The sequence below is a fragment of the Buttiauxella massiliensis genome (assembly GCF_902500225.1).
GTDB lineage: Bacteria > Pseudomonadota > Gammaproteobacteria > Enterobacterales > Enterobacteriaceae > Buttiauxella > Buttiauxella massiliensis.
Genome location: NZ_LR722650.1, coordinates 115,090 through 172,760, shown reverse-complemented (window position 1 = coordinate 172,760; position 57,671 = coordinate 115,090). Strand labels below are relative to the sequence as shown.

55 protein-coding genes and 1 pseudogene (2 of these 56 only partly in view) are annotated in these 57,671 nt (G+C 48.5%); 18 read left to right on the top strand and 38 right to left on the bottom strand.

Annotation, left to right across the window (positions count from 1 at the left end; all coding sequences use genetic code 11):
• From GC128_RS05345 to GC128_RS05310, 8 genes are all read left to right on the top strand, one after another.
• Positions 1 to 911, top strand: the 3' portion of a protein-coding gene (locus GC128_RS05345; protein ID WP_151993428.1) for a D-ribose ABC transporter substrate-binding protein. Its footprint begins 31 nt before the window's first position; only the last 911 of its 942 coding nucleotides appear in the window; its start codon lies off the left edge, out of view; the stop codon is at positions 909 to 911.
• Between the two features lie 13 nt (positions 912 to 924).
• Positions 925 to 1,527, top strand: a complete 603-nt coding sequence (locus tag GC128_RS05340; protein WP_151993427.1) for a DUF2291 family protein — start codon at positions 925 to 927, stop codon at positions 1,525 to 1,527.
• Positions 1,527 to 3,044 carry a sugar ABC transporter ATP-binding protein gene (locus GC128_RS05335; protein ID WP_151993426.1) on the top strand — a complete coding sequence of 506 codons (1,518 nt, stop codon included), beginning with the start codon at positions 1,527 to 1,529 and terminating at the stop codon, positions 3,042 to 3,044. The genes GC128_RS05340 and GC128_RS05335 overlap by 1 nt, the downstream gene beginning before the upstream one ends.
• 1 nt (position 3,045) lies before the next feature.
• Positions 3,046 to 4,146 carry an ABC transporter permease gene (locus GC128_RS05330; protein ID WP_151993425.1) on the top strand — a complete coding sequence of 367 codons (1,101 nt, stop codon included), beginning with the start codon at positions 3,046 to 3,048 and terminating at the stop codon, positions 4,144 to 4,146.
• 86 nt (positions 4,147 to 4,232) lie between these two features.
• Positions 4,233 to 5,063 (top strand): transketolase, encoded by an 831-nt coding sequence (locus GC128_RS05325; RefSeq protein WP_151993424.1) that lies wholly within the window; start codon positions 4,233 to 4,235, stop codon positions 5,061 to 5,063.
• Positions 5,056 to 6,000, top strand: coding sequence for a transketolase family protein (locus GC128_RS05320; protein WP_151993423.1), 945 nt, complete (start codon positions 5,056 to 5,058; stop codon positions 5,998 to 6,000). Before GC128_RS05325 ends, GC128_RS05320 begins: the two co-directional genes overlap by 8 nt.
• Positions 6,001 to 6,002: 2 nt before the next feature.
• On the top strand, positions 6,003 to 7,493 hold the full coding sequence (locus tag GC128_RS05315) for an FGGY family carbohydrate kinase (RefSeq protein WP_151993422.1): 1,491 nt from the start codon (positions 6,003 to 6,005) through the stop codon (positions 7,491 to 7,493).
• Between the two features lie 24 nt (positions 7,494 to 7,517).
• Positions 7,518 to 8,936 carry an L-fucose/L-arabinose isomerase family protein gene (locus GC128_RS05310; protein WP_151993421.1) on the top strand — a complete coding sequence of 473 codons (1,419 nt, stop codon included), beginning with the start codon at positions 7,518 to 7,520 and terminating at the stop codon, positions 8,934 to 8,936.
• 4 nt (positions 8,937 to 8,940) lie between these two features.
• On the opposite strand, the gene GC128_RS05305 is transcribed toward GC128_RS05310, so the two are convergent.
• From GC128_RS05305 to GC128_RS05255, 11 genes are all read right to left on the bottom strand, one after another.
• Positions 8,941 to 9,741, bottom strand: coding sequence for a YdcF family protein (locus GC128_RS05305; protein ID WP_151993420.1), 801 nt, complete (start codon positions 9,739 to 9,741; stop codon positions 8,941 to 8,943).
• An 80-nt stretch (positions 9,742 to 9,821) separates the two neighbouring features.
• Complete coding sequence (locus GC128_RS05300) at positions 9,822 to 11,471, bottom strand: glycoside hydrolase family 13 protein (protein ID WP_151993419.1); 1,650 nt, start codon at positions 11,469 to 11,471, stop codon at positions 9,822 to 9,824.
• Between the two features lie 3 nt (positions 11,472 to 11,474).
• Positions 11,475 to 13,115: a glycoside hydrolase family 13 protein gene (locus tag GC128_RS05295; RefSeq protein WP_151993418.1), complete on the bottom strand. Its 1,641-nt coding sequence runs from the start codon at positions 13,113 to 13,115 to the stop codon at positions 11,475 to 11,477.
• 32 nt (positions 13,116 to 13,147) lie between these two features.
• Positions 13,148 to 14,242, bottom strand: a complete 1,095-nt coding sequence (locus tag GC128_RS05290; RefSeq protein ID WP_151993417.1) for an ABC transporter ATP-binding protein — start codon at positions 14,240 to 14,242, stop codon at positions 13,148 to 13,150.
• A gap of 2 nt (positions 14,243 to 14,244) precedes the next feature.
• Entirely contained in the window at positions 14,245 to 15,090 is an 846-nt protein-coding gene (locus tag GC128_RS05285; protein ID WP_151993416.1) for a carbohydrate ABC transporter permease, read from the bottom strand.
• Positions 15,090 to 16,007, bottom strand: coding sequence for a carbohydrate ABC transporter permease (locus GC128_RS05280; RefSeq protein WP_154150325.1), 918 nt, complete (start codon positions 16,005 to 16,007; stop codon positions 15,090 to 15,092). Before GC128_RS05280 ends, GC128_RS05285 begins: the two co-directional genes overlap by 1 nt.
• Positions 16,008 to 17,273: an ABC transporter substrate-binding protein gene (locus tag GC128_RS05275; protein WP_151993415.1), complete on the bottom strand. Its 1,266-nt coding sequence runs from the start codon at positions 17,271 to 17,273 to the stop codon at positions 16,008 to 16,010.
• A gap of 169 nt (positions 17,274 to 17,442) precedes the next feature.
• Positions 17,443 to 18,558: a Gfo/Idh/MocA family protein gene (locus GC128_RS05270; RefSeq protein WP_151993414.1), complete on the bottom strand. Its 1,116-nt coding sequence runs from the start codon at positions 18,556 to 18,558 to the stop codon at positions 17,443 to 17,445.
• A 2-nt stretch (positions 18,559 to 18,560) separates the two neighbouring features.
• A complete protein-coding gene (locus tag GC128_RS05265; RefSeq protein ID WP_151993413.1) occupies positions 18,561 to 19,619 on the bottom strand; it encodes a sugar phosphate isomerase/epimerase family protein in 1,059 nt (352 codons plus the stop codon).
• The gene (locus GC128_RS05260) at positions 19,619 to 20,707 is read right to left on the bottom strand and encodes a Gfo/Idh/MocA family oxidoreductase (protein ID WP_151993412.1); all 1,089 of its coding nucleotides are present in this window, start codon (positions 20,705 to 20,707) and stop codon (positions 19,619 to 19,621) included. Before GC128_RS05260 ends, GC128_RS05265 begins: the two co-directional genes overlap by 1 nt.
• Positions 20,697 to 21,944, bottom strand: coding sequence for an MFS transporter (locus tag GC128_RS05255; protein ID WP_134182783.1), 1,248 nt, complete (start codon positions 21,942 to 21,944; stop codon positions 20,697 to 20,699). The genes GC128_RS05260 and GC128_RS05255 overlap by 11 nt, the downstream gene beginning before the upstream one ends.
• A gap of 306 nt (positions 21,945 to 22,250) precedes the next feature.
• On the opposite strand from GC128_RS05255, the gene GC128_RS05250 reads away from it, so the two are divergent.
• A complete protein-coding gene (locus GC128_RS05250) occupies positions 22,251 to 23,222 on the top strand; it encodes a LacI family DNA-binding transcriptional regulator (RefSeq protein ID WP_151993411.1) in 972 nt (323 codons plus the stop codon).
• Between the two features lie 56 nt (positions 23,223 to 23,278).
• Here GC128_RS05250 and GC128_RS05245 read toward each other — a convergent pair whose 3' ends face one another.
• Positions 23,279 to 23,704, bottom strand: a complete 426-nt coding sequence (locus GC128_RS05245; RefSeq protein WP_151993410.1) for an ester cyclase — start codon at positions 23,702 to 23,704, stop codon at positions 23,279 to 23,281.
• Between the two features lie 103 nt (positions 23,705 to 23,807).
• Here GC128_RS05245 and GC128_RS05240 point away from each other — a divergent pair, with 103 nt between their 5' ends.
• Positions 23,808 to 24,743: a LysR substrate-binding domain-containing protein gene (locus GC128_RS05240; protein WP_193216221.1), complete on the top strand. Its 936-nt coding sequence runs from the start codon at positions 23,808 to 23,810 to the stop codon at positions 24,741 to 24,743.
• A gap of 34 nt (positions 24,744 to 24,777) precedes the next feature.
• On the opposite strand, the pseudogene GC128_RS05235 reads toward GC128_RS05240, so the two are convergent.
• The 14 genes and pseudogenes from GC128_RS05235 to GC128_RS05170 form a co-directional block, all read right to left on the bottom strand.
• Positions 24,778 to 25,242 (bottom strand): annotated as a pseudogene (locus GC128_RS05235) (esterase-like activity of phytase family protein); the annotation flags it as partial.
• Between the two features lie 345 nt (positions 25,243 to 25,587).
• Positions 25,588 to 26,622 (bottom strand): IS110 family RNA-guided transposase, encoded by a 1,035-nt coding sequence (locus GC128_RS05230; RefSeq protein WP_151993408.1) that lies wholly within the window; start codon positions 26,620 to 26,622, stop codon positions 25,588 to 25,590.
• 102 nt (positions 26,623 to 26,724) lie between these two features.
• Positions 26,725 to 27,048: a hypothetical protein gene (locus GC128_RS05225; protein ID WP_151993407.1), complete on the bottom strand. Its 324-nt coding sequence runs from the start codon at positions 27,046 to 27,048 to the stop codon at positions 26,725 to 26,727.
• Between the two features lie 67 nt (positions 27,049 to 27,115).
• Positions 27,116 to 27,985, bottom strand: coding sequence for an L-ribulose-5-phosphate 3-epimerase (locus GC128_RS05220; protein WP_226812002.1), 870 nt, complete (start codon positions 27,983 to 27,985; stop codon positions 27,116 to 27,118).
• Positions 27,978 to 28,754, bottom strand: a complete 777-nt coding sequence (locus GC128_RS05215; protein WP_151993405.1) for an IclR family transcriptional regulator — start codon at positions 28,752 to 28,754, stop codon at positions 27,978 to 27,980. Before GC128_RS05215 ends, GC128_RS05220 begins: the two co-directional genes overlap by 8 nt.
• Before the next feature lie 6 nt (positions 28,755 to 28,760).
• The gene (locus GC128_RS05210) at positions 28,761 to 29,405 is read right to left on the bottom strand and encodes a 3-keto-L-gulonate-6-phosphate decarboxylase UlaD (RefSeq protein ID WP_151993404.1); all 645 of its coding nucleotides are present in this window, start codon (positions 29,403 to 29,405) and stop codon (positions 28,761 to 28,763) included.
• Positions 29,406 to 29,407: 2 nt separating this feature from the next.
• Positions 29,408 to 30,892 (bottom strand): FGGY-family carbohydrate kinase, encoded by a 1,485-nt coding sequence (locus GC128_RS05205; RefSeq protein WP_151993403.1) that lies wholly within the window; start codon positions 30,890 to 30,892, stop codon positions 29,408 to 29,410.
• Positions 30,889 to 31,380, bottom strand: a complete 492-nt coding sequence (locus tag GC128_RS05200; RefSeq protein WP_151993402.1) for a YhcH/YjgK/YiaL family protein — start codon at positions 31,378 to 31,380, stop codon at positions 30,889 to 30,891. Before GC128_RS05200 ends, GC128_RS05205 begins: the two co-directional genes overlap by 4 nt.
• Positions 31,381 to 31,420: 40 nt before the next feature.
• The gene (locus GC128_RS05195; protein WP_151993401.1) at positions 31,421 to 32,113 is read right to left on the bottom strand and encodes an L-ribulose-5-phosphate 4-epimerase; all 693 of its coding nucleotides are present in this window, start codon (positions 32,111 to 32,113) and stop codon (positions 31,421 to 31,423) included.
• 88 nt (positions 32,114 to 32,201) lie between these two features.
• Positions 32,202 to 33,176 (bottom strand): TRAP transporter substrate-binding protein, encoded by a 975-nt coding sequence (locus tag GC128_RS05190; RefSeq protein ID WP_151993400.1) that lies wholly within the window; start codon positions 33,174 to 33,176, stop codon positions 32,202 to 32,204.
• An 18-nt stretch (positions 33,177 to 33,194) separates the two neighbouring features.
• Positions 33,195 to 34,475 carry a TRAP transporter large permease subunit gene (locus tag GC128_RS05185; RefSeq protein WP_151993399.1) on the bottom strand — a complete coding sequence of 427 codons (1,281 nt, stop codon included), beginning with the start codon at positions 34,473 to 34,475 and terminating at the stop codon, positions 33,195 to 33,197.
• Complete coding sequence (locus GC128_RS05180) at positions 34,472 to 34,963, bottom strand: TRAP transporter small permease (protein WP_151993398.1); 492 nt, start codon at positions 34,961 to 34,963, stop codon at positions 34,472 to 34,474. The genes GC128_RS05185 and GC128_RS05180 overlap by 4 nt, the downstream gene beginning before the upstream one ends.
• A gap of 24 nt (positions 34,964 to 34,987) precedes the next feature.
• Positions 34,988 to 35,989, bottom strand: a complete 1,002-nt coding sequence (gene yiaK / locus GC128_RS05175; protein ID WP_151993397.1) for a 3-dehydro-L-gulonate 2-dehydrogenase — start codon at positions 35,987 to 35,989, stop codon at positions 34,988 to 34,990.
• A 611-nt stretch (positions 35,990 to 36,600) separates the two neighbouring features.
• Positions 36,601 to 37,887: an esterase-like activity of phytase family protein gene (locus tag GC128_RS05170; protein WP_151993396.1), complete on the bottom strand. Its 1,287-nt coding sequence runs from the start codon at positions 37,885 to 37,887 to the stop codon at positions 36,601 to 36,603.
• Between the two features lie 158 nt (positions 37,888 to 38,045).
• On the opposite strand from GC128_RS05170, the gene GC128_RS05165 reads away from it, so the two are divergent.
• Complete coding sequence (locus tag GC128_RS05165) at positions 38,046 to 39,584, top strand: methyl-accepting chemotaxis protein (protein ID WP_151993395.1); 1,539 nt, start codon at positions 38,046 to 38,048, stop codon at positions 39,582 to 39,584.
• Positions 39,585 to 39,705: 121 nt separating this feature from the next.
• On the opposite strand, the gene GC128_RS05160 is transcribed toward GC128_RS05165, so the two are convergent.
• On the bottom strand, positions 39,706 to 40,125 hold the full coding sequence (locus GC128_RS05160) for a GNAT family N-acetyltransferase (protein WP_151993394.1): 420 nt from the start codon (positions 40,123 to 40,125) through the stop codon (positions 39,706 to 39,708).
• A 229-nt stretch (positions 40,126 to 40,354) separates the two neighbouring features.
• Here GC128_RS05160 and GC128_RS05155 point away from each other — a divergent pair, with 229 nt between their 5' ends.
• Positions 40,355 to 40,903 carry a GNAT family N-acetyltransferase gene (locus tag GC128_RS05155; protein ID WP_151993393.1) on the top strand — a complete coding sequence of 183 codons (549 nt, stop codon included), beginning with the start codon at positions 40,355 to 40,357 and terminating at the stop codon, positions 40,901 to 40,903.
• Between the two features lie 91 nt (positions 40,904 to 40,994).
• Here the strand turns inward: GC128_RS05155 and GC128_RS05150 are convergent, their stop codons facing one another.
• The gene (locus GC128_RS05150; protein ID WP_151993392.1) at positions 40,995 to 42,107 is read right to left on the bottom strand and encodes a cobalamin-independent methionine synthase II family protein; all 1,113 of its coding nucleotides are present in this window, start codon (positions 42,105 to 42,107) and stop codon (positions 40,995 to 40,997) included.
• A 240-nt stretch (positions 42,108 to 42,347) separates the two neighbouring features.
• Here GC128_RS05150 and GC128_RS05145 point away from each other — a divergent pair, with 240 nt between their 5' ends.
• Positions 42,348 to 43,265, top strand: coding sequence for a bestrophin family protein (locus GC128_RS05145; protein ID WP_151993628.1), 918 nt, complete (start codon positions 42,348 to 42,350; stop codon positions 43,263 to 43,265).
• 127 nt (positions 43,266 to 43,392) lie between these two features.
• Here the strand turns inward: GC128_RS05145 and GC128_RS05140 are convergent, their stop codons facing one another.
• Positions 43,393 to 43,896 carry a DUF1993 domain-containing protein gene (locus GC128_RS05140; RefSeq protein WP_134182823.1) on the bottom strand — a complete coding sequence of 168 codons (504 nt, stop codon included), beginning with the start codon at positions 43,894 to 43,896 and terminating at the stop codon, positions 43,393 to 43,395.
• A gap of 78 nt (positions 43,897 to 43,974) precedes the next feature.
• Positions 43,975 to 44,364: a rhodanese-like domain-containing protein gene (locus GC128_RS05135; RefSeq protein ID WP_151993391.1), complete on the bottom strand. Its 390-nt coding sequence runs from the start codon at positions 44,362 to 44,364 to the stop codon at positions 43,975 to 43,977.
• Between the two features lie 111 nt (positions 44,365 to 44,475).
• Between GC128_RS05135 and ftrA the strand changes: the two genes are divergently transcribed.
• Complete coding sequence (gene ftrA / locus GC128_RS05130) at positions 44,476 to 45,465, top strand: transcriptional regulator FtrA (protein ID WP_151993390.1); 990 nt, start codon at positions 44,476 to 44,478, stop codon at positions 45,463 to 45,465.
• A 53-nt stretch (positions 45,466 to 45,518) separates the two neighbouring features.
• Complete coding sequence (locus tag GC128_RS05125; RefSeq protein ID WP_151993389.1) at positions 45,519 to 45,881, top strand: RcnB family protein; 363 nt, start codon at positions 45,519 to 45,521, stop codon at positions 45,879 to 45,881.
• Between the two features lie 52 nt (positions 45,882 to 45,933).
• Here the strand turns inward: GC128_RS05125 and GC128_RS05120 are convergent, their stop codons facing one another.
• Entirely contained in the window at positions 45,934 to 46,227 is a 294-nt protein-coding gene (locus GC128_RS05120; protein ID WP_151993388.1) for a hypothetical protein, read from the bottom strand.
• A gap of 137 nt (positions 46,228 to 46,364) precedes the next feature.
• Between GC128_RS05120 and GC128_RS05115 the strand changes: the two genes are divergently transcribed.
• Positions 46,365 to 46,772: a GFA family protein gene (locus GC128_RS05115; RefSeq protein ID WP_151993387.1), complete on the top strand. Its 408-nt coding sequence runs from the start codon at positions 46,365 to 46,367 to the stop codon at positions 46,770 to 46,772.
• A 50-nt stretch (positions 46,773 to 46,822) separates the two neighbouring features.
• On the opposite strand, the gene GC128_RS05110 is transcribed toward GC128_RS05115, so the two are convergent.
• On the bottom strand, positions 46,823 to 47,842 hold the full coding sequence (locus GC128_RS05110) for a DUF2157 domain-containing protein (protein WP_151993386.1): 1,020 nt from the start codon (positions 47,840 to 47,842) through the stop codon (positions 46,823 to 46,825).
• A gap of 118 nt (positions 47,843 to 47,960) precedes the next feature.
• On the opposite strand from GC128_RS05110, the gene tam reads away from it, so the two are divergent.
• Positions 47,961 to 48,716 (top strand): trans-aconitate 2-methyltransferase, encoded by a 756-nt coding sequence (tam, locus tag GC128_RS05105; RefSeq protein WP_151993385.1) that lies wholly within the window; start codon positions 47,961 to 47,963, stop codon positions 48,714 to 48,716.
• A 166-nt stretch (positions 48,717 to 48,882) separates the two neighbouring features.
• Here tam and GC128_RS05100 read toward each other — a convergent pair whose 3' ends face one another.
• From GC128_RS05100 to GC128_RS05080, 5 genes are all read right to left on the bottom strand, one after another.
• Positions 48,883 to 49,884, bottom strand: a complete 1,002-nt coding sequence (locus tag GC128_RS05100; RefSeq protein ID WP_151993384.1) for a fimbrial protein — start codon at positions 49,882 to 49,884, stop codon at positions 48,883 to 48,885.
• 606 nt (positions 49,885 to 50,490) lie between these two features.
• Complete coding sequence (locus GC128_RS05095; RefSeq protein WP_151993383.1) at positions 50,491 to 51,492, bottom strand: fimbrial protein; 1,002 nt, start codon at positions 51,490 to 51,492, stop codon at positions 50,491 to 50,493.
• A 598-nt stretch (positions 51,493 to 52,090) separates the two neighbouring features.
• Positions 52,091 to 53,077, bottom strand: a complete 987-nt coding sequence (locus GC128_RS05090; RefSeq protein ID WP_151993382.1) for a fimbrial protein — start codon at positions 53,075 to 53,077, stop codon at positions 52,091 to 52,093.
• Between the two features lie 620 nt (positions 53,078 to 53,697).
• Complete coding sequence (locus GC128_RS05085; protein WP_151993381.1) at positions 53,698 to 54,675, bottom strand: fimbrial protein; 978 nt, start codon at positions 54,673 to 54,675, stop codon at positions 53,698 to 53,700.
• A 653-nt stretch (positions 54,676 to 55,328) separates the two neighbouring features.
• A complete protein-coding gene (locus GC128_RS05080; protein WP_151993380.1) occupies positions 55,329 to 55,769 on the bottom strand; it encodes a multidrug/biocide efflux PACE transporter in 441 nt (146 codons plus the stop codon).
• A gap of 99 nt (positions 55,770 to 55,868) precedes the next feature.
• Here GC128_RS05080 and GC128_RS05075 point away from each other — a divergent pair, with 99 nt between their 5' ends.
• Entirely contained in the window at positions 55,869 to 56,732 is an 864-nt protein-coding gene (locus GC128_RS05075; RefSeq protein ID WP_151993379.1) for a LysR family transcriptional regulator, read from the top strand.
• A 34-nt stretch (positions 56,733 to 56,766) separates the two neighbouring features.
• Here GC128_RS05075 and GC128_RS05070 read toward each other — a convergent pair whose 3' ends face one another.
• On the bottom strand, positions 56,767 to 57,671 hold the 3' portion of the coding sequence (locus tag GC128_RS05070) for a peptidase U32 family protein (protein WP_151993378.1). The gene runs 1,060 nt beyond the window's last position; the window shows 905 of its 1,965 coding nt (coding positions 1,061-1,965); the start codon falls outside the window, past its right edge; the stop codon is at positions 56,767 to 56,769.

The window sequence follows — 57,671 nt, the reverse complement described above, 5'->3', positions numbered from 1 at the left end:
TTGCCGCTCTGCTTGCTTCATCTGCCAATCTCTATGCTGCCGATAATGGGCTGATTGCCATTATTACCCCATCGCATGACAACCCATTCTTTAAAGCTGAAGCCGATGGCGCGATGGCGAAGGCAAAAGAGCTGGGCTACACCACGCTGGTTGCCTCTCATGATGATGATGTAAACAAACAAAACCAGCTGATTGAAACCGCCATCGCCCGTAAAGCGAAAGCCATCATCCTTGATAACGCGGGTGCCGATGCCACCGTCGGGCCACTGGAAAAGGCGAAAGCCGCCGGGGTGCCGACCTTCCTTATCGATCGTGAAATCAACAAAACCGGCGTCGCCGTGGCGCAGATTGTTTCCAATAACTACCAGGGTGCACAACTGGGAGCAGAGAAGTTTGCCAAGTTGCTCAACGGCAAAGGTAAATACGTTGAGTTGCTGGGCCGCCAGTCAGACACCAATGCCCACGTACGTTCGCAGGGCTATCACGACATTCTCGACGACTACCCGGATATGAAAATGGTGGCGCAGCAAACCGCTAACTGGAGTCAGACCGAAGCCTTCACCCGCATGGAGTCCATTTTGCAGACTCAGCCCGACATCGTAGGCGTGATCTCCGGTAACGACACCATGGCGCTGGGTGCCGAAGCCGCCTTAAAAGCCGCCGGGAAAACCAATGTCATCGTGGTGGGTTTTGACGGTAGCGACTACGTGCGCGACTCGATTATTGCCAAGAGCAATATCAAAGCCACCGTGCTGCAACCCGGTTGGGAACAAGCACAAATGGCCGTGGTGCAAGCCGATTTCTACCTGAAAAACGGCAAACCGCAATTGCAGGAAAAACAGCTGATGGACTGCGTGTTAATTGACGACAGCAATGCCAATCAGCTCAAAACCTTCAAGCTGGCTAAGTAATCCGGGAGGCTGTATGTCGCTCAAACAATGGGGTATTGGCTTGTTATGTTGCAGTACCCTGTTGCTCACTGCCTGCCGGGTGGTGGATCTGGATGAAAACGGGCAACCGATTATTCCTGCAGATCCCAATGCGAAAGCGAGTTTCGCCAACCAGACACCCGCGCAGATAGCGCAACAAACCTGGAACAACAAAGTGATGACGCCTGCGCAGACCCATGCGCTGGATAGCAGCGCGCTGAAAACTCGTGCCGCCAGCGCCAATAACGAAAGCGTATTCGTGAAGGTTCAGGGCAAAGTCGACAGCGTTTCTCTGGATAACGAACGTGAACGCACATTGACCGTCACTGTTAATGATCAGCCACTGCAAGTGCAGGTCGGGCCGATGATTCGCGGTAACGCCATTCGCGACGCCACCGGCTACAAGTTCGAAGATTTCACCAACCAGGTGCAGTTTGCGCAGCTTTCGAAAGCCTATAACCGTGAAGCCGCAAAACACCTGCCGAAAGTTGATGAAAGCTGGCAGCAACAGCCCGTCACCGTGGTGATGGCCGTCACCATGCGCAACGGCACACTGAGTGACGCAGCAGCCATTTCACTGGAACGGGGGCAACCATAATGTCGCAAGATCCTATCATTCTGCGCACCCGTGGTATTTCGATGCTGTTCCCCGGCACCGTGGCGCTGGACAACATTGATTACAACGTCTGGCGCGGCAAAGTGAACGTCATCATCGGTGAGAATGGCGCGGGTAAATCAACGCTGATGAAGATTCTGGCGGGCGTTCAACAGCCGAGCCTCGGTGAAATGCGCCTGAACGGTGAAGTTGTGCAGTTTAACAGCACCCGCCAGGCCGCCGCGCATGGCATCGGCATGGTTCACCAGGAGTTAAACCTGTTCGAAAACCTGACGGTTGCCGAGAACATCTTCCTCGGGCGTGAACTTCAGCACGGTTTGTCGCCAATTGATGAAACTACGCAGCAGGCACGCAGCGCGGAATTGCTTAAACGCCTGGATCAGCCGATTTCCCCGAAAGAGATAGTCGCAAACCTGAAAGTGGGCCAACAACAACTGGTCGAAATCGCCAAAGCGCTGGCCGAAGACGCCGACATCTTAATTCTTGATGAACCGACCTCGGCGTTAAGCAAAACCGAAGTGGATATTCTTTTCCGGGTGATTCGCGAACTCACCCGCCAGGGCGTCACCATTATTTATATCTCCCACCGCCTCGAAGAGTTAATGGCGATTGGCGATGTGATTACCATTCTGCGCGACGGTAAATTCCAGGCCGAAGCACAGGTGTGTGATATCGACGTGCCGTGGATTGTGCGCGAAATGTTAGGCAGCGAGCCGGTGTCCAGTTTCCTGAAACCCGGGCGTGATTTTGGTGCCGCGATTCTGGAAGCCGAACACATCACCTGCGTCAATTCCGCAGGAAACACTGTGGTGAACGACGTCAGTTTTCAGGTACGCGCGGGCGAAATCGTCGGCATCTATGGGTTGATGGGCGCCGGGCGCACGGAGTTGTTTGAATGCCTGTTGGGCACGCAGCGTAACTATCTGGGCAAATTATGGCTCGACAGCAAACCGGTGCCGCCGCGCCTTGCCACCGCCGAGCGCATTCGCATGGGCATGAGCCTGGTGCCGGAAGACCGTAAACGTACCGGGATTTTCCCGATATCCTCGGTCGCCAGCAACCTGACGATTGCCAGTTTATGGCGGCGCTTACAGCGTGGTTTTGCGATTTCGCAGGCCGATGAAACGGCGGTGGTTGCCAGCACCATTGGCAACCTCTCGATTAAAGTTTCATCACCGGAAGTGGAAATTCAGGCGCTGAGCGGTGGGAACCAGCAAAAAGTGGTGATTGGCCGCTCGCTGCTGACCAACCCGAAACTGCTGCTGCTCGATGAACCGACACGGGGAATTGACGTGGGTGCGAAAGCCGACGTGTTCCGCATGATGGTTCAGCTTTCCGAACAAGGGATAGCCGTGGTGTTTTCCACCTCCGATCTCAAAGAGATTATGGCGGTTTCCGACCGCATTTTGGTGATGTCAGGCGGGAAAATTACCGCGGATATTCCCCGCGAACACGCCGAAGAGTCGGCATTGGTTTCCGCTAGTGCACAAGGGTTCTGATATGAAAACGAATGATACTGTCGCGCTCAACGCCAGACCAGGCTCGCCGTTTAGCTCGCGGGAAAATCTGCTGCTGTTACTGCTTAAACTGCGCACCTTTATCGCGCTGTTTTTGATTGTCGGCTTCTTCGCCATCATGGTGCCGGATTTCCTCGCCATGGGCAGCCTGGTGATCATGATTAAACACATTGCCATCAACGCCTTTCTGGCACTCGGCATCACCTTTGTCATCATCACAGCGGGCATTGATTTGTCGATTGGCGCCACGCTTGGGCTATGCGGCATGATTGCCGGTTGGCTGATAACCAAAGGTATTGTGCTGCCGATGTTCGGCATCGCTATCTTCCCTAGCGTGTGGGTGATTGTGCCGCTGGTGTTGCTGGTTGGCGGGCTGATTGGCGCGGGTAATGGTTGGATTATCACCCGCTACAACGTCGCGCCGTTTATCTGCACCCTCGGCACCATGTACATCTTGCGCGGGGCCGCGATGTTGACCTCGGGCGGTGAAACCTTCCCCGGACTTTCCGGCAACCCGCAACTTGGCAATACCGGTTTTGACCTGATTGGCTCCGGCAATTTGTTCGGTATTCCGTGGGCTATCTGGATGATGATTGTGCTGGCCATCGCCATTGCCTATGTCGCCCGCCGCCTGCCGTTTGGCCGCCATGTTTACGCCATTGGCGATAACGAACGCGCCGCTGAACTTTCAGGCGTCAAAGTCCGCCAGGTGAAAATTTGGGTCTACACGCTGTCCGGTTTTTGCGCCGCCATTGCCGGGATCGTGGTTTCCGCTCAACTGGTTGCCAGCCATCCGGCAAACGGCACGGCATTTGAAATGAACGCCATCGCCGCTGTGGTGCTCGGCGGAACATCGCTGGCAGGCGGGCGCGGCACCATTCTTGGCACACTCGTAGGCGCATTCGTGATTGGCTTCCTGGCTGACGGCCTGGTGATGATGGGCGTGAGTGAATTCTGGCAAATGGTCATCAAAGGCATCGTGATTATTGTGGCGGTCATCATCGACCAGATGCAAAACCGCATGCAGCAAAAAGCGGCTGTCGTGGCCCAGAAAGCGATCATGGAAAGTAGCGGGAAGGTGTAGCGCGTCACAGATCCTGAATGGCGGGTATTTTTTTACCCGCACGGAATAATTATTCATCTATGATTTTTAATGCAAGAGGTAACACTATGAATCCGTTCGCACTGTCAGTTACGGATCTTGAAAAGAGAGCACGCGCCGTCCGTCGCCGCATCGTCCTGCTCAATGCCAACAGCCCGGCTGGCGGCCATACCGGGGCTGATTTATCGCAGGTGGAAATCTTAACCGCCCTGTACTTCCGGATACTGAATTGTTCGCCACAGCTTATCAACAGCGACGAACGTGACATCTACATTCAGTCCAAAGGCCATGCGGTTGGCGGTTATTACTGCGTGCTGGCCGAAGCCGGATTTATTCCCGTGGAGTGGCTGCCGACTTATCAGCATGCCGACTCTCACCTGCCCGGCCACCCGGTGAAACACAAAACGCCGGGTGTGGAACTTAACACCGGCGCGCTCGGGCACGGTCTGCCGGTCGCCGTTGGCATTGCGCTGGCCGCCAAACGCAACAACAGCAAACGTCGCGTCTTTGTGGTGACCGGCGATGGCGAGCTGGCAGAAGGCAGCAACTGGGAAGCGGCGTTAGTCGCGGCGCATTACCAGCTCGATAACCTGATCATTATTAACGACAAAAACAATCTGCAACTCGCAGGCTCGACCAAAGACATTCTCAATACCGACCCGCTGGATGAGAAATGGCGTGCGTTCGGCATGGAAGTCACCGAGTGCCGTGGCAACGATATGGCTGATGTGGTCGCCACACTTGAAGGGTTACACCCGCACGGCAAACCACACGTCGTGATTGCCAACACCACCAAAGGTGCGGGCATCTCCTTTATTCAGGGGCGCGCGGAATGGCACCACCGGATACCGAAAGGTGACGAAATCGAACTGGCGCTGGAGGAACTGAAAGATGAGTAATAGCGAACACCTGGCAACCGTAATGGTGAATGCCTTTATTGACGCCGTGGAGCGCGGCGTAGACCTGGTACCGGTGGTTGCAGACTCAACTTCCACGGCAAAAATATCCCCGTTTATGAAACAGTTTCCCGACCGACTGGTGAACGTCGGGATTGCCGAGCAGACTCTGGTGGGCACGGCGGTCGGCTTGTCGATGGGCGGCAAAATCGCCGTGACCTGCAACGCGGCGCCGTTTTTAATCTCGCGTGCCAATGAACAGATCAAAGTCGACGTCTGCTACAACAACAGCAACGTAAAACTGTTTGGCCTCAATGCCGGGGCCAGTTATGGACCGCTCGCCAGCACCCACCACAGCATTGACGACATCGCCGTGCTGCGTGGTTTTGGCAATATCGAAATCTATGCGCCATCGTGCCCGATTGAATGCCGCCAGATTATTGACTACGCGCTGGAACACGTCGGCCCGGTTTATATCCGCCTCGACGGTAAAGCCCTGCCGGAACTGCACGATGCCGATTATCAGTTTAAACCCGGTGCCATCGATCAACTGCGCGAAGGCGACGATGTGGCGTTAGTGGCGATGGGCTCAACGGTGCATGAAATCGTAACGGCTGCGGCACAACTTGCAGATTTGGGTATTAATGCGGCGGTGATCAACGTTCCGTCTATCCGCCCTTGCGATACCACGCAACTTCTCACCATGCTTAAAAATTCACGCCACGTGATAACCGTTGAAGAGCACAACGTGAATGGCGGTGTCGGCAGTCTGGTCGCTGAAGTGTTAGCGGAAGCCGGATGTGGCATCCCTTTGTTGCGGCTCGGAATTGCAGACGGTAGCTATGCTATTGCGGCGGATCGCAAGGAGATGCGTGCACATCATGGAATTGATGCCGCAGGAGTAACACGTTCCGCCACGGCGCTTTGCAAAGGAGCATAGCCATGTCCAGCCCGGTAATTCTGGCTATTGATGAGGGCACCACTAACGCCAAAGTGGTGGCGGTGAATAGTAACGGGGAAATCTGCGCCCGTTACAGTGTCGGCGTGGCAATGACGCACCCGGCACCAGGGCTTGCAGAACAAGACCCCATTGCGCTGTGGCATGCCGTGTGTGAAGCATTGAGCGGCTGCCTGCAACAACTCGGCTCGGTCACCGTCGCAGGCGTTGCGATAAGCAACCAGCGTGAGTCGGTGTTGGTGTGGCAGCGCCATGATGGTAAACCGCTAACACCAGTTGTGAGCTGGCAAGATCGCCGTTCAGAACAAACTTGCGAGCAACTGTTAACGCAGGGCCATGGCGAGCTGATCACTCGTCTGACTGGCCTGCCAGTCGACCCACTATTCCCGGCGGCGAAAATTCGCGCCCTGCTCGATGCCATTCCCGAAGGCATGAAACGTGCCGAAGCGGGCGAGCTGTGTATCGGGACCATCGATTCCTGGTTGAACTGGCAACTGACCGCCGGGCATTCGTTCACTACCGACTACTCCAATGCCGCCCGCACGCAGCTGTTTAATATTTACCGGGGCGAATGGGACGACGAATTACTCAAATTATTCGGCATTCCGCGTGCAGTACTTGCTGAAGTGCGACCTTCTGCCGGGCATCACGGCGAAGTGCAAATTGACACAATTGCAGGTTTGCCCATTGGCACACCGGTGCTGGCGCTTATCGGAGATTCACACGCAGCACTCTACGCGCAGCGCAGCGTCTGTGGTCACGTGGTGAAAGCCACTTATGGCACCGGATCTTCTTTGATGCTTTCGCTCCCGGAACCGGTTAACCGTAGCAATCGTCTGAGCACTACGCTGGCCTGGCACGACGGCGAGCTGAACTACGCGCTGGAAGGCAATATTACTCACACTGGCTCAGGCGCTGCCTGGCTGGGGAAAATGTTAGGTATCAACGACCCCGCAAAACTCACCGAGCTTGCGCAATCTACAGACAGCAATCAGGGCGTCTATTACGTACCGGCACTTTCCGGGCTTGGTGCACCGTGGTGGGATCTCCACGCCCGCGGCATGATTTGCGGCCTGACGGATGCCGCCACCCCTGCGGTACTGGCGCGAGCCGCGCTGGAGTCGCTGGTCTATCAAATTGCCGATGTCTTTTTCGCTATGGAACAGGCGACCGGTGAGCGTCTTGAATCATTGTGTGTGGATGGCACCGCGACACAAAACCGCTGGCTGATGCAGTTACAGGCAGATGTGCTGCAACGCCCGTTAATTATTCAGCCCGCGGCTGAAATCTCCGCACTTGGCGCAACACTGTTAGCCGGAAAAACCCTCGGCTGGTGGCAAGACGGCACACCGTTTGCGGCACTGGCCAACTGTGGCGAGCGTTTGCAACCACAGGCAGAACAACAAAAAACAATGCAACAAAACTATAAGCAATGGCTTGAAGCAGTGGCGCGCTGCCGCTTTATGCCGAATTAAATCTATTTTGAGCGGAGTGAAGCTATGTCCAGAATCCCTAAACAACTGACCTTCGGTGTGATCATCGGTAACCGCGGGTTCTTCCCAAGCTATTTAGTAGCGCAGGCGCATGAACAGGCCGAAGCCCTGTTTGGCAAACTGGGTATCAAAACCGTGATGTTAAAAGATGGGCAAACACATCTCGGCGGTGTGGAAACCCGTCAGGATGCCAAAGTCTGTGCCGAACTCTTTCGCCAGCATCGTGACGACATTCACGGTGTGGTGGTGTTATTGCCAAATTTTGGCGATGAAAAAGCGGTGGCAGAAGCGATTCGCCTTTCCGGTTTGAAAGTCCCGGTGTTAATCCAGGCAGAAGAAGACAACCTCGACAAAATGGGCCTCGCGACACGCCGCGATAGCTTCTGCGGGAAAATTTCCCTGTGTAATAACCTGCGTCAGTACAACATCCCCTTCACGCTCACCACGCAGCATGTCTGCGCGTTAAGTAGTGAAGTGTTCGAACAAGATTTACAGCGTTTCGCGCAAATCTGCCGGGTCGTGAAATCAATGCAGGGCGTGCGTATCGGGGCGATTGGTGCGCGTCCGGCCAGCTTTAATACCGTGCGTTACAGCGAAAAATTGCTCGAAAAAATGGGCGTGGCGGTTGAAACCCTCGACCTGTCTGAAATTTTCACCCGCATCAAACATATCAGCGATGACGATCTGCGTGTCCATGAGAAGCGCGGCATATTAATTGAAAACGCCGATGCCAGCGGCATTCCCGCCGAGAAGTTAACCCAAATGGCAAAACTGTTTGTGGTGATCAGCGAATGGGTAGTGGCAAACGACATCGACACCACGGCGATCCAATGTTGGACGTCGCTTCAGGAAAACCTCGGCATTAACGTCTGCTCCATTATGAGCGTTATGTCCGGGCAACTGATGCCAAGCGCCTGCGAAGTCGACGTGATGGGCGCATTGTCGATGTATGCCCTCGCAAGTGCGTCGCTTAACCCAGCCTCGATTGCCGACTGGAATAACAACTTCGGTGACGATCGCAACAAATGCGTGTTGTTCCACTGCGGGAACTTCGCCAGCAGCAGCCTGGAATCCCCGTCGATGGGCACCGCCGATATCATCGGCACGACGGTCGGCAAAGAAAACACCTGCGGCGCGGTGCATGGTCGCCTGAAAAGCGGTCCGCTGACTTACTTCCGTCTGTCGTCTGATGATTTTACCGGCGAAGTTAAAGCCTATGTTGGCGAAGGGCAATCTGTTGATGATGCGTTAGATACCGTTGGCTGCCGCGCGGTAATTGAAGTGCCACATCTGGAGAATTTACTGGCGTGGATTTGTAATAACGGCTTTGAACACCACGTCGCCATGAACCACTCGGCGACGGGTGTGGTATTGCAGGAAGCATTCAGCAAGTATTTAGGGGTTAACTGTTACCTGCATCGTTAATGACTTATAAGCCGCGCTCGTGCATTAATTGCGCCAGCGCGGCGTCATTGGCGAGAATTTCCCAGGCATTCATTACCGTAAGCGGAATATCAACATGGCTAATAAAGTCACGCCCATTCGGCCCGTAGCCCTGCGCATCATCTCTGATACGCGGGATTTCCCCCAGCGCCAGAGAAATAAATCGCTCAACCGGCCATAAGCCCTTTTCATGCAGGCTAAATGCGGTATGGGTTTCGTCACTGACTAAGTGCGGCACAAAACCCGGCCAACTTTTCCACTGCGGCTGATGCGCATCACTTTGCCAGACGCGTTCAAAGGTCGCGACGGTACGTCGCTGCATGGTCGGGTCCTGAATAATAATCGCGCGAGCGGGCGTTATTTCCCGCGTTTGCATCAAATCATAAGTAAAGCGTGCGTTCTCGCCACAGTTGGTGGACTTCTCTTCGGTCAGCACTTTTTCTGCCGGGACTTTCCAGAACTCGGTCGCGATGTCTTTGAGAATGGCGGCTTCTGCTCGGCCAGTGGTGGGGATGGTGTTGTAGCGCGGGTGCTTCGCAATCGCCGCGTACAAAAAAGTGGTCGAATGGCCAATCCCGCCGGTAATCAGCAGCGGCAATTCACTATTGGCAGCAAGCTCACAGGCTGCATTAATGGTAGGGATAACGGCATTACCCGCGAGGATAATCAATTCACCATCGCAAACCGCAGGTGGCGCGGCAAACTCATTGTGAGAAAGCCACTCGCCAAGCGTATTAATGGCATTGATGGTCGTCGGCTGCAAAGCTGGAAATGTTGTCATCAACATAACCCCTCCTTGTTAAAAACCAGCGCACATCATACCGCAGGCAATGCCGTTACTACATCAGGTTGCTCTGAGACTTGTGTTTACGCTAGCTTGTAAATTCGCGCCTCCCACGGGTGCAGCCGATAAAGCTCATCCACCTGCGGGTAATTCCCCAACACACATTCGGCCCATTCGAGCGGCAACTCATCGCTCGTCCAGCGGGCCGATTTCGAGGACATATTGCATAGCACCACGAACTCCGCGCCGTCGAGCACGCGTCGGTAAGCGTAAATTTGCGGGTTGTCTACCAATTCCAGTTCATAACGCCCGTAAATCAGCGCGCGCTCCTTTTTGCGTAGCTGAATTAACGCGCGGTAGAAATTCAGCACGGAATCCGGGTCTTGCTGCTGGCTGGCAACGTTAATCATTTCAAAGTTGGCATTCACTTTAAACCACGACTCGCCATCGCTAAAACCGGCGTTCGGCCAGGCGTTCCATTGCATTGGCGTACGGGAATTGTCGCGCCCGGTGTTGGTGAGAAACGCGATAATCTCCTCTTCGCTTTTGCCCTGCGCTTCCATTTCACGCCACATATTTTTCGCTGACACGTCATCAAAATCGTCGTAGCTGTTGAATCGGGTATTCGTCATACCGATTTCCTGGCCCTGGTAGATAAACGGCGTGCCCTGCATCAGAAAATAGAGCGCGGCGATGCAGGTCGCACTTTCACGCCAGTGGTGTTCGGTGTCGCCCCAACGCGAGGTAATACGCGTCAGGTCGTGGTTTTCCACATACAGCGCGTTCCAGCCTTTTCCTTCCAGCGCCTCCTGCCAGGCGGTGAAAATTTTCTTTAATACCGCAGGTTCCGGGCGCAAACCGGCTTCTGGTTCCCACAGCCGCACATGTTCAAACTGGAATACCATGCTCAGGCGGTTGCGGTGCTCACCCACCCACTCTTCGGCGTGATCGGCAAACAGGCCGTTCATTTCGCCCACGGTGACAATATCGTAGTGCTGCAAAACGTTACAGCTCATGTCATCGACATAATCCAGCAGCCCGTCGTAGTTCAGATGGCTTTTCATCGACGGCGCATAGCGCAGTTTATCGGGGTTAGGTACATCAGCCAGCAGCGGCTCTTTTTTCAGATGCGCGATGGCGTCTATACGGAACCCATCGATACCTTTATCCAGCCACCAGCGCATCATGTCGTACACGGCGCGGCGCACATCGTGGTTTTCCCAGTTCAGATCCGGCTGGCGGCGGGTAAACAGATGCAGAAAATATTGCTCCGTTACCGGGTCAAATTCCCAGGTTGAGCCTTTAAAAATCCCTTCCCAATTGTTGGGTTCTGCGCCATTTTTACCGTCGCGCCAGGTGTACCAGTCGCGTTTCGGGTTATCGCGTGAGGAGCGGGATTCAAGGAACCACGGGTGTTCATCGGACGTATGGTTGACTACCAAGTCGATAATCAACCGCATTCCGCGAGCGTGAACTTCACTCAGCAGGCGGTCAAAATCAGCCATCGTGCCAAATTCCGCCATGATCTCCTGATAATCGCTGATGTCATAGCCGTTATCATCATTTGGCGATTTGTACATCGGGCAGATCCAAATCAGATCAATTCCGAGGTCTTTGAGATAATCGAGTTTTTCGGTGATTCCGTTCAGATCGCCAATGCCGTCGCCGTTGCTGTCCTTAAAACTGCGCGGATAAATCTGGTAGGCCACCGCCTCTTTCCACCAGCTCGCCATCGTTTACCTCCCGATTAATAAAGCAAAAGATTCATAAGGTTGTAGCTCGAGACTCACCGCCAACTGGTCGCGCGGTGCATAGTTGCTGATCAAACATTCCCCGTGCCAGTTCTGCATTTCAGGCGGAATATCGAGCGTCAGGGGCTCGGCGGTAAAGTTGTTGATCACCAGCAAACGATCGTCACCCAACGTTCTGAGCCAGGCGAAAACCTGCGGATGGTCGCGCAAAACAGGCTGGAAATCGCCGTAAACTAAAACCGGGTATTGTTTACGCAGCGCCACCATTTTCTGGTAATGCCATAAGATTGAATCCGGTTCGGCGAGAGCCGCGGCCACATTTATCTGGCGATAATTCGGGTTCAGCGCAATCCATGGACTGCCGGTGGTAAAGCCTGCATTCGGACCGCTGTCCCACTGCATTGGCGTGCGGGCGTTATCGCGGCCATTAGCATGGATGCCGAGCATCATTTCTTCATGGCTCACACCTGCGGCCAGTCGCTCCTGGTACAGATTCAAACTCTCGATATCGCGGTAGTCGTCAATGGTCTCAAAGCGCACGTTGGTCATGCCGATCTCTTCGCCCTGATAGATATACGGCGTGCCTTTCAGGCAGTGCAGCGCGGTGGCGAGCATTTTGGCGGACGGTTCGCGGAACTCGCCTTCATCGCCAAATTTCGATACCGCGCGCGGTAAATCGTGATTACTCCAGAACAGCGAATTCCAGCCCTGATGCGCCAGCGCGGTTTGCCATTTCTCAATCACCGCTTTGAAACTCGCCAGCTCAAACGGTTTGCTGCGCCATTTCCCGGCGTGCTCATCCCAGAACTGTTTGATGTGGTCGAACTGGAAAACCATGGAGAGTTCTTCGCGTTCTTCCCCGCTGTACAGCAACGCATCTTCGGTTGAGGCACTCCACGCTTCGCCCACCGTTACGTAATCCCCTTTGCCAAACGTGGCGCGGTTCATCTGGCGGATCAACATGTGCAGATTTTTACCGTTCGCCATAATCTGCGCATCGACTTCTTTACCGATCAGGTCGATAACGTCCATGCGGAAACCGCCGATGCCTTTAGCCAGCCAGCGGTTCATCATGGCGTGGACTTCATCATGAACGCGCGGGTTATCCCAGTTGAGATCCGGCTGGCGTTTTGAGAACTGGTGCAAATAATATTCGCCGCTGGCCTCGTCTAACGCCCAGCCGCTACCGCCAAAGTACGAGCGGAAATCGTTCGGCGGGCCGCCATCTGCCGCAGGTTTGCGCCAGATATAAAAATCACGGAACGGGTTATCTTTCGATTTCAGCGCTTCGATAAACCAGGGGTGTTCATCAGAGGTGTGGTTGACGACGAGATCCATCAGGATATGAATATCGCGCTGTTTCGCCTGCGCAATCAGGGTTTCCATTTCCGCCATGGTGCCAAATTCGGCGGCGATGTCTTCGTAGTCGGAAATGTCGTAGCCGTTGTCGTCCATCGGCGAGCGGTAAACGGGCGAGAGCCAAATCAGGTTGATGCCAAGCTGTTGCAGGTAGTCGAGTTTGCTGATGATGCCGTTGATGTCGCCGATACCATCACCGTTGCTGTCCATAAAACTGCGCGGATAGATTTGGTACACCACCGCATTGTGCCACCATTTTTTTTCCACTTATTGCTCCTTTTTCTGTCGTTCCATTCACCTTAAATTCGCACAAACGCCCGCCCGTCGCTGTTAAACAAGTAGCAATTCTCAGGCGGCAGCCGAAGGCCGATGCGTCTGTCTGCTTTAACCTCAAGTCTGAAAGTATGGCGCATCACCAGCGGTTCGCTACCGTAACCACTATTTACGTAGAGCAACGTCTCGTTGCCCATCTGCTCAACGAATAAAACTTCCCCTTCGATATCTGCCTGTGCCAGTTCCGTTATCTGGATATGTTCCGGGCGGATCCCCAACTGCACTTTCTGCCCCTCAGGCACACCCGCGCCGTTGACCGGCAGCGAAATAAGCTGGCGGTTTTCCAGCATTACATCGGTGCGCTGGGCGTTGCCAGAAACCAAAACGCCGGGGATCAGGTTCATTTTTGGTGAACCGATAAACTGCGCGACAAACACATTTGCCGGGCGGTCGTACAATTCAAGCGGCGTGCCCACCTGCTCGATTTGTCCCTGGTTAAGCACCACGATGCGGTCGGCAAGCGTCATCGCTTCGACCTGGTCGTGAGTGACGTACAAAATAGTGGCGTTGATGCGTTTATGCAGTGCGGCAATTTCCATGCGCATCTGCACGCGCAATGAAGCATCAAGGTTTGAGAGCGGTTCATCGAACAAAAATAGGCTCGGTTCGCGCACAATCGCTCGCCCGATCGCCACTCGCTGGCGCTGGCCGCCGGAGAGATCTTTGGGGCGACGGTCGAGCAAATGCTCGAGTTGCAAAATACGCGCGCTTTCTCGCACTTTTTCATCAATCACTTTCACCGGCAGCTTCGCCATTTCCAGCGCAAATGCCATATTCTGGTACACCGTCATATGCGGATAGAGCGCGTAAGACTGGAACACCATGCCGATACCGCGCTCTGACGGGGAATCGTCGTTTACACATACCCCGTCGATGCGCATCTCACCGCCGCTTATCTCCTCAAGGCCCGCAACCATGCGTAGCAGCGTAGATTTCCCGCAGCCGGACGGCCCAACCACCACCACAAATTCCCCGCTGTTGATTTCCAGATCGAGCGGTTTAATCACCTCAGATGCCGCGCCGTAGCGTTTTTGAATTTTATCGAGTACGAGTTGCGCCATGGTTATCCCTTAATCGCTCCACTGGTAAGCCCGCTGACGATGCGTTTCTGGAAGATAAGTACCAACACAATAATCGGCAGCGTCACCACCACCGACGCCGCCATAATGCTGCCCCACGGCAGCTCAAAGGTAGACGCGCCGCTGAACATACTGATGGCGACCGGCACCGTGCGTTTGTCGCCAGAAATAATAAACGTCAGCGCAAACATGAACTCATTCCACGCGCCGATAAACGCCAACAGCCCGGTGGTAACCAGCGCGGGGGCGAGAATTGGCGCAAACACCCGGCGAATAATGGTCCAGGTTTTGGCACCATCAACAATCGCCGCCTCTTCCAGCTCAACGGGAATCGACTTCATAAAGGTAGTTAAAACCCAAACGGTGAACGGCAGCGAAAAGGTGGTGTAAGAGAGCACCAGCGCGCCGAGCGAGTCATAAAGTCCGAGAAAACGCACCAGCTCAAACATGCCCGTCAACACTGCCACTTGCGGGAACATCGAGACACACAGAATGGTGAACAGCAGGAATTTACGCCCACGGAACGGCACACGTGCCAGCGCAAAAGAGGCGGTAATCGACACCAGCAGGCAGATGCCGACGGTAATCGTCGCCACCAGCACCGAGTTAAGCAGGCTGCGAGCGATGCCGTTATCTACCAACGCGGTGACGTAGTTGCTCCAGTGGTAGCCGCTGGGTAAATAGGCGGGTAAAAATAGCTCCTGCCCGGTGCGCAGTGACGTGATAATTGCGTAATAAAACGGGAAAACGCAGAACAGCACGGCACAGGTCGCGCCAAAAAAAATCACCATGCTATGGCCAAATTTGCGCTGCCGACGGGTTATTTTCATCACCGCTTCTCCTTCTCGTTTAAACGTGAGACGCGGATAAAACAGGCCGCTATGCCTGCCACCATCATAAACACCAGCACCGATGCCGCCGAGCCCATCCCCATATCCTGATAGGAGATGATTTGCTCCCGGGCGTAGCCGGAAACGGACATGGTGGCCTCGCTGTTGGAGGTCAACACGAAGATCAAATCGAAAATGCGCATCGCATCCATCACACGGAAAATCAGTGCCACAATCATCGCGGGCATAATCAGCGGCAGCGTAATGCGCTTGAACCTTTGCCACGGGCTGGCACCATCTACACGAGCGGCTTCGTAAAGATCATTGGGGATCAGCTGTAGTGCGGCCAGTAACATCAGCGCCATAAACGGCGTGGTTTTCCAGACGTCGGCAATCACCACCGCCCACATCGACAGCGAAGGCTCAGCAATCCACGCCAGATGTGCCTGATAGCCAAAGATTTTCGCCAGCAGATCGTTCACCACACCGTATTGGTCGTGGAACATCCAGCCCCACATTTTGGCGCTCACAATCGTCGGAATTGCCCACGGCACCAGAATCGCGGTGCGAACTAAGCCCTGACCGCGAAATTTCTGGTTCATTAACAGCGCCAGCAACATCCCGAGAAACAGCTCGATGCCAACCGACACCACGGTAAACCACAGCGTGTTGCCGACAGCCTGCCACCACAGCGGGTCAACCAACACGCCGCTGCTGTCGCCGTCATGCGTGGCGTAATAGTTTGCCAGCCCGACCATTTGGTACTCGGACGGGTTGTCGAGCATCGCGTTGGTGAAGCTGAAAAAGAAGGTACGCACCAGCGGCCATCCCGCCGCAAGTGCCAGAAGTAACAGCGCTGGCGCCACCAGTATCCATGCGATACGGCGACGCCGTTGTTGATAGCCTGTATGTGCCAATTAATGCCAGTCCTTACCTTTGACACGCTCAAGGCGTTTTTGCAGATCGGCGACCGCAGTTTTGCCATCGCTGCTACCGTTGAGCACTTTAAAGGTCACGTTAAAGATGGCGTTAGAGACACGCGGATACTGGCTTTTGGTGGCCGTTGCCGGGCGCGGAACTGCGTTGGCGAAGATATCCTTAAACATCGTCAGATGCGGTGCGGTTTCCAGTACCGCTTTGTCTTCATACAGGGCCGTTCGCGTCGGTGCGAAGCCGAGATATTTCAGCTGCATTTTCTGCGAATCAGCATCGGTGAGGATTTTCAGCAACGCAATCGCTGCATCTTTGTTTTTGGTATTGGCATTGACGGACCACTGCCAACCACCCAGGGCGTTGGCTGATTTGCCATCTGGCCCGGCCGGAAGCGGTGCTACGCCGACTTTGCCTTTGAGCGGACTATCCGCGCCTTGCGAGAGCAGATACGCATATGGCCAGTTGCGCATAAACAGCGCATCACCATTCTGGAACACCGCTCGCGATTCTTCTTCTTTGTAACCCAGCGCCCCTTTCGGCGTGATTTTACCAATCCAGCCAGCGACCATATCCAGTGCAGCCGCAGCCTTCGGATTATTTACGGTCACGTTCCCTTTTTCGTCGATAAAGGTGCCGCCGCCGTAAGAGTCAATCCACTCCAGCGCGTTACAAGTCAGCCCTTCATACGATTTGCCCTGGAAGATCATCCCCCAGAAGTTTTTGTGCCCCGCTTTGCGCTCTTCTTCCTGAATTTTGGTGGCGATGCGCGTCAGATCTTCCCAGGTTTTCGGCGGCTGCTCGTTGTACTTTTCCAGCAGGTCTTTGCGGTAATAGAGCACACCGGTATCCAGATACGCCGGCACCGCTTTCACTTTACCGTTCACCGTGTCATTCGCCCAAGGGCCGGGGAAGAAATCGCCTTTCATATCGCCCACTGCGTCGGTTAAATCGAGAGTTTGCTTATCGAGCAGCCCTACCCAGATGGTGTCCGACTGGAACAAGTCCACCGCCTTTTCATCTTTGGCGGCAAACAGTTGTTGCAGCAGCGCCAGCTTTTCATCAGACGCCGCCGGGAACTCGATGAACTCCAGCTTGTTGCTGGTCTGTTTTTCAAAACGGTCTTTGACGTATTTGCAGTATTCCTTACCGCCAGGCGAGATCGGGCATTCCATACGCAGGGTATCGGCAAGCGCGGCGTTAGAAACGCCCGCGAGCGCTAAGGTAATAAGACTTAACGTCAGCTTTTTCATTGTTTCCTCTTTTGTTCAGACCAAACCGGAGGGAGTGAGTTTTAAACGCACCAATAAAAAAGCTAGTTAACAATCGAACCAGACGGCAACTTAGCCGGCTAACCTTTGCGCGATTTTTCGACGCGGTGCACGTAACGTTATTTTTTATTTCACTTTTGCGTGAGACGGGCTACCACTCCAGCCATTCCCCGCCTCGTTGGCTACTCTCTCGCACAGTCTCGATAAATTTCATACCTGCAAGGCCTTCGGCAATGCCCGGTAGCCACGGTGCTTCGCCACCGCGAATTTTCACCGCCGCTTCGCGGTAGATTTGTGCGAAACCTTCCAGATAACCTTCCGGGTGCCCGGCAGGTGTGCGGCACTGGTGGCGTACGGAATCATGATTATTGACACCGTTTCGCGTGACAACGTAACTGTTTCCGTGATGCGGATGGATTTCCAGAATTTCTGGCTGTTGCTGGCGGAAACTGATTGTCGCCCTGCTTCCCACGATACGCAGGCGCAGATCGTTTTCAAAACCGGGAGCAACCTGGCTTGCCCACAAACGCCCGCGCGCACCGTTGGCGTAACGCATTTCAGCGTACACTTCGTCGTCCAGTACACGGCCTGGAATACGTGTCAGCAATTCGCCACGCACGGTTTCTGGCTCCATACCGCTGACAAACGCCGCCAGTTGCCAGGCATGAGTGCCGATATCACCAATCGCACCGGCACCCGCCATAGCCGGGTTTCCGCGCCAGCTCGCCTGTTTGTTGTCGGTGAGTTCCAATCTGTCATTAAGCCAGTCCTGCAAATACTCAACTTCGATGGCGCGAATATCACCGATTTCACTGTTGGCGATACGAGCGCGGGCTTCGCGCACCATCGGCAGTGCGCTGTAGTTATGGGTAAGAATAAATTGCAGACCAGTTGCGTCGATAATCTGCGCAAGCTCCTGAGCCTCGGCAAGCGTGACCCCGAGCGGTTTGTCGCAGATGACATGAATGCCGTGTTGCAGAAAGACTTTTGCTACCGGAACGTGCAGATGGTTGGGGGTGACAATCGAGACAATTTCAATACCGTCCGGGCGCGATGCCTCGCTTTGCGCCATTTCCTGCCAACTGGCATAACAGCGAGAGTCTTCGATAAACAACGCCTCACCGCTGCGTTTTGCCACTTCCGGCGAGGATGAAAACGCCCCAGCAACCAGCTCAAACTGGTCATCGAGCCGTGCCGCGATACGGTGCACGCCGCCGATAAACGAGCCTTCACCGCCGCCGACCATACCCAAACGAATACGTTTCATGGTTACTCCTCCAGCCCGAGCATACGACACACCGCTGATTTGTCGCTGTCACGAAGCGCAAAGTCGTCAAAGGCATATTCGGCAACCGGAATAATGTGTTCCGCGATAAATTTTGCCCCTTCCCGCGCGCCCGCATCGCCTGCTTTCAGACAACACTCCCATTCAAGCGTAGCCCATCCGCTGTAGTCATATTGCGCAAGTTTGCTGAAGATCCCATTGAAATTAACCTGCCCGTCGCCAAGGGAACGAAAACGCCCAGGGCGCTCAATCCATGGCTGATAACCGGCATAAACACCGCTTTTTGCCGAAATCTGAAACTCGGCATCTTTGACGTGAAAAGCTTTGATTCGTGCATGGTAGTGGTCGATAAAACCTAGGTAATCCATGTGTTGCAGCAACATATGGCTTGGGTCATAGAGGATATTGCAGCGCGGGTGGTTATCAACTAATGCCAGAAAACGCTCGAACGTGACGCCATCATGCAAATCTTCGCCGGGATGTAGCTCAAAGCAGACATCAACGCCCACGTCGTCGAAGCAGTCCAGAATCGGCTTCCAACGGGCAGCAAGTTCTTGAAACGCTTCATCAAGCAACTGCTCATTGCGCGGCGGCCACGGGTAAAAATACGGCCAGGCCAGTGCGCCAGAAAACGTGGCGTGAGCCTTTAGCCCAAGATTTTGCGAGGCTCGAGCGGCTTGTTTCAGGCTGTTTACCGCCCATTGCTGACGCGCAGTGGCATCGTGCGCCAGTTCCGGTGGAGCGAATCCGGCAAATGCCGCGTCATATGCCGGATGCACGGCGACCAGTTGCCCCTGCAAATGGGTTGAAAGCTCGCTGATTTCCAGTCCTACATTCCCCAAAATGCCACGAATTTCCGTGCAGTACTCCTGGCTTTCAGCGGCTTTGGCGAGGTCGAATATATGTGGCAGATGCGTGGGGATTTGCACCGCTTTATAGCCCAGACCCGCAGCCCAGGCCGCTAAGGTGTCGAGTGAGTTAAACGGCGGCTGGTCGGATATAAACTGTGAGAGAAATATGGACGGCCCTTTCAGGGTTTTCATTACAACATCTCCTTAATTAAAACCGTGCGTTGCTCACGAACGGCAAGGTCTGCCGCCAGCACTACGGCCAGGCTTTCAACCGCCTGCTGCAAGTGCTGCGAAAGATCGCTATCGTCGAAAATGGCGCGGGCAAAAAACTGTTGTTCGAGTTGGCACAAGGCAAAGTGATCGGGCTCATCGCTTGCCGTCACCCATTCATCCTGGTGAACAAACTCGCCCTGTGCGTTTAATTGAGAGTGATGAACGCGCAGTGATTCAGTGCGCGTGTGCGCTTCAACATTGGCTGACTGCCCTTCGCCAGCGGCTTCCCGGGCGATAATCGAAACAGATCCTTGTGGGCCAATCACATCTTTAATAAAGAATGCTGTCTGGCTCATCATCGGCCCCCATCCCGCCTCGTACCAGCCGACGGAGCCGTCTTCAAAACGTACCTGAAGCTGGCCGTAGTTGAACTGCTCGGATGGAATTTCATCGCTTAAGCGCACGCCGATAGCACTCACCGACTGTGGGGTGGATTGCGCCATTTGGCACATCACATCCAGATAATGCACACCGCAATCGACAATCGGCGAAAGCGACTGCATCAGCATTTTGTGAGTGTGCCAGGCGCTGCCGCTGCTTTGCTGGTTGAGGTTCAAGCGCATCACCAGCGGTTTGCCAAGCCCATGCGACAGCTGAATAAATTGCTGCCACACCGGGTGGTGACGCAGGATGTAGCCGACCACCAGTTTTTTACCTGCCAGCCGCGCGGTGGCAATAACGCGTTTCGCCCCGCTCACCGTGGTGGCGAGCGGCTTTTCGAGAAATACATGACAGCCTGCAGCAAGTGCCGTTAATGCCAGCACTTCGTGGGTATCGGGCCAGGTGGCGATGCATACTGCATCAGCCTGGGTTTCGGCAATCGCCCGTTTTAAATCATCAAATAGTGGGATATCCGCTGCGAGTTGTGCTTTCAACCGGGCTTTAGAATCCCCGCGGGCCACCAGCCCGCAGAGAGTAAATTCGTCCAGGTGCTGATACGCAAGGCTGTGGGCACTCCCCATATTCCCGCAGCCCACAACCAACACGCGCAGCGGCTTATTTGCCATGCTGCTCGCCCTCTTTATAGTTGAAACTAAAGAAGAAGATCGCCGCAATCACCACGGCTGCTATCGCTGGCATCCACCAGAATTGTTGCCATTGCAGCAAGCCTTCAGCCCCTTGTGCGGTGACCGAGCGGTTAAATACCGCGCCGCTAATTTGCGAACCGATCAACATCCCCAGTCCGTAAGTGAACAGTACCAGCAGGCTTTGCGCCTGGCCTTTCACTTTGTTGCCCGCCACTTTATCGGTATAGATAAAGCCGATCACAAAGAAGAAGTCGTAACATACCCCATGCAAAATGATGCCGATGTAGATCATCCAGCGTGTCTCTTCGGTGATGCCCAGAGCAAACATCGCGTAACGTGCAAACCATGCCAGCATACCGATAAGCAGCATCATTTTGATGCCCAGACGGCGGAAGAAGAACGGAATCAGCAGCATAAACAGCAGCTCAGACATCTGCCCTAATGCCATCACTCCACTGACGTTCTCGAACCCAACCGCGGAAATAAACGGTGCGGCGTAAGCGTAATAAGCCGCCAGAGGAATAGAGATAAGCGTGGCGCAGATGATAAACACCATAAAGTGGCGCTGTTTAAGCAGTGCGAAAGCATCTGCACAAACCAGGTCGCGCATCGACAGTGGCTTACCACGATCTGGCGCGGGCGTATTGGGCAGTGTAAAGCTGTAAATCCCCAATACCACGGAAGCGACTGCCGCCAGAGTGAAGATGCCAGTGCTGTCTGAAAGGCCGCTGGTGCCGACAATCAGCCCCGCCACAATCCAACCGATGGTGCCGAACGCACGCACAATCGGGAACCCTTTTTCGCTGTTTGCCAGGCTGTGGAACGCTACGTTGTTGCTCAGCGCAATGGTTGGCATGTAGCAAAGCATGTAGCCGAAGATTATCCACAACAGGCCGCTTTGCCCGCTTTCAAACGCGCCCGGCAACCACCACAGCAATGCCGCGCCAATCAGGTGCAACACGCCGAGGACTTTTTGCGAGGCAAAGAAACGGTCCACCAGCATGCCGAGAACAAATGGCGACAAAATGGAAGCAATCGGCCCGGTGGAATACGCATCGCCAATCAACGCGCTCAGACCGTATTTACCCATCACCACGCCGAGGGTCACATACCAGGCCCCCCAGACGAAAAACTCAAGAAACATCATTAACGACAGGCGTGGGATCACCCATTTATGAGTGACCACTTGTGCCCCAACGGCCGAGTGAGAAGACATAAATCCTCCGGTACAGAGTTTGCATTTGTTATTGTTGTTTACCCTAAATAATTCTTGACGCACGAAGGCGGCAATCGAAGGCATCCCGATGAGCTTACTCAAGTAAGTGATTCGGGTAACTGAGTGCGGCCAACGAACCTGCAACGCGAAGTATGACGGGTAAATTATGTAATCGATTACATTCGCACATCAATAAAAATGTAATCGATTTCATTGAGACTTCCATCATGCGGGTGAATTATTTGGTAGTATTGATTCGAATCTGGAATGTGGTTCACAAATCAACCGATCGTGCAAAGGATCAACATGTCGATAGATAAAGTGGCGCGAATTGCTGGTGTTTCTACCGCGACTGTTTCCCGGGTATTAAACGGCAACCCTGCCGTTAAACCGGACACGCGCGACAAAGTGCTGGCGGCGATCGAGGCGTGTGAATACCAACCTAACCTGCTGGCACGCCAGTTGCGCACCTCGCGTAGTCGCATGCTGCTGGTGCTGGTGTCGAACATCACTAACCCCTTCTGCGCCCGTGTGGTGCGTGGCATTGAAGAGGAAGCGGAGAAGCACGGCTACCACATTCTGCTGTGCAATTCAGAATCGCGCCTGACGCGTGAATCGGCCTATTTGCGCCTGTTAAGCGGCAAAGTGGTCGACGGTGTTATCACTATGGATGCCATCAGTTGCTTGCCAGGGTTAACCACGCTGATTGGCGATTCGCCGTGGGTGCAATGCGGCGAAGGCGATCCAGGTTATAACGCATCATCTGTGACCATTGATAACTTCAAAGCGGCTTCCGCCGCGGTCGATCACCTGATGACATCTGGCTATAAGCGCATTGCGCTGATTAACGGCGATTTGCGTTATCTCTATTCGCAACAGCGTGAAGCCGGTTATCGCGCAGCCTGCGGCAAAAACTGGCAAGCGGTAGTCTATGCCGACAGCCTCGAATACCAGGCTGGCATACAGGCGATGGCCGAACTGTTTACCCTGCCGGAACCGCCAGATGCGGTATTCGCCATTTCTGACGCACTGGCAGGTGGTGCGCTGCATTACGCCCACGAACAAGGGCTGCGCGTGCCTGAAGATGTGGCAATTATGGGCTTTGACGGCGTGCCGTTTGGCTCCGTCACCTACCCGCCGCTCACCACCATCGAACAGCCGATGCACCAACTCGGTGTTCGCAGCGTGCAGTTGCTGCTCGAGCGCATTGATAACCCGGAAGTTGAAACCGTGAATGAGATTCTGGACTGGAAGTTATTGGTACGGGGATCGGTGTAGGTTTTTTGTAAAAAAATAAACGCTGAATCTGCATTCAGCGCTTTACTTATATTCCGTTATTGATAGTCAATAATACCAACCTGCTTCGCCATGAATAATTCATTTCTCTCGACAATCTCTTCGACTACTTTCCCTTCGGCATTAAAGCGGAAATAAGTCAGTGCGGTCCACGTCACATCTTTGCCATGGACATCAAATCCATGCCAGGTATTAGAACCACGCGCCACATGTTTCAGATGAACCACGACGACATCTTCAGTGATGACTTCTTTGCTGAATGTCGTGACAATGGATTCATAGCGATTAATTACATGTTCAAGCAGTGCATTTTTGAAGTTTTCAACGCCATGAATAGGTGCATCACAATCAGGGCGATGAATAATAACGTCCTTGTCAAAATACTCTTTAACGCGATCTGCATCTTTTCCATCAACGCAATATTTAAAGTATTTTTTCACTGTCTCAAGATTATTTAAACTCATCGTAATAACTCCGGGGCGATTAATTAAAATCGAGTATATGGATGTTTGTGGTATTCGTAAATAACATATATATTGCATGTGGTATGCAAATAATGGATATCATATGAAACTCGATAGACTTGAACGCTGGGCAACAGTCAGGCACTTTCGCCTGGCAATCGCCCTTTTCGAATACGGCAGTGTTCTTCACGCTTCCCGATCGCTGAATGTCTCGCAACCTACAGCCAGTAAGCTACTTTTCGATCTTGAAGATGCGGTCGGGGCAAAACTATTCCTAAGAAATCGCCGTGGGGTTACCCCCACAGAACTGGGGCGCGCATTTGTTGACCGCAGCAAAATGGTGCTGGCACAGCTCGACCATGTCTCGCAGGCCATCAGTGCGTTGGGAACGGGTCATGCCGGAAGAGTCGCTATTGGCAGTTTATTAACCGGATCGAGTTATCTGGTTCCCGCAGCTATTGCTAAGCTGAGTATTTCACGGCCCGAAATACGCATAAAAATTATTGAAGGTGTCAGCGGAGAGTTATTACCGCGACTGGTTTCTGGTGAACTGGATTTTTTAATTGGTCGATTATCGGATATTAGTTCCAGTGCTGTAGTTTCTCAGGAAGCCTTATTTAGTGAAAACGCGATAGTTGTCGCCCGTAAAGGCCATCCACTGGAAAAAAAACCACACATATTCCTTGAAGAATTAAAAAAGGAAGCATGGATATTACCGCCAATTGAAACCACTCTACGTAAACAATTTGATAATACATTTTACAATGAAAATATCGATCCGCCCCATGCCACAATCGAGACTGTTTCATTCTTTAATATATTATGGCTTTTAAAAAAGACTGACTTATTAGGTATTCTGCCGCATTCCATCGTTACGGATATTACTTATAGTAATGATCTTGTACGCTTGCCGTCATTTGAACCGCTGGTTCTTGAGCAGATAGGTATTTCCAGGTTGATGGGAAGTGAACTCTCACCTGCTGCAACGGCGTTGGTGGAGTCCATTCGGAATGTGATGGCAAGTTCATCGGCGGAATAACTTAGGGGCAACGTAGTCGTTGCCCCTATAAAAACTACTTCAACGCTTCCGGCAACTTAATCACCCAAAGCTCATTTTGTGACTCAGGTTTTTCCAGCGGTTTTAAGGATATTTTTGTCGCGACTTCTTTGCCGTCACGGGTCAAATGCCCTTTGCCATCCACTTCATAATCGTCGGCTTTTTTTGCATCGGCATCAGGGTTTTCCAGCACCGGCTGTAAACCGAAATCATTGTCGTTAATCACCGCAATAGTTTGGTTATCAATCAATGTCATCCCTTCGGCTTTTTCCTGCTGCCAGCCGAGTTTGCGCAAGTCGACGACTTCTTTTTTGCTCGCCAGTTTAATACCGCGCGCTTGCAGTTGTGCCACGTCGTCAAATTCTGGTGCTTTGTCTTTATCAAACGAACTCAGATCGCTGGCCTTGCTAAGATCAACCACATAAACCAGGTTGCGCATGACTTTGTTTTTGTCGCCGCCCTGCTCGATAGCTTCGAGTTTGAACTCCGGGGAAAATGTGCGTTTAGTCCGACGAGTTTTGATCATGGATTACCTCATGTTCACTGTTTTAACATTAACAGGATTTCGAGGTGTACTGAATTACTGATCCATATATGGACGCCCCGGGTATTACAAGTACTGGTTCGATACGGTTTGCGACCATATATCCGGCGTCATTAGTAGGTTAAGTTACCCGCGCCATGATGTTATCCGAACCCTGTTTCCTTATCACTACACCGGTATAAAATTACCCCGGATCACTTCAGGCTGTTACAGGGACGGTAGCCGTTTTCTCATCAGTGCCTGCAAACTCAGAGAGACATGTTTCCTTTAACACTGTATTAGTTAACTCACAGCGAAAGCCTTGTTCATATTAAAATCAACACCATCGGTCAGTATGCGCCAGATGATCCGGGTCAGTTTGTTCGCTAAAGCTACGGTGGTTTTCAGAAAACCTCGTCGGGCCTCCAGCCTTTTCAGCCAATGACCCATGTTGTCATCACGTTTTTTCACGCATCGCATCACTGAGCGTGCACCATGGATGACCAGTGTTCTCAGGCTGCGATTGCCATTTTTTGTTACAGAGGACAATTTTTGTTTTCCTCCCGAACTGTGCTGGCGGGGAACCAGACCGCACCAGGCGGATAATTCTCTGCCACTGGAAAACTGCACTGCATCCACTTCACTGATAAAAGCTGCAGCGATAAGCGGGCCGACACCCGGGATCGTTAATAAATGACGATAGGCTGTCTGTTGTGAAGATAATGCCGCAATTTCTTTATCCAGACAGGTGACTCGTTCATTCAGTACCTGCATATCTTCCCGTAATGAAGAAAGTAAACGGCGAAGAGTGAAAGTTAAGTCATTAGATGCATCTTCAATAAGTTCAGGTAGCTGCTGCTGGAGGCACTGAATTCCAACAGGAATAATGAGACCATATTCAGCGAGCAGAGAACGAAGCTGGTTAGCCAGCGCGGTTCTCTGCTCAACCATAAGCTGACGGGTATTTCGAAGTGCTTTGATATCCTGCTGTTCAGTGGTTTTGACCGGAACAAAGTGGATGCCCGGGCGGCATGCTGTTTCACAAATTGCCAGTGCATCGTTGGCATCGTTCTTCTGGCTCCTGACAAATGCTTTCACGTGCTGGGCGGGGATAAGTCTTACGCTATATCCCATGGAAACGAGGGTTCGCCCCCAGAAATGAGAAGTTGAACAGGCTTCCATCGCAATTAAAGTACCGGGTTCAAACTGGCGAAGCGTATCCAGCAATTTCTGACGCGATATTTTTCTATTCCAGGCCACGGAACCATCAACCATCCAGACACATACCTGAAAAACTGATTTAGCAATATCGATACCAACAACTTTGATCGTGTTCATGTGATGTTACTCCCGGATCAATGCAGTCAGTAAAAGTATGGCACTGGCTACTTCAGGAAGGGGCGTCCATCACATCACTACACATTTGTTTACAAGCCGGAGCTACTCAACCATAAAATTCATGTGATGCACACGAAGGTTATATTTCTCAACAATAATCTTAGTTGCATTCATACTGGCAATGCGTTGCTGTGAGTTTAGCGCTTGTTCCATCGCACTTTTATCTTCATAACTGTGCTGCATCATCAAAATAACACTCTGATGACGGTCAGACTCTATAAATTCTGGCTTATTCAATACGACACCTTTATTACCCGGGAAAGTTCGTATAATCGATGCAACTTCTTTTTCCATATAATTATAAAAATCTATTTTTTCTTCATTATCTAAATCCGCTTCAAAAAAAGCAGCTCTTATGATAGTCATATATTTATCCTACTGAGGAAATAATTTTTCAGTGAAAGAATCTGGAATAGTTAGTTATCTGAATAAATTAAAGACAAAAGCCTGCTTTATTGGCGGTTTCCTGCAATGTCTTCTTGGCATCTTTAATGTTTTCAAACCATTTATCATCTTGCGCCCACATTTCAATAACAAAAGGTGAGCAATAATCCATGGCAGCCAGAGTTTTAAAAATGGAGAAGAAATCAACCTCCCCTTCACCGATCACTAAATCACGGAACTGGCCTTTAGAAGTACTAGAAACACGACGTGTATCTTTTAAATGCACTTGAATAATATGGTCTTTTGACAACATTAACTCAGTACACACATCATAATTCCAGCCAGTTATATTACCCACATCAGGATAGGCCATAAAGTAAGGTGATGGTATTTCACGTTTCAGAACTTCAAATTTACTTAACGAGTTTAAATATGGGGTATCCATAATTTCCACGCCAAGCATCACACCGGCTTTTTCTGCCATTTTAGCAGCTTGTTTCATACCCTCAATAAAACGTAAGTGAGTACTCTCAGACTGAGGTTCATAATAAACATCGTAGCCGGCCATCTGAATGCAACGAATACCAAGTTTATAAGCTAATGTGATCGCCTTTTCCATAATAGAAAGCGCTTCCTGGCGAATAGTTTCGTCCATAGAACCAAATGGAAATTTTCTATGAGCGCTTAAGCACATGGACTGCAAAGGCATACCATGCTTTACACACAGATTACGTAACTCAGAGATTTCTTCATCAGACCAGTCTAATCGGGCTCTGCGCTCATCGGTTTCATCAACTGAAATTTCAACAAAATCAAAACCTGCATCTTTGGCGTAGAGTAATCTATCTTCCCAACTTAATGTTGCCGGCATGGCTTTCTCATAAATCCCTAACCTGTATTTTTCATTAAAATTAATCACTTGATCCTCCATAATTTAAGTATTGCTGAATTCTATCAGTGAATATTTTTACTTTTTTAGCGATTGCGGAATAACCAATCTGCCGCATTTTAGGTGTCAATGTAGACACACTCACCGCATAAACAGGGGTACCATTTTTATCCAAAATAGGAACGGCTATACAGGATATTCCAGCTTCATTTTCTTCATCATCAATGGCATAACCCCGAACTTTAATCTGCCCAAGAGTTTCGAAAAAAGGTTCTTTATCTAAAATGGTATTTTCTGTTAATTGCTGCATAACATTGGAATTTCGTTGCCAATATGACTCTTTCACAGCATCAGTGCTAAATGCTAAATAACACTTGCCTGCTGCAGAACAATACATAGGTGAGTGCAATCCAACATAGGTACGAGTTCTAAATGAAGCATCCCGTGGTTCGAGTTTATCCTGAAAAATTATATTGTCAGCGTCAAAAGAGAGAAAATTAACGGTTTCATTTATTTCAGAAAGCAATTCAGATAAATAGGGTTTAACAACCCCCGTAACATCTGAATTCAATGCAGCATGGCCTAATTGCATCAACTTCATCGTCAAACGATATTCTTTTCCAGAAAACATCTGGGCGACATACCCCGAAGACTCAAAGGTAGAAAGAACTCTATGAATAGATGACTTATTAAAGCCCGTTCCCTCAGAGATATCCTGTAAAGAAACGCCGTTAGGATATTGCCCCAGATACTCCAGGATAGTTAAGGCTTTAGATAGTGATTTAATTTGTTCACTCATAAATGTCTACCAATGTCTTTTAATTTCACGATGAAAATGTTGGGCAATATCTGGACCATCTGAATCAGCTAAAGCTCTACCAGCAATAAATGCTTTAACATTGATGTCCTTGAATAAATGAATATCTTCTGGAACAATGCCACCCGTGACAGAAAGCTCCAATCCTAATTCGGATAGTTGTTTAAGTTTTACCAGATCATCTTCTGTCCAATTTACTCCCGCTAATTCAGCATCACGAGATCTATGGTAAATAGCTTGTCTGACCCCCATTGCCACCCAATCTCTGGCATTTTCATAGGTCCAGTTACCATATAGTTCTATTTGAACCTCACCCTTAAACTCATCGGTTATCCTTTTAGCTGCGCGAATCGTTTCTATATGTGCAGCAGCACTGACCGTAACCCAGTTCGCCCCTGCCTGCATGGCTAAACGCGTTAAAATGGCGCTGGCATCAGTAATTTTCATATCACAAACAATGATATGGTTTGGATACTTTTCACGCAAAACTGCGACGCTATCAATACCATACGAAAAGGCTAGAATTGTACCAACTTCAATAACATCTAAATTTTTTGAAACCAATTCAACAGATTTTAATGCAGATTCAATCGTTGTGGCATCCAGAGCCATTTGCAGTAAAGGTTTGCTCATTTTCAAGATTCCTCAAATTCTTTGAACATTTTCACAAGCTTCTGATATTTATTATATTTATTCTGGAATTTGATAAAATTATCAGAATCTGGTTTAAATTGCACTGTTTGTGTTTGAATATTTTTAACACAATCACTGACAGTTGGATATTCATCGGCGCCAACCATAGCAACAATAGCCGCACCTAACGCACCGGTTTCATCTATATTTAAGACTTCAACCGTCATACCGCTCAAATCTGCTAGCATTTGCATCCATGTTCTACAAGAAACAGGGCCTCCTGTTACTTTCAGAACTTTAGCCTCTGGAAATCTAATACGCATTCGTTCTAAATGGACATTATGACAAAATAAAATACCTTCCCATATTGCCTGGATTATATGTCCTTTGGTGTGGTGCGCTTGTAAACCATAGAAACCAGATTTGAGACCTAGTCCCTGATTAGAACCATACAAAAAAGGAACAAAAAATACACTGCTAGATGCAACCTCTAGATCTGAAACCAAGGCCTCATTATCTTTATGATTAAAGCTACCATTTTCCCCAAGATAGTTTGAAAACCACTCATAATTACCTGCCGAGGTAGGGCTCGCTTCATGTATAACATATTCATCAGTGATTGCATGATGTCCATATACGAAATTATATTTTTCTTGAGTAATTGATTTTGTAATCCCGGAGGTTACTGCCCATGTCCCCATTACATAATTAAGTGAATTTTCACCGGAGTTAATACCTGAGCATAATGCCGTTGATACTACATCAAATAGGCCACCGAAGACAGGCGTTCCAGCAGACAACCCTGTTTCTTTTGCAACCTCATCAGTAATATAACCACCGATATCATTAGAGTTAATTATTGGTGGTAATGCACTCCATACTTCTTCAATGCCAAATAAATGTAATAAATCTAAATCATACTTTCCTGTATGGGCATTAAAAAAATTACTTTCAGACATATTAGTAATTTCAGCGGCAATGACATCTGTAAAACGATAACGAAGATAGTCATGAGCCATCAAAATTGAACCAATATTGCAGTAAGTATCAGGCTGGTTATCTTTAAGCCAGCGAACAATCGATACAGGATGTCCAGTCCATAATGTCTGTAATGTTTTTTGATAAATAATATTTGGCAACTCTTCGCTCATCCATTTTTTCACTATTGGCAATGAACGTGAGTCTGAAGACATAATTCCTCGTTCTAAACCATGCCCTCTTTTATCAAGTAAGTAAACACCTTTCCCTTGTGCCGAAATGCCCAATCCTTTAATATTTTTTGGGTCCATTGCCGTTACGGTTAATAATTCTTTAATTGCAATGACTGCATCATTCCATAATGCATTCAGATCACGTTCTACCCACCCTTGCTTTTCATTAATAACACTCGCTGACTTTCTTACTAACCCATGCTGATTGCCATGCGCATCAAACAGGGCTGCTTTCATAAACGTCCCACCGGAATCTAAACCAATATAATAATTCATAGCCCCCCCACCAATAAATCATTATGTATTTTCACTACTAACTTCCTAACAAATTCAGACTCTTTATTACTTATATTTGTTATATGGATTACATTTGGTGTAAACAAATAAAACTCACCTGACATTGCATTTATAATGTTTAAATCAATATGATCAGACTCATAGAACAAAATGTCTCTTTTATCATTATAATCACCGAACTGCGGATGATTTCCTGTGTCGATTGACCATGCCATCAGCTCAGTTCCTGACAACATAATTTGCAAGTCTGAGTGATACTTATGAACTTCCGGATGAAAATCAGAAAACGGACTCGTATGATATTCCAAAATCACAAACCAGAGTTTCTCTGCATCATACCCATCAAGTTCATATCGACCTGGAGGCAAAGCACTTAAATCGATTTTAGTTAATTTTGATAGTACATCTTTCACAACAAAAGGATAACTTTCAGATATTGAATTTTGTTTAATATTTCCAATTAACATATAATTATCCATTTATAATTAATGTGAATATTCTTGATGGCTACTTTTGTCCATAATATGAGTTTTTACCATGCTTACGATTGTAATGCTTATCTAACAAAGCAGGATTGATCATTATGCTTTCATTAATCACCCTGGTAGAAATAGCCATTGCCGCGACTTCCTCCAAAACAACTGCATTATGCACAGCATCAAAAGAATCTTTTCCCCAAGAGAATGGAGCATGGCCAGAGATAATGACACCAGGTATAGCATGAGGATCTAAATTATTTTTGTTAAATGTTTCAACAATGACTAACCCTGTGTTTTTTTCATACTCAATATTGATTTCATCATTCGACAACTGTCTGGTGCAGGGTACATCACCATAAAAATAATCTGCATGTGTAGTTCCCAACGCAGGGATATCTAATCCCGCTTGTGCCCACACAGTTGCATTACGTGAATGAGTATGAACAATACCACCAACACCCTTAAATGCTTTATATAACTCCAGATGTGTAGCCGTATCACTGGAAGGATTTAGACCCCCTTCAATACGATTGCCGTCTAAATCAACAATAACAATGTCATTGACATTCATAGCATCATATTCAACACCAGATGGTTTTATAGCAATAACACCTCTATCTCTATCAATTTCAGAAACATTTCCCCACGTGAACGTTACCAGTCCATATTTAGGTAACTGGAGATTAGCTCTTAACACACGTTCTTTTAGATCATTAAACATTTAACACCATCCGTTTAGTTAAATTAAAGAAAATAAATAGTCTAACTTTTCACCAACAGGAAGACTATTTATTTAATACCGTTGCAGATTATTGAACTGCAGCTTGGATTTCCTTAATCATGGCATCACCATTTGTTTTGATGTAAGAGTTCCATGCTGGTTTTGCGGCGACCTGGAATGCAGCACCATCTACGTCTCTATTCACTTTCATTCCGTTTGATTCAAGCTCGCTGATCATTGTATTTTCTTTTTCAATACTCAATTTGCGCTGCAAATCTACGGCCTCTTTAGCAACTTCAGTAATGATTTTTTGATCTTTTGGACTCAGCGTATTAAATTTTTTATAGTTCATTGTTACAACTAAAGGTGAATATGCATGCTGTGTCAGGCTTAGGTATTTTTGAACCTCATAAAATTTAAATGACAGGGTCACACCTAGAGGATGGTCTTGCGCATCTACAACACCGGTTTCCAATGCGCTATACAATTCAGCTACAGGAAGTTGCTGCGGATTGGCTTTAAGCTCGTTAAACATATCATTAAGTGCTTTAGAATCATTCACTCGCATCCGCAAACCAGATAGATCTGTTGGGTTTTTAATTGGTCCACGATTGTTAGTTATATTACGATAACCATTTTCTGGATACCCCAACCCTTTCAGGTTCAGCGCTTCCATTTTTGAAAATACTTCACTTCCTGGTTTTCCATCAAGTGCTTTATATGCTTCCACTCGGGTTGGGAAGATAAATGGTAATTCAAAGGCAGCCGCTTCTGGAATTATGCCTGAGTAGTTATTCAGCCCAACCATGGAAATATCCACAATGCCAGAACGTGTTCCATCAATCATTTGCTTATCATTACCTAACTGACCTTGAGGGAAGACATTCACTTTAATCTCCCCATTAGTCCGTAATTCTACTTCTTTTTTAAAGAATAATGACATATTTTGCTGAAGATCTGATTCAGGCGCTGCATGAGCTAATTTTAATGTAGTTTGTGCAATGGCTGATGAACAAAATGCCAGAGTTGATATAATTCCAACTATTCTATATAAATTTTTCATACTCTCTCCTTAGTGTAATTAACCAATTACAAGTTGCATTGGTACTGTAATGATTTCCGGAAACAGAACGAACATCGTTAAAAGCATTAAGTATGCAGCAATAAATGGTATGACCCCTTTAACCGCTGTAGACATTTGAACTTTAGCAACACCACATACTACATTTAATACCGTACCAACTGGTGGTGTAAGTAGGCCTATCGAACAATTAATAACAAACATCAAGCCAAAGTAAGTTGGGTCAATCCCCGCCAATTTTACGATTGGCATTAATAATGGGACCAGTATCAAAATTGTTGGACTTAGATCCATTACCATGCCGACACAAAGTACTAGCAACATAATGACGGCCATTAATAATCTTGGACTATCCACCAACGGCCCTAACATTTCGGCTAATTGTTGTGGCAACTGAGCAACAGTTATCAACCATGCTGCAACCATCGCACAGCCGACCAAGAACATCACCATAGCTGTAGACCTGCCAGCCGCCAATAAAATGTGGAAGAATTTTTTAAAGGTCAACTCACGATAAATAACTGTCGATACAAATACCGCATATGCAGCTGCAACAACAGCGGCCTCGGTTGGTGTAAAGATACCAAAGCGAATACCAACAATAATAATGATTGGTAGGCATAATGCCCAAATACCATCCTTCAATGCTGCTCTTCTTTCTTCTTTACTTGCGCGTTCTACAACATCTAATTTTTCTTTTTTTGCTATGTGTCCCCAAACAAGCATCAGGGTTAATCCCATTAGCAAACCAGGAATAATACCGCCCAGGAATAAGTTTTTAATAGAGATACCACCTGCAACACCAACGAGGATTAATGGTATCGATGGTGGAATAACCGGGGCGATAATACCGCCAGATGCCAACAATCCCATTGACGAGCCTTCAGGATATTTTCCAGCCTTCATCATTGGGTAAAGGATACTGACCAATGCTGCGGCATCCGCCACCGCGGACCCAGATAAACCAGCCAGTAACACAGAGGTCAATATTGCGACATAACCAAGACCACCTTTCCTATGCCCGACATACGTAGTTGCCAAACGAACAATTCGTGTAGACAAACCACCCGTTGACATGACCTCCCCTGCCACTAAGAAAAATGGAATAGCTAGTAAGGTGAAACTATCAACCCCATTCAGCAACCCTTGAGCAAGAATATCTGCACTAAACATATCCATATGGAACATCAATGCGATGGATGATAATAACAGGGCAAATGCAACTGGCAAACCGAGCAGTATTGATATAATTAGTACTGATAAAAATATCGCCAAAGTCATTGTTTACTCTCCATCTCATCTAAATCCAGTAACCAATCAGGGCTAATAATTCGGACAAGTGCAATAATTGTCATTAATGCGCCGGATACTACACCTGCTAATGCGAATAGTGCCGTTGGTAATCCAGTCAGTTGTGATACATCTTGCCAGGTTGACATCATCTGTTGATGTGAGCCGATTAATAACATTCCCACTGATACTAAAATCACCACTGAACAAATACGTCTTAATAATGGTACGCATTTAGGCATTAATTTTTCTGTAAATTCAGCAACAGCAAGATGCTCGCCTCGACGTAATACAACGGCAGCACCGAGCATTACAACCCACACAAGACCTAAGCGAGATAATTCTACGGATGGACGTAAACCTGAAGAAAATCCATAACGCAAAGCGACATTGGTAAAAACTAGTACGATCATGCAAGCTAAAATGGCAGCCATAAATATATCGATGCAACTCCAGACCCACTTAAATACTTTTCGCATAGCCCCCCCCCGGTTTCGATATTTTTACAATGATTTAATTTGCTCCCAAATTTCATCATGAATTTCGATACCACCGGATTTTTCGTGTTTATCAATAAAGTTTTTTATTTCAGAACCAGCAATCATCACAGAGCCACTTTCCGCTGGTTCAGAAGCTAATACATAATCACGAATGCGCTTCATTTCATTTGCGAATTGGTCTTGATCAATAGTTCTGGAGAGGTCAATTGCAATTAAAAATTGAGATACACCAAATTCCCCACCCATATCTTCGGTCAATGCTGGCACAGAATTACCGCCAGAAATGGCTGTAAGCATCATATCCAGCACTATTGCCATTGAAGATCCTTTCCAGAATCCCATTGGCAATAATCGTTTATTCTTCCATAAAATATGAGGGTCTGTAGTCAGTTCACCGTTATCATCAAAACCACCCACAACCGGCAACTGTTTATCGGCAAGAACATAATTTTGAAGCTGCCCGTAGGAATACTGACTCATTGAGCAGTCAACTAAAACGGGTGGATCCCCTGCAATTGCCATAATAAGAGGGTTTGATCCTACTCGGTGGTCTTTCCCGCCCCATGCAGGCATCACTGCAATAGAGTTTGTTGAAGCAATACCTGCAAAACCTTCACGGGCCATTTTCAAAACATACGTTCCACCGCGCATCCAGTGATTAGAGTTGCGCATCCCGACCATGCCAATACCAAACTCGCGAGCCAGTTCCATTGCACGCTCGGAACAAATCAAACCATTCAATACACCAGGACCAAATTTACAATCCCATTGCTCAAGTGCGCCCATGCTGTTTACACATTCAGGGGTGTTGTTTAACTGTATTTGTCCCTTATCTACTTGATCAATAAACACAGGGAAGCGATTTATACCGTGTGAATAAGTCCCTTCATTTGCCATTTCGACAAAACCTGCAGCAAGTTTTGTCGCCATTTCAGGCTTCATATCCCTTGCCAGCAAAACGCGCTCATATTCTTCCTGCAGTTTCTTAGTTGTCACTAATGCCATTTTATTATCCTGTAGATTCCATAATGCGGAATCAGCACTATCAAGAATTCCGTTTTCCTTGTCATCATTTCCATTTGGGTTTCATGACAACATGCACAAAAAAACATCTTTTGTGATGAGTATCACCCGGCATTTGTTATGAAAATGTTGAAATTCCGCTTGTAATAAGCTCACTAAAAATACACATCATTTACAAAAGATCATAAAACCGAAACATGATGATGAAAGAGAGGAGATAAATTAGTAACAAATGGGATTGCATTGCGGGATTTTGCATTGCCCTAAACTGGATTTACCCGTTCGGACTATGCCTGAAGTACTGCACAACAAGTCATTCACCAAACCCGTAAAGAAAAAGATAACAGCCGGGTCCACCCGTATCAGGCATTTGACTTACTCTGCCATGATGGTCGGCTCAGACATATTGAGGATGAACGTAGGAGAAGTGTCTTTGAGGTGTGTTAGCAAAAGGAACACTTTGCTTGTTAGTGTGGGATTTACTGCAAAATTGGTGGGCGTTGCGTGCTCTAATCTTCCCTACAAATCTACACAACAACACCGGTTTTTGTAGGTCGGGTTAGCGTTAGCGACACCCGACACATTTCGAATAATTATTTCAAGGCTTTCGGCAGCTTAATCACCCACAGCTCGTTTTGCGATTCGGGTTTCTCCAGCGGTTTTATGGAGACTTTCGTGGCATCGGACTTGTCTACAACCGATTGCAGGCCGAAATCATTGTCGTTAATCACCGCAATAGTTTGGTTATCAATCAATGTCATCCCTTCGGCTTTTTCCTGCTGCCAGCCGAGTTTGCGCAAGTCGACGACTTCTTTTTTGCTCGCCAGTTTAATACCACGCGCCTGCAATTGTGCCGCGTCATCAAATTCTGGTGCTTTGTCTTTATCAAACGAACTCAGATCGCTGGCCTGGCTAAGATCAACCACATAAACCAGGTTGCGCATGACTTTGTTTTTGTCGCCGCCCTGCTCGATTAGCAGCAGGCGGTTGTTATCCAGTGCGACGATGTCACCAATTTTAGCGTCTTTGGCTTTCTTATAGACATCTACGTCAATAGGATAACCGTACATTTTCGTTTTGCCGGTTTCCGGGTTAAAGCTCACCAGACGGGTAAACTGCGCGCTGTTTTTGCTTTTCCCTTCGATATCCAACGTACTTTGCACGGCGGCGATAATACGCCCGTCGGGCATGCGTGTAATCCCTTCAAAACCACGGTTAGCCTGACGCCATTTGATAATATTTGGCAAGCCACCCGCCACACCCTGCTCACCTTGTTCTGCTTGCGGGCCATATTTTTTGAGGATTTTGCCATTAGCGTCGATATTGATGATGAACGGGCCATATTCGTCACACAACCAGTAACCGCCCTTGCCATCCGGGGTGATCCCTTCGGTATCCAGGCCACGTTTATCACTCGATAACTGCTGCAAAGTATCGCTCAAAGCGATTTCGTTGGTTGCACCAATCAAGCCTTCCGGCAGCGGTAAACCGCTGATAGGACCATTCTCATCATGTAACGCATGTGCATCGATCGCCTGTGCTTTGCCATCAGCCACGCGGATGGTCATCAGTAATGGGGTAAATTTCGGGTTGGCAAAAATCTTCGAGTCTTTTTTACCCGCTTTCGGGGAGTCGGCATTCGGACCGCGATCCGTCACCGTAGCAAACACCAGCGCATCACCATCTTTACGAATAAATTGCAGCCCCGAACCCACGCCAACCGGTAAACCGTCCGGGAAGTTGCTGGCATAAACCCCTTTGTATTCAACATGGTCACCTTGCGGGAATGTGACAACGTAACGGTCAACCTGCGGTTGTGCTGCCTGAGTTGCCAGAGGAAATAAAGTGGTCAATAACAGCGCAAATGGTTTTAATTTCATGATGTTCGCATCCCTTATTTTGGTCATCGATTTATAAAGCAGCCTTATGACAGAAATATGACGAAAATAAGTCCGCTAAATTTCTCGCCCCGAATGCCGATAACCCACAAGCACTGGCTGAAACGAGTCAGGTTTATTTCTAACGATAAGGGTATTTCATGTCCGTAAGGCGTTTTTCTATTTTAGTTTTCAGCACATTGCTGCTTATTTTCTTAGTCAGCACAGCCTCCAACATCTGGTCACTCACCCGTAGCAACCAGTCTCTGGATAACGTCAACCGGGAAATCCGTGTGGTGTTATCGGTAATCGATCCAATCAACCACAGCCGCACCATGCGCGTTCGTGCAATGGAAGCGTTAGAAGAGCGTGAGCAAGGGTTAAACGATCAGGGGCAACAGGCACTCAACGGCGCACAATCGGTACTTGAGAAGGCAAACGCCGCATTTCAGGCTTATCTTGAGGAACCTAAACAACCAGGTGAACAGGTGTTGACTGATTCCTACCAGAGCGCGTTTGTGAATTATCGTGAGCAAGGCTTACAGCCCCTGCTGGATGCTGTCCGCGCCAATGACATTCCGCGTGCTCGTGCGCTGGTGACATCCACCCTGCCACAACTGGATAAGCAATTTGAAGTCGCACTGGATAAATTACTGGCATTCCGCCAGCAGTATGCGCAGCAGCTCAACAAAGATGCTCAATCTGGTTTCAAACAGAGCCTGGTGAGTATCGCGATTTTTGCACTGATCTTCGCCGTTATTCTCGGTGCCGTGTACTGGCTGCTGAAAAAACGAGTACTCAACGAACTGGATAAAGCCAAAGAGCATTGCACTGAAATCGCCAGCGGTATGTTGCATACGCCGATTGTGGCCAGTGCCAATGACGAGATTGGTGCGATGATGCGCGAGCTTGAGCAAATGCGTGTGTCACTGGCAAGCATTATTGGCCAGGTGCGTGAGTCCAGCCAAACCGTGGCATACGCCTCCGAAGAAATTGCCGCCGGTAACACCGACCTTTCTGCACGCACCGAAGAGCAAGCGTCATCGCTGGGTGAAACTGCGGCCAGCATGGAACAGTTAACCGTGACGGTGAAATCTACTTCCGACAATTCTCACCAGGCAAATAAGCTGGCAAATGGCATGTTGATTGCCGCCAATGACGGCAACGAGATTGTTAGCGAGGTGATTGATTCAATGCGTAATATTGAGTCCAGTTCCAGCAAGATCGACAACATAATTAGCATTATCGAAGACATTGCTTTCCAGACCAATATTCTGGCGCTGAATGCCGCAGTTGAAGCCGCACGTGCGGGCGAGCAAGGCCGTGGGTTTGCCGTTGTGGCAACAGAGGTACGCAACCTGGCCCAGCGTTCATCGGTGGCCGCAAAAGAGATCAAAGAGCTTATTGAGCTTTCTGGCGAGCAGGTCAATATCGGTAGCAATCTGGTGAACCGCGCGGGTGAAAGCATGCAACGCATTTCCAACGCTATCAAAGAAGTCACCGGGCTGATGGAAGAGATTGCGGTGTCTACAGGCGAGCAAAGCCGCGGTATCGAGCAGATTAACCAGGCTGTGGTGCAAATGGATGTGGTGACGCAGCAGAATGCCGCGTTGGTGGAACAGGCTTCAGCGGCGGCTATGTCGCTAAAAGAGCAGTCGCAAGCGTTAAATGAAACGGTAGCAGTATTTAAGCTCGCGTGATGTGTATTAGCTCAGACCTTACCTGACATTGTCATACCATCGAGCTTGACCTTATGTGACAGTCCGCTCTGTGCCTGGAGCGGACGGTGCTGTCAGTTCAGTATATTAATCAATATAGGGATTATTGGTCATTACCGACCCAAACCAATGCCATGCCTTCGCTTACCGGCCGAACATTTTTAAAACCGAATTTTTCATATAGTTCGAGAACGTCGGCCATGAGGGTAATATAGGCACCCGGTGACACATGCTTTTCAAACCAAGACATTAAATTCTGCATAATCTTTCGCCCGAGACCGTTTCCTTGATGATCCGGGTCAACAGCAATATCGACAATCTCAAAATTCAGGGCACCATCACCGATGATGCGCCCCATCCCGACAATTAGCCCATCATACTCAATATGAACCCCGTAACAACTTCCAGGAAGTGCACGTTCCGCGGCATTTATAGGACGAGGTGTTAAGCCAGATATGACGTGTAAACGACAGAAATCTTCTGCAGATGGAACTGTGTTAACAAAAACGTATTTCTGATGCATTTTCCACTTCCAGGGTAGATGGCCACCTTTCAAATTTAACAATACACTAACATAAATGAGATCTAACTAGTGTATCGCTATGACTTCGCTAGTCAACTTTGTGCCTGGAGGGGACATTACTAACATCGCGTTGCATTAAAAATTAGGGAGCACGTCAAAGTGAATTACATTAAGTTTTGGACTAACAGAAAATTGTAATGGACCTTCTAATCAGTAAGGAAAAAAGCGCATGCTGATACCCACGCTAAAAACAGATCGTTTGCTATTAAAACCATTAGTTTCCAAAGATGCACTCCAGATTCAGAAGCTCTATCCGCGCTGGGAAATTGTGCGTTATATGGTGTCATCAGTTCCCTGGCCCTTTCCTGACAATGGTGCAGCTCATTACGTGAACAACATCGCGCTGCCCGCTATGGCAAAAGGCCATGCCTGGGTTTGGACCATACGGCACCGGGATAATCCAGACAATTTGATAGGGCTTATTTGCTTAGACGAAGCGGAAGATAATAATCGTGGTTTCTGGCTAGTACCTGAATATCAGGGACAGGGATTGATGCGTGAAGCTAGTATCGCGGCGACAGATTACTGGTTTAATGCTTTGAACAAGCCTGTTTTGCGAGCCCCAAAAGCGGCCGAAAATATACGTTCTCAGCACATTTCAGCCAGTAGCGGCATGCGACTAATCAAAACGGAAAAGAAACAGTTTGTCAGCGGGCTTCTGGACTCAGAATTGTGGGAGATTACTCGTGATGAATGGAATGCCCATCACTCAAGCTAACAGGATATAACGTCCGGATCTCACTCATAGCTGACTGTAAGATGTGATTGTGTCGAATCTCGCGTCAGCAACATCCGACACAATCACCGTTTTACCAAACCTTATCGGCAAGTTCCGTCACCAGGCGGACTTTTTCCCACTGCTGTTCTGGTGTCAGGCTGTTACCCTCTTCTGTTGAGGCAAAGCCGCACTGTGGGCTGAGGCAGATTTGGCTGATATCGACATATTGCGCCGCTTCGTTAATTCGCGCCTGAATCAACTCCGGGTTTTCCAACTCACCATTTTTGGTGGTGATCAAACCTAAAACGACCTGCTGATGACCCGGACGCACAAAGCGCAGCGGTGCAAAATCACCGGAACGGTCGTTATCGTATTCAAGGAAGAATGCATCCACATTGACGCTGCCGAATAACACTTCCGCAACTGGCTCGTAGCCACCCTCTGAAATCCACGTGGAACGGAAGTTTCCGCGACAAACATGCAGGCCGATAACCAAATCGTCCGGCTTTCCCTCCAGCGCTTTATTCAGTACCTGAGCATAGATTTGCGCCAGTTGGTCTGGGTCATCTCCACGCTCGCGGATTTCTTTACGTTGTGCATCGGAACACAGATAAGCCCAAACGGTGTCATCAAGTTGCAGATAGCGGCAACCTGCAGCGTAAAACGCCTGAATCGCATCGCGCCATGTCGTCGCCAGATCGTCAAAATACTCTTTTAAATCAGGGTATACATTACTGTCGATAGCATTACGGCCACCACGGAAATGCAACACGCTTGGGCTTGGAATGGTCATTTTTGGCACCGCGTCGCCGCTGATGCTTTTCAGATAGAGGAAATCTTCCAGCATTGGGTGCGAACCAAATCCGAGTTTACCCACCACACGCACACTGTGCGCCTTGGTCTGTACCCCATTAAACTGGATACCCTGCTCTGATTCATAACGTTCCACACCTTGCAGGCCGTCGAAGAAATCAAAATGCCACCACGCCCGACGGAACTCGCCATCAGTCACCACATGCAGACCGCATGCACACTGCTGCTCGACCGAAGCACGAATCGCATCATCTTCAACTTTGCGCAACTGGCTGGCATCGATTTCACCTGCAGCAAACGCGAGGCGAGCATTTTTGATAGTGGCTGGACGTAAGAAGCTACCGACGATGTCGGCACGGAATGGAGCGCGATGTAGTGTTGACTGTGGCATGTGTTTTCTCCGCTAACCCGGCTAATTAATTTAGTCAGGTGATAATTCATTATTTGAATATTTAGCCGTCTGGACGGCTATTTGTGTGATTGAGAATGGCAGATGCTGAACATGAGGGCAAACGAAGATCTTTCATGGTTATTGAAAATAATTCATGTTGTTAAGGCGATGTGAATTGCAAGTTGATCTACATCACACTTTGCCGTTAAATATGACGTCCTGTTTTTGAGCCTCCCAATTATGATTGTTCGCCCGCAGCAACACTGGTTTATCCGCTTATTCGTCTGGCATGGTTCGGTTCTACAAAAAATCTACTCCCGCCTGTTGTTGAATGTTGCGCTCTCGATAAGCGTTATCTTCTTCCTGCCATGGTATGAGACGCTTGGTTTAAAACTCACCATCGCCCCCTTTAGTATTCTTGGTGTGGCGATAGCGATTTTTCTCGGGTTCAGAAACAGCGTCTGTTACGCACGCTTTAACGAGGCTCGCACGCTGTGGGGGCAACTGGCGATTACTCAGCGTTCGTTTTTGCGCGAGACTAAAAGTCTGCTGGGAGAAAACCAGAGTCAGATTACGTCATTTGTGAATTTGCAGATTGCCTTTTGCCATGCGCTCAGGCTCACATTGCGTAAGCGCCCGGTCGAGGAGACGCTGAAAAAGTTCTTAACTGCCGATGAGTTACAGTGGGTGATGAAAAGCCACGCGCCCTGTAACCGTATACTATTGCTGATGGGTGACTGGCTTGCCGATAAGCGCAAACAGGGCCAGATTTCCGATGTGGTGTGGAGCAGCCTGAACCATCATCTGAACGATCTTTCAGCGGTTGCCGGAGGCTGTGAGCGTATTGCCAACACTCCGTTGCCGTTTGCCTATACGCTGATTTTGCATCGTACGGTCTACCTGTTCTGCATCATGCTGCCGTTCGCTTTGGTCACCGACCTACACTACATGACACCGTTCTTGTCGGTATTTGTTTCATATACCTTTATTTCGCTTGATACGCTGGCTGAAGAGCTGGAAGAGCCGTTTGGCACCGAAGACAACGACCTGCCGCTGGATGCAATTTGCAACACTATTGAGCGGGATTTGCAGGATATGGATGAGAGTGAAGAACTGCCTGAGAAGTTGCGGCCGAATCGCTATTATCGATTAAGTTAATCGATACTCTAAATAATTCGAGTTACGGAAAGGCGACCAGGCCGTAAGTCCCCAGGAACATAGATAACTATGTGACTGGGGCGCACGGGTGCAGTCAACGCATCAGTAGCTCGAAGTATGACGAGTATTAGAAGATTGGGCCGACAAAATCACGCTTGCCTAACGGCACCCCCGCCTGGCGCAGGATGTCGTAAGCGGTAGTAAAGTGGAAATAGAAGTTCGGTGTAGCGAATTTGTACACGTAGTTGCGAGCGGTGAAACGCAATTCGTGTTCACGAGCCATCACAACAATTGGGCGCTCGTCGTCACCAGCGAGTTGCTCATCACTAATGCCTTTCATGAACTCAACCGTTGCTTTGATACGGGTCTGAAGCTGTTCAATAGTGGTTTCGTTATCTTCCATCACCGGAGCATCAACACCCGCCAGGCGAGCAACGGCACGTTTAGCCATATCGGTGGTAATTTGCACCTGACGCACCAACGGATACATATCTTCCGCCAGTGATGCAGTCAGCAGGCTCTCTTCCGTTTTGCCGTTCTCTTTCGCCCAGTTAGCCGCTTTCTCAAGGATTGCAGACAGGTTGCTTAGACCCAGGATGAACTGCGCATTGGTTTCACTGTAAATCGACATTGTGGCTTCCTTTAGATATGACAAATTTGAGGCAAAGACTACACCCTGTTAGCGCCCTGCGGATAGCAAATTCACGGCTCAGGCAAAGCTAAATCCTTCATCTGCCCAACCGGTGATTCCACCAATCATAATTTTCACCGGACGGCCCAGACGCGCCAGTTTTAACGCTGCGCGATCCGCACCGTTGCAATGTGGCCCGGCGCAATAAACCACGAATAAAGTATCGGCGGGCCATTCGGCCATGCGTTCAGCCGACATATCGCGATGGCGCAAATGCAACGCGCCCGGAATATGGCGACGGGTGAATGCTTCAGGGGAGCCGACAACATGCAGCAGAACAAAATCCATATCTTCATCTTTCATCGCGCTATGGACATCATCGCAGTCTGTTTCGAGACACAAACGCTGGAGAAAATGAGCAGCGGCGATTTCTGGGGCGGCGGCTGGATAGTCAGTAACGTAACTCATAAATACTCCTCATGACGGTGAGATCTCACTATAGAGTGCAGCGTGTAGCTTGACGTATGGCAGAAATGACAGATAACGTGAAGATCATGACAATCGTTCGGGATTCCCCCTTTGCAAAACCCTCTAGTTGTTGCGCTGGCATATGACGGTCTGTGTACCTTTGAATTTGGTGTCGTTGTTGAAGTGTTTGGCCTGCCGCGTCCGGAAATGGGTGATAACTGGTATCGGTTTGCGGTCGCAAGAATCGAACCAGGCGAGCTTAGAGCGACCGGCGGTATCCGACTGGCGGTCGATGGTGGTCTTTCTTTGTTGGAAGACGCCGGAACAATTATTGTGCCCGGCTGGCGAGGCGTCGATGAGCCGGTTCCACCACAGTTGTGCGAAGCGTTACGCACGGCACATTCACGCGGTGCGCGGATTATGTCGATATGCTCAGGCGTATTCGTGCTGGCAGCCAGCGGCCTGCTCGATGGGTTACAAGCCTCAACCCACTGGCGTTATACCGAAAAACTTCAGCAACGCTATCCTGCCATTCAGGTGATGCCAGATGTGTTGTATATCGATAACGGATCGGTGCTGACCTCTGCCGGAAGCGCCGCCGGTATCGATTTGAGTTTGCATCTGGTACGGCGTGATTATGGCCAGGCTGCCGCAAACAGCGTGGCGCGTCGCCTGGTCGTACCCCCGCATCGCGTTGGCGGGCAGGCTCAGTTTATCGAACAACCTATTCCAGTTGCCTATGAGAGCAAGCGTCTAAGCCCACTGTTCGATTATCTGCAAATCCATCTGGCTGATGAACACTCTGTAGAGTCGCTGGCGGTGTTTACCGGCATGAGTCCGAGAACATTTTTACGCCGTTTTGCCGCAACAACCGGCACCACGCCCGCACGCTGGCTGCTGAATATGCGCCTGGCGCGCTGTCGGGATTTACTGGAAATCAGCACACTCTCCATTGATGAAATTGCCGAGCGTGTCGGATTTGGCAGTGCGGCAACCCTGCGCCACCATTTCCGCGCTAAGTTCTCCACCACACCCGCCGCATACCGCAAGTCATTTACTTCAAGTAACGAAAAATTGATTATCACCAGTGAAACAACGTGATAGAGATAACGGCATTATTTGAAAGTTAGCAGATGAATGTATCTGGAGAAGATATGCGTAAATTGAATGTGTTTGTTTTTTCTGTGGCCCTGATGGCCGGTTCTTTGCCATTGGCGATGACTGCTCAAGCAGCTGATGCGCCTACTGTCGCACCTGTGCCAGCCGCTCCACAGCCAGCTTCCTCGTTTGAAATTCAAGAATTTCATGCCGATTACAAGCCATTTAAAATTGGCGACATCGTGCCTGATTTATACCGCACGAAGCCTTACCAGATTGATGCCTGGCAAATCAGGCACCTTCCAGCACCAGAAGCGGGAAGCCACTGGACGTACATGGGCGGGAATTATGTGTTGATTACCGACGCGGAAGGGAAGATTTTACGCGCCATGAAAGGCGAAATTTTTTACGGTCACTAATAGCACAAACCCCGGTCATAGCACCGGGGTTTGGGTTTCTAACAAGCGTTAATTAAGCGCGCAGCATGGCTTTAATCTTCGAGTAAGCGTGCTCAAAAATCATATCCGTCGTACACATAAAGACAATCACATCACCTGACTCGCACTCGTCGAGCGCTTCGTTTAATTCCGCATCGAAATCTTTAGATAACTGCGGCATCAACATCTGCATATCGCCCGGGTAATCCTCATCTTCATCGGGTGGCATATCGTCAATTTTCGAGCCACGCACCACATAAATCAGCAGATTTTTATCGTTGGACGTGATTGGGACGCGCAAATATTTACCCGTTGGATGCTTAGCCATATCGTTACCTTTTGTTGATAGCTGTAAATTCCGCGCTATCCTCGCAAAAGATGACGCGAAAAGACAGCCTGAGCGTAATGACAAGATTCAGTTAACCACTAAACTCAGGTGAATTAAAAATCTGGACTGAGGTGGCTATGCAACAAAAAGTTTCTGCTCAATGTCATTGTGGTGCTGTCGCTTTTACCGTCGAACTTAGCGATGGTTTTAACACTATCCGCCGCTGTAACTGTTCATTTTGCCGTATGCGCGGCGCAGTTGCTGTCTCTGCTCCGCTGTCGGGGATTAAGATTACTAAAGGACAGGATAAACTCACCGAATATCGTTTTAACACCGGAGCGGCGGTGCATTTCTTCTGTTCCGTGTGCGGGATTTATACTTTTCACCAGCGCCGCTCAAACCCTGAGCAATATGGCGTGAATGTCGCCTGCATTGAAGGCGTTTCGCCTTTCGACTTCCCGAAAGTCACGGTGATGGATGGCGTCCATCACCCGAAAGATGGTGGCGGTGGCGTGGCCGGGTATCTGACTTTTACATCTGAGTGATTTTTGCCATTCGCGGGCGGGTAATGTTGTGCTTACCCGCCCGGCGACTGTCACTTCTCCCCTGGCTGCCAAATCTTCTCGGCATAGCGCCCGACAAGGGCCAGCGAGATGGCGAGCAGTAAGAAGAAAATCACTTTATTAGTGTCGTCCCAGAACATTTCGAAATAGCGGGTGTAGAGGTTAATACCGAGGAACGTTAGGCCAAATCCGCGCAGCATTCCATCGTCTGTTTTCAGGCTAATCCAGATACATGTCCCTGCTGCCAGGGCGAATAGCAATGACCAGTGCAGCAGTTCAATCTGGCGCACACTTTGCCATATATCCAAATCGTAATTGCCAAAGATCGACAAAATCCACAAAGCGATAAACAGATACAGCAGCCCCATCGCTTTGCTGACTGCAAACACGTTACGTTGCAGCAAAGGTTTTTTAAGCAGGTAACATGCCGCGAGTAACACCCCGCCGAATAATACAAAACGAATTGGGTAGTTCATACCGAGCCAATAAGCGCCCCAACCGGAAGAATAGCCTGTGGATGCCCCGAAATAGCTGCCTAATGCCAGCAGGAAAAATAGCCAGATAAGACCCGAGCGGCTCAGGTAGCCAATGACGCCGTAAATCGCGCAGCCGAGTAAAAATAGCGGTGCTACATTTCCGCTGCCGTTATCAAACGCCATGCCGAGCTGCCATAAAAATAGCGCGGTGAATAATACGCCCAGGAACAGAATGGCCTCATTGCTGTAGCGTTTATCCGGCGTCTGTCTCTGGCGGTAGAATCCCCAGCAATAAAAGGCGACAGCGATAAGCAGCAAAATGACCGCGCGCGTGAGGTAGCCAAAATTAAATAGCAACGCCATCAAATATTCATCAGCAACCAGGCTGCCCATCGCGATAATAAAGCAGGCCAACGCTATCCAGAATGCATAGCGGCTCATTCGTTGCCAGTCGAACAGTTGAACCGAGAGATTTTGTTGCAAACGCTGCTGTTCAGAGGCATCAATCACCCCCTCCTGACGCCAGCCCTCCAGTGTGCGCTTGACGATCTTTTCCTGTTTGCGAGTCACTTTCATAGCGGTTTTCCTTACCTGAGTTTAGTCACTACGTTACAGTAATTAATCAGATTCTAAACCATGCACAATTTCTTAATTCATCACTACGCTTAATGCAATTAAGTCACAGGAGAAAGCTATGCAGGACTGGAACCCCGCGCTTTACTTGCAGTTTGCAGCTGAACGTACGCGCCCGGCAGCAGAACTCGCCGCGCGCATTCAACACCCCGACGCAAAACATATTGCCGATTTAGGCTGCGGCCCAGGCAACAGTACCGCTTTACTGCATCAGGCCTTTCCGGATGCAACTGTGACCGGCATCGATAGCTCTCCGGCGATGTTGGAAAAAGCTCGCGCCGCCCTGCCCAATTGCCAGTTTGAACAGGCTGATGTGACATCCTGGACGCCGGCGGTAAAGCAAGATGTTATCTATGCTAATGCGTCATTGCAGTGGGTAAGCAACCATCCAGAACTGTTTCCCCACCTGGCGGCTCAGCTTGCCGAAAATGGAGTTTTAGCGGTGCAAATGCCGGATAATTGGCAGGAGCCAACGCATACATTAATGCGCCAGGTCGCTGCTGAATTGGGGAACCCTGACTCCGGGCGAGAAGCGTTGTTACCTGCACAACAGTATTACGATTTGCTGGCACAATCGGGTTGTGCGGTGGATATCTGGCGTACAACCTATTTCCACGTAATGCCATCAGCACAGGCGATTATTGAATGGTTGAGTTCTACCGGTTTACGGCCTTATCTGGCAAACCTCGATGCCATCGAACAGGAGTCGTTTCTTGAACGCTACCATCAGCGATTAAAACAGGCTTACCCTCCGCAGAAGGATGGCAGCATACTGCTGTTATTTCCGAGACTGTTTATCGTTGCCCGGAAATCTTGATTGACTTCAATCGCAGCGGCGGTAGCTAGTCGAATACCGACCGTAGGTCACTCCCTCACACACTGTGAATTTTGCTGAAATAATCGTAATGAAAACATCCCTTATGGCGGTATTGGGCGCTGACCTATGGCTTTATTTCGCTTAAAACCGAATAACCAACCTTTCATTATTTATAATCAAAGGTGACTTCCGTACTGGCCGTGATGAGCCCACCGTGTACATCCATTAAATCCTTACCGTTGTAGTAGTAATAGGCGTTGTAATTGAGTGATTCGTGCTCCTGAGAACTTTCAATCACCTCGTTAGTGACGCCCAGCTTAACGGGCGTGCTGCCAGAGACTATCTGTATGCCTATATTTTCATTACCGGGCGTCGTGTTGGCTAAAACATCATCTTTATCAGGCATTTTAGTGCCGTTAAAGGTTACCGATACCCCAGTCATGGACACACAATTTAAATCCATGCGGAAACTTTTAGTCACCTTATCAACTCGCCCATCCCCTTTGTGACGTAAATCCTCACGGTCAATACTCGGCAGGGTAACGTCATTATCAAACCTTTCAATCTGACAGGTATATCGAGGTACAACCACGGGGGCACCCAGTTTAAAGACCCAGGTCACTCGCCAGCTAGGCTGCCATACCCCACTACCCCGCATTTCTCCATATATTCTGGCAATTTCAGTGCCCGCTGGTATATCTGCCACATTATTCCAGTCACCGGGAGCGACTCGCTTAAGACCAATTTTCGCGTCTATAGGCAGTGTAACTTCTGCATCAGAACCTCTAATGGTGCATTTGTTATCGGGCCAGAAACAGGTACTTTGCAAAAAGCTAAACTCCTCGCCACCACTCACAAAATAGCCTTCATAGCCAAGTCTGGCAAAGGTGGGGGCAATATCAGCAGGTATGCCCTTTAAACCGTCCTTAAACCTCGGCCCCGGTGAACCTTTGCATGATGCGTACTTACTCATGTCGGAGATAATAACTTCATCAACTGTTTTACTCAAAACTATCGGATCGACAATTACCACAAAAGTCGCCGATCCATTATAGACAGACTGACCATTACTATAACAGGTAAAAGCCAGCGCGCTTTTAGGGATAAACAGCATTGTTGTGGCTAACAATGGTAAGCAAAATAGCAAAAGCAGTCTTTTTATCATCATGTGTATTTCACTATTGTTACAAGTATATTAACTAAACAGATCAATATAATTTAAATGGGAGGGAGAGAATAAATCAGGCTACAGATGAAAATATAATACTGGATTTCTAAATGATTTCAAGTAGTGAGATTCTTAAAATATTCGTTGTGGGCAAGTCAGATATCTTGCGCACTTACTTATTACCGGCTCAAAGCATTAAACACTAAAAACTTCAACGTAGTTATTTTTATGTTTATAATACAGAAAACTGACATCATTCAAACAATTACACACCCCTCCACGAAATCAATAATATATTGATCCAATTTTGGATTTTAAGAAAAGAATTAATCATCAACCTCTTATTAACAGGTGGGGTATTTATATTTGCACATTGCCTACCATTTTTAACAACCCGGCACTGTCATTAAATATCTGGCTCTCAAGATTGTAAATTAATGCCAACATTAACAAACTATTATATTTAACATTTCACAAGTAAACACCCGGGCGCAGTTATCCATTAACTCTTTCACCTGCCACTCAAGAAGGAAGTTCGCAGTTAAAGCTCATTCATTGGCAGGCAACGCCCTCACATGCTGCTAATTTCGCTGAAAACCGAATACGTTATTTATAATCAAAGATCACTTCCGTACTGGCCGTGATGAGCCCACCGTGTACATCCATTAAATCCTTACCGTTGTAGTAATAATAGGCGTTGTAATTGAGTGATTCGTGCTCCTGGGAACTTTCAATCACCTCGTTAGTGACGCCCAGCTTAACGGGTGTGCTGCCAGAGACTATCTGTATGCCTATATTTTCATTACCGGGCGTCGTGTTGGCTAAAACATCATCTTTATCAGGCATTTTAGTGCCGTTAAAGGTTACCGATACCCCAGTCCCGGACGCGCAGCTTAAATCCATGCGGAAACTTTTAGTCACCTTATCAATTCGCCCATCCCCTTTGTGACGTAAATCCTCACGGTCAATACTCGGCAGGGTAACGTCATTATCAAACCTTTCAATCTGACAGGTATATCGAGGTATAACCACGGGGGCACCCAGTTTAAAGACCCAGGTCAATCGCCAGCTAGGTTGCCATGCCCCCATACCCCGCATTTCCCCATAAATTCTGGCGATTTCAGTACCCGCAGGCAGATCTTCCGCATTATTCCAGTCACCGGGAGCGACTCGCTTAAGACCAATTCTCGCGTCAATGGGCAGTGTAATTTCTTTATCAGTACTAGAAATGGTGCATTTGTTATCGGGCCAGAAACAGGTACTTTGCAAAAATGAATTATCCTCACCACCACTCTCAAAATAACCTTCATAACCAAGTTTGGCAAAGGTTGGTGAGATGTCTGCAGGTATGCCAGTTAAAGCGTCCTTAAAGGTCGGCCCCGTTGAGCCTTTGCATGATGCGTACTTGCTCATGTCACTGATAATGATCTTATCAACTGTTTTATCCAAAACAACCGGATCAACATACACGACAAAAGTCGCCGCTCCATTATAGACAGACTGGCCATTACTATAACACGTAAAAGCCAGCGCGCTTTTAGGGATAAAAAGCATTATTGTGACTGACAGCGGCAAGAAAAATAGTCGAAACAGTCTTTTTATCATCATATGAGTTCACTAGTTTCGTTACAATTACATTAACCCAGTATAGGGAAATACGATTTAAAAGGAAGGAGTAGGTAATGCATGACTTAGCGATATTAAGTCACTTCTGAACAGTTTCAAGTGGTAAGATTCTTAAAAAATGTTTACGGCAACGGGTCAGCCGTCATGTGCGAATATTCCCCACCCGTACAACGCATTGAAAATTGGTTAATCTTATATTTATCACAAAGATACCTGGCACCACGTAAATAATGATAATTACCTCGTGAATTTATTAATCCAATTTTGGATTATAAGAAAAAAAATTATCTTACGACCTTTATTCACAAGACACATTAAATTTCCCTCATCATATTTTACTATTTTTTAACCACCTGGTTTCGTTGTCAAATAGTAATGCCTCAAGAACCCTGCGGCTTGGAAAAAGTGTTAGCTATTGAAGAGGGATTAATGGCAGCATACTACTGTTATTTCCGAGGCTGTTTATCATTGCCCGGAAAATATAATGCAGTAAGCCCTGCATCAGATTAAACAGCCGATACAGGGCTTACAGAAAAGTGAAGTGAACGGTAGCGGAACTTAACACACCACCCGAAACACTTTATTTATAATTAAAAGTAAAGACTGCGGAAGCTGTCACCAGCCCGCCGCGCACACCGCCATTGTTATCCTTGTAATAATAATATGCGTCATAAGCTAAGGTTTGGCTCGCCAAAGCGCTGCTCATGATTTGTGTTTCTGGTCCATTGAATGTCAGCGCGTTAGATCCAGAAAAGACCTGAATTCCCACATTGTCATTGCCCGGAGTGGTATTAACGAGAACATCATCCGTTCCTGACATCGTGCTTCCAGTATAGGCAACGGAAACAATGGTTTCGGGGGTGCAATCTAAAAGGATGTTAAAGGTTTTTTTTGCCCCCAAATACCTGCCGCCACCGCCGTTACGAAGGGTCCAGGCATCAACCGGCGGCAATGTTACAGTAGTTACCGAATCTGGCATGGTCGCATTGCAGGTATAACTTGGTATGACCAGAGGGCTGGCTAAAACAAATTTCCAGATTTTATTCCAGCCCCAGGTGCTAAAAGATCGTTGTTGCACGCTGATACTGGCAATTTCCGCCCCCTGGGGGATGGTAATTCCCTGCGTCACTAAAGAGGTACTTCGCATGCCAATTTTAATTTTCAGCGGTGAGGTAATATTTCCAAGGTTACCGCACTGCGTATTTGGCCAAACGCAGGAAATTCCTACTGGAGCGTTGATTTGAGTGCTATCGGCATTTATGACAAACCCCGAGTAGCCTTTTGCCATCAACAGTGGCGAAATACTCATATCATAGATACGCAGTGCGTCATATGTAGATGCACCTGTCGCCCCACCACAGGTGGTGTACTGGGCAAGATCGGTAATGATAAAACCATCCCCCGACCTTGTTAGCGTGACGTTAACCGGAATATTGAAAGTCCCCGCTCCGCCGGCTGAGACTCCAGCAGAGGTACAGTAAAAAGCCTGTGCTGGTTTAGGGATAAACAGTATTATTGTGGCTAATAACAATAAGTAAAATAGTAAAAACAGCCTTTTTATCATCATATGTACTTCACTATTGTTTAAATAATGACTGCGCAAATCAGTATTATTTGAGGGTAAGAAAAAATATTATTCAACAATAAGTCAACCACGATACGTGATTTCTAAATGGTTTCAAGTAGTGAGATTCTTAAAATATCCCTTATGGCGACAAATCAAAGGGCATCTATAGATATTCATTACCGGTTCGACGTATTAAAAACGACAACCCAAATGATGGATAACCTTTTGTTCATCATAAAAATACTTCGCACCACTGATGGTTATAATATTAAATCCATACAATCCAGGATTTATTAATCCAATTTTGGATTAAAAGAAAAACATTTATCTTCCGATCTTTATTTACAAGACACATTAAATCCCCCTCATCATATTTTACTATTTTTTAACCACCTGGTTTCGTTATCAAATAGTAATACCTCAAGAACCCTGCGGCTTGGAAAAAGTGTTAGCTATTGAAGAGGGATTAATGGCAGCATACTACTGTTAGTTCCGAGACTGTTTATCATTGCCCGGAAAATATAATGCAGTAAGCCCTGTATCAGATTAAACAGCCGATACAGGGCTTAGAGAAAAGTGAAGTGAACGGTAGCGGAACTTAACACACCACCCGAAACACTTTATTTATAATTAAAAGTGAAGACTGCGGAAGCTGTCACCAGCCCGCCGCGCACACCGCCATCCCTGTAATAATAATACGCGTCATAAGCGAGGGTTTGGGTAGACAACGCGCTAGCTATGAATGGTGTGTCGGGTCCGTTAAAAGTGAGTACGTTAGATCCATAAAAGACCTGAATTCCCACGTTGTTATTACCCGGCGTGGTATTCAGGAGAACATCGTTCCTTCCTGACATCGTGCTTGCGCTATAGGTGACGGAAACGAGTGTTTCAGGTTCGCATTCCAAAGTGATGTAAAATGTTTTTTTTGCCCCCGAGTACCTGCCACCCCCGCCGTAGCGAAGGGCCGCAGCATCAACCGGCGGCAATGTCACCGTAGTTACCGAGTCAGGCATGGTCGCATTGCAGGTATAACTGGGTATGACCAGAGGGCTGGCTAAAACAAATTTCCAGATTTTATTCCAGCCCCAGGTGCTAAAAGATCGTTGTTGCACACTGATACTGGCAATTTCCGTACCCTGGGGGATGGTAATTCCTTGCGTCACTAAAGAGGTACTTCGCATGCCAATTTTAATTTTCAGCGGTGAGGTAATATATCCAAGATTACCGCACTTCGTATTTGGCCAAACGCAGGAAATGCCTATTGGGGCGTTCATCTGGATGGTATCGGCTATGACAAAACCCGAGTAGCCTTTTGCTGTAAACAGTGGCGAAATACTCATATCGTAGATGCGCAGTGCATCATAATAAGACGCACCAGTGTATCCATTACAGGTGGTGTACTGGGCAAGATCGGTAATGATAAAACCATCCCCCGACCTTGTTAGCGTTACGTTAACCGGAATGTTGAAAGTCCCAGCCCCCCCGACGTTGACTCCAGCAGAGGTGCAGCTAAAAGCTTGCGCTGGCTTAGGAATAGACAATATTATTGTGGCTAACAACAGTAGAAAACATAGTAAAAAAAACCTTTTTATCGTCATATGGGTTTCACTATTGTTTAAATAATAACTCAGCAAATCAATATTGTTTGAGGGCGAAAAAAAATATTTACTACTAAGTAAAACACGATACGTGATTTCTAAATGGTTTCAAGTAGTGAGATTCTTAAAATACCTCTTATGGCGACAAATCAGAGGCATATGCACATACTTATTACCTGTTCGTCGCATTGATGATGATAAATCCAGCACTAGATAAACTTCTGTTTATTATAAAGATACTTCGCATTGCTGAAGTAACAACATTCAAACCCATACAATTAGTAATTTATTAATCTAATTTAAGGATTTAAGAGAGCAATTAATTAATCGTTTTTTAATCGGCAAAAAACACCACAACCTTTAATTATATTTTACTATTTTTAACCACTTAATTTCGTTATTAATTAATAATACTTTAAAATCCCTGCGGCTCATAAAGTGTGTTCGCTGATCCTAATTCCATTGTTTCTACCTATCGTCCTTCGCGAGCTGCCTCTTTGTTGGTCACGCTCAATCACCCAACAAATCTGCCGAGCACAGATTTGAACGCAGCGTCCAGAAGGGTTGGGTCTAAGGAAGGCCACTACTGATGGAAGCTCATAGGGATTGATGAGAGACTCCTGCCTCTCACCGCACACCACCCGCCGGTTGCACTATTTTGTCGAGGAAGCCGGGCACTGTATCCAGCGAGCACGCAGGGTGTCGTACACCCAGTTATAAATTACGGTATACGGCAGGAAGAATAGGAAGAACCCGATCTCGACCATAAACGCCTGCAATAGAGAAATATCCAGCATCCAGGCCGCCAGCGGCAGGCCAATCAGGATAAAGCCCCCTTCAAAGCCCAGCGCGTGAGCGACGCGCAGTGGCAAGCGGCGTTTTTGCCCTATCGGGAAAATTTTATCGAACCCGGCGTTATAAATGATGTTCCACACCATGGCTACGGTTGAAAGCATTACTGCCAGCGCACCCATCTGAAACAGAGGTTTATCCATAATCCACGCTGCTAACGGCGCACAAATCGCAATCGCGATAACTTCAAAACCCACCGCATGCAGGATGCGTTCGGCAAATGTTCTCTTTTGAGACTGCATAACTAACTCCAGACGAAATAAAAGCAATATGGCTCTGCGTATTATTATCGCTATTAGTGATAGTATTAAGTTAATAGCCATCGAGAAAAGCGATAGACGATGAAATATTCCCCCGAATCCCTCGAAGCCTTCTTACATGCGGTTGAAACCGGTTCGTTTTCTGCGGCGGCTCGTAAGCTAAAGAAAAGCCAGTCGACGATAAGCAGTGCGATTGCAAATCTCGAGGCCGACCTGGGCGTGATCTTATTTGATCGCCAGAGTCGTCAACCCGTATTGACTGACCAGGGAAAACACGTTTTGCCCTATATACAGTCAATACTTGCGGCAAGCGAAAGGCTCAATGAAGTCTCGGTACGCCTTGCAGGCAACGTTGAGCCGCGTCTGAGTTTTGTGCTCTCTGATGTCTGGCAAACTTCACACCACGAATCGATTCTCCAGCGTTTTTCACAGCGCTTTCCCGATATCGAATTCGAGTGTCTGATGGCTGAGGATGAAGACGTTATCGACCTGATACAAATTGGCCGTGCGCATGTCGGCGTCTTGCGGGTACAACCGCGCTACCCGGTGGATGTAACGGTGGCTCGTTTGCAGGTCGGTGCGGAGATGGCGATTTTTATTCACCGCCAGCATGAGTTGGCCCGTCAGCCTGCGGTTGAAATGGACATGCTACAGACTGAACGCCAGCTCTGTTTGAGCACCTTTACCGATCCGACTCGCAATAAAAGCGGTGGCCCGATGTGGTCATCACCATCGTTATTGATGCTATTGGAAATGGCAGAGCAAGGGTTTGGCTGGGGAATTTTGCCGCGCTGGCTGGTGGAGCAATTTGGTCATGGGATCTTGCAGGAGTTACCTATTGCGGGTTGGCCCCAGCGCATTGATGTGGATGTTTTGTGGTCAAATAAAACGCCGCCAGGCCCTGCGGGGAGATGGATGATTGATCAGTTGCGGGCACAGAATTAAAAAGAGAGGGCATTGGATGCCCTCTCTTTATGGCTTACTTGTTGCGCTTCGGCATCGTCTTTAGCAATTCATCCGGGCTGATGGACGCCACAACATCGCTGCCTGGTAATGGCATCTTGAGAATGTGGTTCTTCATCTTGCCGATCACGTGCATCTCGCACGGTTTGCAGTCAAATTTCAGCGTCAGCACTTCATCCTGATGCACCAACTGCATTGGCGTGGCTTTCCAGCTTTTTACTGAACCTTTCGCCTGTTTCGGGCACAAGTTAAACGCAAAGCGCAGACAGTGTTTAGTTATCATTACCGGCACTTCACCCTTTTCTTCGTGGGCTTCATAAGCGGCATCAATCAGTTTTACGCCATAACGCTGATAAAACTCACGCGCTTTATGGTTGTAAACGTTGGCGAGGAACGTCAAATGCTCATCTGGATAGACCGGTGGCGGAACGCTAACCGGTTTACGGGTGCCGCGCTGATACTGTTGCAGGCGCGCATCGGTCAGCTCGTCAATAGCTTCACGGCGCAGTTGATTCAACTGGCTGTTTGGTACGAACAATGCCGCGGGAAGATTTAACTCTACTTTTCGCGCCTGGTACATGGTTTGACCCAGTTTAGTCAGGCCGTCACGTAGGTTCGAGTACGCTTTTTCCGGGTTATTCGCCACTTCGAACTGCCCTTCCAGCGTTTTAGTTACACTGACTCCATCTTCACTGGTGAGGGTTAAAATCAGCTGTTCTTCCCAACCGCCTAGCTCCAAATCCACCGCAATACGGCGTTCGCTGGAGGTCTTCGTCAACGCCTGCTGCCAGTTATGGTCAAGGTTACGGTTGAGTGGATGGTTCGGGCGCACATTTTTCAGTGTTTCCGGCATCTCATTTGGCCAGACGCGATACTGATTTTTACCGGTTTTCTCCACCGTATTAGCACGGAAGCCAACAA

Coding starts and splice junctions, on each gene's coding strand:
- GC128_RS05290 (WP_151993417.1), bottom strand. CDS start 14,242: ATGGCGCAACTCGTACTCGATAAAATTCAAAAACGCTACGGCGCGGCA.
- GC128_RS05300 (WP_151993419.1), bottom strand. CDS start 11,471: ATGGCGAGCTGGTGGAAAGAGGCGGTGGCCTACCAGATTTATCCGCGC.
- GC128_RS05245 (WP_151993410.1), bottom strand. CDS start 23,704: ATGAGTTTAAATAATCTTGAGACAGTGAAAAAATACTTTAAATATTGC.
- GC128_RS05145 (WP_151993628.1), top strand. CDS start 42,348: ATGATTGTTCGCCCGCAGCAACACTGGTTTATCCGCTTATTCGTCTGG.
- GC128_RS05305 (WP_151993420.1), bottom strand. CDS start 9,741: ATGTTGATGACAACATTTCCAGCTTTGCAGCCGACGACCATCAATGCC.
- GC128_RS05330 (WP_151993425.1), top strand. CDS start 3,046: ATGAAAACGAATGATACTGTCGCGCTCAACGCCAGACCAGGCTCGCCG.
- GC128_RS05310 (WP_151993421.1), top strand. CDS start 7,518: ATGTCCAGAATCCCTAAACAACTGACCTTCGGTGTGATCATCGGTAAC.
- GC128_RS05200 (WP_151993402.1), bottom strand. CDS start 31,380: ATGTTAATTGGAAATATTAAACAAAATTCAATATCTGAAAGTTATCCT.
- GC128_RS05270 (WP_151993414.1), bottom strand. CDS start 18,558: ATGAAACGTATTCGTTTGGGTATGGTCGGCGGCGGTGAAGGCTCGTTT.
- yiaK (WP_151993397.1), bottom strand. CDS start 35,989: ATGGCATTAGTGACAACTAAGAAACTGCAGGAAGAATATGAGCGCGTT.
- GC128_RS05185 (WP_151993399.1), bottom strand. CDS start 34,475: ATGACTTTGGCGATATTTTTATCAGTACTAATTATATCAATACTGCTC.
- GC128_RS05140 (WP_134182823.1), bottom strand. CDS start 43,896: ATGTCGATTTACAGTGAAACCAATGCGCAGTTCATCCTGGGTCTAAGC.
- GC128_RS05240 (WP_193216221.1), top strand. CDS start 23,808: ATGAAACTCGATAGACTTGAACGCTGGGCAACAGTCAGGCACTTTCGC.
- GC128_RS05150 (WP_151993392.1), bottom strand. CDS start 42,107: ATGCCACAGTCAACACTACATCGCGCTCCATTCCGTGCCGACATCGTC.
- tam (WP_151993385.1), top strand. CDS start 47,961: ATGCAGGACTGGAACCCCGCGCTTTACTTGCAGTTTGCAGCTGAACGT.
- GC128_RS05100 (WP_151993384.1), bottom strand. CDS start 49,884: ATGATGATAAAAAGACTGCTTTTGCTATTTTGCTTACCATTGTTAGCC.
- GC128_RS05110 (WP_151993386.1), bottom strand. CDS start 47,842: ATGAAAGTGACTCGCAAACAGGAAAAGATCGTCAAGCGCACACTGGAG.
- GC128_RS05115 (WP_151993387.1), top strand. CDS start 46,365: ATGCAACAAAAAGTTTCTGCTCAATGTCATTGTGGTGCTGTCGCTTTT.
- GC128_RS05170 (WP_151993396.1), bottom strand. CDS start 37,887: ATGAAATTAAAACCATTTGCGCTGTTATTGACCACTTTATTTCCTCTG.
- GC128_RS05285 (WP_151993416.1), bottom strand. CDS start 15,090: ATGAAAATAACCCGTCGGCAGCGCAAATTTGGCCATAGCATGGTGATT.
- GC128_RS05315 (WP_151993422.1), top strand. CDS start 6,003: ATGTCCAGCCCGGTAATTCTGGCTATTGATGAGGGCACCACTAACGCC.
- GC128_RS05165 (WP_151993395.1), top strand. CDS start 38,046: ATGTCCGTAAGGCGTTTTTCTATTTTAGTTTTCAGCACATTGCTGCTT.
- GC128_RS05210 (WP_151993404.1), bottom strand. CDS start 29,405: ATGAGCAAACCTTTACTGCAAATGGCTCTGGATGCCACAACGATTGAA.
- GC128_RS05190 (WP_151993400.1), bottom strand. CDS start 33,176: ATGAAAAATTTATATAGAATAGTTGGAATTATATCAACTCTGGCATTT.
- GC128_RS05265 (WP_151993413.1), bottom strand. CDS start 19,619: ATGAAAACCCTGAAAGGGCCGTCCATATTTCTCTCACAGTTTATATCC.
- GC128_RS05180 (WP_151993398.1), bottom strand. CDS start 34,963: ATGCGAAAAGTATTTAAGTGGGTCTGGAGTTGCATCGATATATTTATG.
- GC128_RS05095 (WP_151993383.1), bottom strand. CDS start 51,492: ATGATGATAAAAAGACTGTTTCGACTATTTTTCTTGCCGCTGTCAGTC.
- GC128_RS05090 (WP_151993382.1), bottom strand. CDS start 53,077: ATGATGATAAAAAGGCTGTTTTTACTATTTTACTTATTGTTATTAGCC.
- GC128_RS05160 (WP_151993394.1), bottom strand. CDS start 40,125: ATGCATCAGAAATACGTTTTTGTTAACACAGTTCCATCTGCAGAAGAT.
- GC128_RS05120 (WP_151993388.1), bottom strand. CDS start 46,227: ATGGCTAAGCATCCAACGGGTAAATATTTGCGCGTCCCAATCACGTCC.
- GC128_RS05155 (WP_151993393.1), top strand. CDS start 40,355: ATGCTGATACCCACGCTAAAAACAGATCGTTTGCTATTAAAACCATTA.
- GC128_RS05135 (WP_151993391.1), bottom strand. CDS start 44,364: ATGAGTTACGTTACTGACTATCCAGCCGCCGCCCCAGAAATCGCCGCT.
- GC128_RS05125 (WP_151993389.1), top strand. CDS start 45,519: ATGCGTAAATTGAATGTGTTTGTTTTTTCTGTGGCCCTGATGGCCGGT.
- GC128_RS05325 (WP_151993424.1), top strand. CDS start 4,233: ATGAATCCGTTCGCACTGTCAGTTACGGATCTTGAAAAGAGAGCACGC.
- GC128_RS05340 (WP_151993427.1), top strand. CDS start 925: ATGTCGCTCAAACAATGGGGTATTGGCTTGTTATGTTGCAGTACCCTG.
- GC128_RS05215 (WP_151993405.1), bottom strand. CDS start 28,754: ATGAGTGAACAAATTAAATCACTATCTAAAGCCTTAACTATCCTGGAG.
- GC128_RS05255 (WP_134182783.1), bottom strand. CDS start 21,944: ATGTCTTCTCACTCGGCCGTTGGGGCACAAGTGGTCACTCATAAATGG.
- GC128_RS05230 (WP_151993408.1), bottom strand. CDS start 26,622: ATGAACACGATCAAAGTTGTTGGTATCGATATTGCTAAATCAGTTTTT.
- GC128_RS05085 (WP_151993381.1), bottom strand. CDS start 54,675: ATGACGATAAAAAGGTTTTTTTTACTATGTTTTCTACTGTTGTTAGCC.
- GC128_RS05225 (WP_151993407.1), bottom strand. CDS start 27,048: ATGACTATCATAAGAGCTGCTTTTTTTGAAGCGGATTTAGATAATGAA.
- GC128_RS05075 (WP_151993379.1), top strand. CDS start 55,869: ATGAAATATTCCCCCGAATCCCTCGAAGCCTTCTTACATGCGGTTGAA.
- GC128_RS05195 (WP_151993401.1), bottom strand. CDS start 32,113: ATGTTTAATGATCTAAAAGAACGTGTGTTAAGAGCTAATCTCCAGTTA.
- GC128_RS05275 (WP_151993415.1), bottom strand. CDS start 17,273: ATGAAAAAGCTGACGTTAAGTCTTATTACCTTAGCGCTCGCGGGCGTT.
- GC128_RS05250 (WP_151993411.1), top strand. CDS start 22,251: ATGTCGATAGATAAAGTGGCGCGAATTGCTGGTGTTTCTACCGCGACT.
- GC128_RS05335 (WP_151993426.1), top strand. CDS start 1,527: ATGTCGCAAGATCCTATCATTCTGCGCACCCGTGGTATTTCGATGCTG.
- GC128_RS05260 (WP_151993412.1), bottom strand. CDS start 20,707: ATGGCAAATAAGCCGCTGCGCGTGTTGGTTGTGGGCTGCGGGAATATG.
- GC128_RS05320 (WP_151993423.1), top strand. CDS start 5,056: ATGAGTAATAGCGAACACCTGGCAACCGTAATGGTGAATGCCTTTATT.
- GC128_RS05205 (WP_151993403.1), bottom strand. CDS start 30,892: ATGAATTATTATATTGGTTTAGATTCCGGTGGGACGTTTATGAAAGCA.
- GC128_RS05080 (WP_151993380.1), bottom strand. CDS start 55,769: ATGCAGTCTCAAAAGAGAACATTTGCCGAACGCATCCTGCATGCGGTG.